Source organism: Bacteroides sp. (assembly GCF_030151085.1).
In the GTDB taxonomy this organism is placed as follows: Bacteria; Bacteroidota; Bacteroidia; order Bacteroidales; family Bacteroidaceae; genus Bacteroides.
Genome location: NZ_JASLER010000069.1, coordinates 1 through 57,671 on the forward strand (window position 1 = coordinate 1; position 57,671 = coordinate 57,671).

32 protein-coding genes (1 of these 32 running past the window's edge) are annotated in these 57,671 nt (G+C 42.0%); 13 read left to right on the forward strand and 19 right to left on the reverse strand.

Annotation, left to right across the window (positions count from 1 at the left end):
- The 17 genes from Q1W14_RS13800 to Q1W14_RS13880 all read right to left on the reverse strand — a co-directional run.
- The coding region (locus Q1W14_RS13800) for a two-component regulator propeller domain-containing protein (RefSeq protein WP_300702334.1) at positions 1 to 3,306 on the reverse strand (3,306 nt) is incomplete at its 3' end.
- A 225-nt stretch (positions 3,307 to 3,531) separates the two neighbouring features.
- Positions 3,532 to 6,210 carry a discoidin domain-containing protein gene (locus tag Q1W14_RS13805; RefSeq protein WP_300702335.1) on the reverse strand — a complete coding sequence of 893 codons (2,679 nt, stop codon included), beginning with the start codon at positions 6,208 to 6,210 and terminating at the stop codon, positions 3,532 to 3,534.
- An 89-nt stretch (positions 6,211 to 6,299) separates the two neighbouring features.
- Positions 6,300 to 7,490, reverse strand: a complete 1,191-nt coding sequence (locus Q1W14_RS13810; protein WP_300702337.1) for a glycoside hydrolase family 172 protein — start codon at positions 7,488 to 7,490, stop codon at positions 6,300 to 6,302.
- Between the two features lie 37 nt (positions 7,491 to 7,527).
- Positions 7,528 to 9,903: a GH92 family glycosyl hydrolase gene (locus tag Q1W14_RS13815; RefSeq protein ID WP_300702339.1), complete on the reverse strand. Its 2,376-nt coding sequence runs from the start codon at positions 9,901 to 9,903 to the stop codon at positions 7,528 to 7,530.
- 143 nt (positions 9,904 to 10,046) lie between these two features.
- The gene (locus tag Q1W14_RS13820) at positions 10,047 to 11,837 is read right to left on the reverse strand and encodes a RagB/SusD family nutrient uptake outer membrane protein (RefSeq protein ID WP_300702341.1); all 1,791 of its coding nucleotides are present in this window, start codon (positions 11,835 to 11,837) and stop codon (positions 10,047 to 10,049) included.
- 29 nt (positions 11,838 to 11,866) lie between these two features.
- A complete protein-coding gene (locus Q1W14_RS13825; RefSeq protein ID WP_300702342.1) occupies positions 11,867 to 14,989 on the reverse strand; it encodes a TonB-dependent receptor in 3,123 nt (1,040 codons plus the stop codon).
- 656 nt (positions 14,990 to 15,645) lie between these two features.
- Entirely contained in the window at positions 15,646 to 18,198 is a 2,553-nt protein-coding gene (locus Q1W14_RS13830; RefSeq protein ID WP_300702343.1) for a hypothetical protein, read from the reverse strand.
- Between the two features lie 32 nt (positions 18,199 to 18,230).
- On the reverse strand, positions 18,231 to 22,244 hold the full coding sequence (locus Q1W14_RS13835) for a two-component regulator propeller domain-containing protein (protein ID WP_300702344.1): 4,014 nt from the start codon (positions 22,242 to 22,244) through the stop codon (positions 18,231 to 18,233).
- Between the two features lie 112 nt (positions 22,245 to 22,356).
- Positions 22,357 to 23,886: an ADP-ribosylglycohydrolase family protein gene (locus tag Q1W14_RS13840; protein WP_300702346.1), complete on the reverse strand. Its 1,530-nt coding sequence runs from the start codon at positions 23,884 to 23,886 to the stop codon at positions 22,357 to 22,359.
- A 23-nt stretch (positions 23,887 to 23,909) separates the two neighbouring features.
- Positions 23,910 to 25,478, reverse strand: a complete 1,569-nt coding sequence (locus tag Q1W14_RS13845; protein WP_300702347.1) for a RagB/SusD family nutrient uptake outer membrane protein — start codon at positions 25,476 to 25,478, stop codon at positions 23,910 to 23,912.
- 11 nt (positions 25,479 to 25,489) lie between these two features.
- Positions 25,490 to 28,453 (reverse strand): TonB-dependent receptor, encoded by a 2,964-nt coding sequence (locus Q1W14_RS13850; protein ID WP_300702349.1) that lies wholly within the window; start codon positions 28,451 to 28,453, stop codon positions 25,490 to 25,492.
- A gap of 55 nt (positions 28,454 to 28,508) precedes the next feature.
- A complete protein-coding gene (gene rbsK / locus Q1W14_RS13855; protein ID WP_300702351.1) occupies positions 28,509 to 29,432 on the reverse strand; it encodes a ribokinase in 924 nt (307 codons plus the stop codon).
- A gap of 27 nt (positions 29,433 to 29,459) precedes the next feature.
- Positions 29,460 to 30,464, reverse strand: coding sequence for a GRP family sugar transporter (locus Q1W14_RS13860; RefSeq protein WP_300702353.1), 1,005 nt, complete (start codon positions 30,462 to 30,464; stop codon positions 29,460 to 29,462).
- A 134-nt stretch (positions 30,465 to 30,598) separates the two neighbouring features.
- Positions 30,599 to 34,615, reverse strand: coding sequence for a hybrid sensor histidine kinase/response regulator transcription factor (locus tag Q1W14_RS13865; RefSeq protein ID WP_300702466.1), 4,017 nt, complete (start codon positions 34,613 to 34,615; stop codon positions 30,599 to 30,601).
- 119 nt (positions 34,616 to 34,734) lie between these two features.
- A complete protein-coding gene (locus Q1W14_RS13870; RefSeq protein ID WP_300702355.1) occupies positions 34,735 to 35,805 on the reverse strand; it encodes a TIGR04133 family radical SAM/SPASM protein in 1,071 nt (356 codons plus the stop codon).
- 5 nt (positions 35,806 to 35,810) lie between these two features.
- Complete coding sequence (locus tag Q1W14_RS13875) at positions 35,811 to 36,269, reverse strand: radical SAM-associated putative lipoprotein (protein ID WP_300702358.1); 459 nt, start codon at positions 36,267 to 36,269, stop codon at positions 35,811 to 35,813.
- 87 nt (positions 36,270 to 36,356) lie between these two features.
- Complete coding sequence (locus tag Q1W14_RS13880; protein WP_300702360.1) at positions 36,357 to 38,420, reverse strand: acetate--CoA ligase family protein; 2,064 nt, start codon at positions 38,418 to 38,420, stop codon at positions 36,357 to 36,359.
- Positions 38,421 to 38,666: 246 nt separating this feature from the next.
- Between Q1W14_RS13880 and Q1W14_RS13885 the strand changes: the two genes are divergently transcribed.
- The 8 genes from Q1W14_RS13885 (at position 38,667) to Q1W14_RS13920 (ending at position 48,575) form a co-directional block, all read left to right on the forward strand.
- The gene (locus Q1W14_RS13885) at positions 38,667 to 41,063 is read left to right on the forward strand and encodes a TonB-dependent receptor (RefSeq protein WP_300702362.1); all 2,397 of its coding nucleotides are present in this window, start codon (positions 38,667 to 38,669) and stop codon (positions 41,061 to 41,063) included.
- 345 nt (positions 41,064 to 41,408) lie between these two features.
- Positions 41,409 to 42,461 (forward strand): histidine kinase, encoded by a 1,053-nt coding sequence (locus Q1W14_RS13890; protein WP_300702364.1) that lies wholly within the window; start codon positions 41,409 to 41,411, stop codon positions 42,459 to 42,461.
- Positions 42,458 to 43,543 (forward strand): histidine kinase, encoded by a 1,086-nt coding sequence (locus Q1W14_RS13895; RefSeq protein ID WP_300702366.1) that lies wholly within the window; start codon positions 42,458 to 42,460, stop codon positions 43,541 to 43,543. The genes Q1W14_RS13890 and Q1W14_RS13895 overlap by 4 nt, the downstream gene beginning before the upstream one ends.
- Positions 43,540 to 44,256 (forward strand): LytTR family DNA-binding domain-containing protein, encoded by a 717-nt coding sequence (locus Q1W14_RS13900; protein WP_300702368.1) that lies wholly within the window; start codon positions 43,540 to 43,542, stop codon positions 44,254 to 44,256. Before Q1W14_RS13895 ends, Q1W14_RS13900 begins: the two co-directional genes overlap by 4 nt.
- 83 nt (positions 44,257 to 44,339) lie before the next feature.
- A complete protein-coding gene (locus Q1W14_RS13905) occupies positions 44,340 to 46,088 on the forward strand; it encodes a tetratricopeptide repeat protein (RefSeq protein ID WP_300702370.1) in 1,749 nt (582 codons plus the stop codon).
- A gap of 133 nt (positions 46,089 to 46,221) precedes the next feature.
- A complete protein-coding gene (locus Q1W14_RS13910) occupies positions 46,222 to 46,575 on the forward strand; it encodes a DUF3244 domain-containing protein (RefSeq protein ID WP_300702373.1) in 354 nt (117 codons plus the stop codon).
- A gap of 267 nt (positions 46,576 to 46,842) precedes the next feature.
- Positions 46,843 to 47,283: a hypothetical protein gene (locus Q1W14_RS13915; protein WP_300702376.1), complete on the forward strand. Its 441-nt coding sequence runs from the start codon at positions 46,843 to 46,845 to the stop codon at positions 47,281 to 47,283.
- A 95-nt stretch (positions 47,284 to 47,378) separates the two neighbouring features.
- Positions 47,379 to 48,575, forward strand: a complete 1,197-nt coding sequence (locus tag Q1W14_RS13920; RefSeq protein WP_300702378.1) for a PLP-dependent aminotransferase family protein — start codon at positions 47,379 to 47,381, stop codon at positions 48,573 to 48,575.
- Here the strand turns inward: Q1W14_RS13920 and Q1W14_RS13925 are convergent.
- The gene (locus tag Q1W14_RS13925) at positions 48,567 to 49,985 is read right to left on the reverse strand and encodes a PLP-dependent aminotransferase family protein (RefSeq protein WP_300702380.1); all 1,419 of its coding nucleotides are present in this window, start codon (positions 49,983 to 49,985) and stop codon (positions 48,567 to 48,569) included. The genes Q1W14_RS13920 and Q1W14_RS13925 overlap by 9 nt on opposite strands.
- A gap of 168 nt (positions 49,986 to 50,153) precedes the next feature.
- Between Q1W14_RS13925 and metG the strand changes: the two genes are divergently transcribed.
- The 5 genes from metG (at position 50,154) to Q1W14_RS13950 (ending at position 57,192) form a co-directional block, all read left to right on the forward strand.
- Complete coding sequence (metG, locus tag Q1W14_RS13930; protein WP_300702382.1) at positions 50,154 to 52,196, forward strand: methionine--tRNA ligase; 2,043 nt, start codon at positions 50,154 to 50,156, stop codon at positions 52,194 to 52,196.
- Between the two features lie 129 nt (positions 52,197 to 52,325).
- On the forward strand, positions 52,326 to 53,771 hold the full coding sequence (locus tag Q1W14_RS13935) for a lipopolysaccharide biosynthesis protein (protein WP_300702468.1): 1,446 nt from the start codon (positions 52,326 to 52,328) through the stop codon (positions 53,769 to 53,771).
- On the forward strand, positions 53,768 to 54,961 hold the full coding sequence (locus Q1W14_RS13940) for a glycosyltransferase (protein ID WP_300702384.1): 1,194 nt from the start codon (positions 53,768 to 53,770) through the stop codon (positions 54,959 to 54,961). Before Q1W14_RS13935 ends, Q1W14_RS13940 begins: the two co-directional genes overlap by 4 nt.
- A gap of 6 nt (positions 54,962 to 54,967) precedes the next feature.
- On the forward strand, positions 54,968 to 55,981 hold the full coding sequence (locus tag Q1W14_RS13945; protein ID WP_300702385.1) for a glycosyltransferase: 1,014 nt from the start codon (positions 54,968 to 54,970) through the stop codon (positions 55,979 to 55,981).
- Between the two features lie 8 nt (positions 55,982 to 55,989).
- Positions 55,990 to 57,192, forward strand: a complete 1,203-nt coding sequence (locus tag Q1W14_RS13950) for a glycosyltransferase family 4 protein (protein WP_300702387.1) — start codon at positions 55,990 to 55,992, stop codon at positions 57,190 to 57,192.
- Between the two features lie 152 nt (positions 57,193 to 57,344).
- On the opposite strand, the gene wecB is transcribed toward Q1W14_RS13950, so the two are convergent.
- Positions 57,345 to 57,671 carry the end of a non-hydrolyzing UDP-N-acetylglucosamine 2-epimerase gene (gene wecB / locus Q1W14_RS13955; RefSeq protein WP_300702390.1) on the reverse strand. Its footprint extends 804 nt past the window's final position, so only the last 327 of its 1,131 coding nucleotides appear in the window; its start codon lies off the right edge, out of view — the gene reads right to left on this strand; its stop codon occupies positions 57,345 to 57,347.

Below are 57,671 nucleotides of genomic sequence, written 5' to 3' on the forward strand. Positions count from 1 at the left end.
AATACGGAAGGAAGCTCCCTGCCCGTGATTATTGCGGGCATAAATCGTACCTCCATGCAAATTGACAATCCGCTTGCAAAGGAAAAGTCCGATACCTGTGCCACTCTGCCCGTAAACGGGATAGCGAACACTTTTCTTGGACTGATAGAAACGTTCGAATATCTTCTCCACATCTTCCACTACAAGACCATGACCTGTATCACAGACATTGATATAGAGTAAATTTTCATTATCTGCACCCCGCACAGAGGCTACAAAGAGATCGATACGTCCATTGTCCGGCGTGAACTTGATGGCATTGGATACCAGATTGACCATGACTTTACGCATGTAGCCGGTATCCATCATCAGGCAGGGATTGTCGAGACGAAAATAAGTACGTATCTCTATATAGCGTTCTTTAGCAAAGACACGGAAAGGAATAAGCAACTCCGAAAGAAAATCGATGATATTCTCGGGATGCTTGTCCAGTGTCACCTTGTCGATGTCCAGTTTACGGAAGTCCATCAGTTCATTCACCAACGAAAGCAGATAGCTGGAGTTGCGCTCGGCAATCTGCAACTGTGCCTTCACAGCCTCATCCTGCGTTTCCTTCAAGGCATGTTCTATGGGACCATGTATCAACGTCACAGGTGTGCGGAACTCATGGGTGATATTGGTAAAGAAGGTGATCTTCTCTTCGGTTATCTCCTCTACATGTCGAGCCAGCGCTTCCAACTGTTGGTTCTGAACGGCAAGTTCCTGTGTACGTAATTCGACTTCTTTCTCCAACAAAGCCTTTTGCTCCCGATAGCTTCGGATCTTCCATCTATAGAACAGATAGACTCCCAGACAGACCAAAGCAATGAGAAGAAGATAGAACCAGAAAGATTTGTAGAAGTAGGGTGCAATATCGACTTCCAGTTCTGTGATATGGTCGGACCAGCGCCCCAGTTCATCGGTAGCACGGACTTGCAGAGTATAGTTGCCCGAGGGTACAAAGGTATATCTCGCCATGTAATCGCCCGGTTGTGTCTCATTCCATTCGTCTTCATAGCCTTTCAGGCGATAAGCAAAGCGGATACGGTTGCTGTTACCATAATTCTGCGTAGTAAAACCGATGGAGATACGACTCTCCTTTTCGTGCAATCGAATACCGGAAGCCAACGAAATATTCTTTGTCAGATAATTACCACCGGCAGGATAAATGGTGTTACCGCCTATCGTCAGTGAGGATAGCTTCACACGAGCATCCAACGGGGAAGAATTCTCTTTGTTAGAATGTATAAGGATCAACCCGTCTACCGTAGCCAGATAAATCAGATTCCGCTTCTCCGAATAGTGAATGCCGTTTGCATAGAATTGGGTAGTGGGTAGGCCATCGGATTGAGTGTAGTTGCTAAATGTCATTGTTTGCAGGTCCAGCCTGGAAACACCGTCATTGGTAGTAAGCCACAGGTTGCCTTGTGCATCTTCGGTCATTCCGGTGATAGTGTTGTTGGCCAGTCCGTGACGGGTGGTGTAGTTCTTGAAGACAAAGTGATTGTTTTGGTCGCTCTCCAATCGGTACAGTCCACTACCATTGCCACCTAGCCATATCACTCCGCTTTTGTCTTCAAAGATACTGATAATCTTCTCCAACTGTGTAGAATTGGGATTATCCAGTTTGTAGCGCAGGTACTTATAGTCAAAGTGCTTATTGGATCGGGCAAAAGAGGCAAGGTCTACTACAAATACACCTTGCGTAGTACCTACCCACAGACGTTTCTTAGCATCTATCAGCAGTGCATGAATAGCCTCGAACTCATTATCCGATTCATCAAACGGCACTCTGGTAAAGCTACCGTTCCGCTTATTGTAGAATTGAACACCACGAGTAGAACCGAACCATATTCCGTGGTTAATCTTATCTTCACAGGCACTGTTAATAAAATCGCCTTCTATCTCAGGGATCTCTTCACGGGTGTAACGCTTGAAAGTACGGTTGTTGGGAATGTTCAGGTCCATGCAGTTGATGCCCACACCCCAGGTATATGCCCACAAGTAGTTATCCGAATCTATCAAAATGCCATTGAGTGTATTGTTACTGATGGAAGTGATGTCGGTAGGCGAAAAGAGGTAGTGGGTGCATGCCTTGCTCGTATGGTTCCACTTCATCAGCCCATGCTCCACCATAGCAATCCAAAAATTGCCTTCACTATCTTCACTAACGGCATTGACAGGAGTAGTCATACCCGAAGTCTCGGAAGGAGATTCACAAGTTAACAGTTCTGCTTGCAGACGCTTCGGAGAGAGCAAATTGATACCACCTGTTTCTGTTCCTACCCAAATGGTTTCTCCTTCGGTAAACAAGCAATTGATAGCATTGCAATTTAGGGTAACGCCACCTCGCTCACTGGTCTGACGAATAAAGGAGAAGGTGTCCGATTCTCTATTATATACATTGAGTCCATTCAGGGTCGATACAATCAGATGGCCTTTCTCAGTCAGCTTGATATCTGTTATAAAAGCCTGGCTCAACATGCCCGGGCGATGTGTGGAATAGCGGTATCTCTTAAGGCTCTGATCCTTATAATTATACCGGAATAATCCTCTGTTCGAGCCTATCCATAGATCATCGCCATCGGCTTCCAGGCAAGATATCCGCCAGTCCTTACTAAAGGATACCAGGCTATCGGAGAGTATCTTTGCCTCCAGGCGGTTGTCCGCACATTTCACTAGCCGGCATACTTCATTATCAATGCCGGCACAGATAGCACAGTCGAGATCAAGAATATCGTGGACGGGGGATGAATAGTCGTTCTTCAGGCAATAATAGTTTGCCACAGCTCCCTTTTTATCCAGTTCGATACACCACAAGTCTTTATTGGAGGATATCCACAAATCTCCTTTTTTATCCTTATAGATAGTGTGGACATTTTCGTTCAGCAGTTGATGTAAGGGGCTATCTGCAGGAATATCTAGTTCTACCAGAGTATAGGTATCCAAATCAAATATATCAATTCCGCCCTCAGATGCTATCCACATGCGGTGGAAGTTATCTTCGCAAATCTTATGTACGAAGTCATTCTTCAGCCGTATCGGCTCCGTCTGCATATTGAAGTTTTGAAATTGATAGCCGTCATATCTCCCAATCCCATAGTGCGTGGCTACCCAGATATAACCTTCAGAATCTTTGAATATATCGTCGACAAAGCTATAGGGTAGTCCCGCATTCTCCGTGATAAACTTGAAATTATACTGCTCGAAGAAGCGCCCCGTACTTTGCGGGAAAAGCGTCAAAGCCTGTAGCAGCCCAACGAGAAGTATCAGAACGCGGCATTTCATAAATTGCAGAGACAAAATACTTAGGTCATATTTGTTATAGATTGTGCAAATATAGTTTTTTTAGATAACAAACAAAGACGAACGTCGAATATTAAAATCAGACAGCCCGTCCTATAGCTATCGAACTAGGCTGAATAAACGAATAATTCCGCAGAACTTCACAGTCCCACGGAATAATGATCAAAAAAATCTAATTATCTATGAGAGTATAAGAAACTCCCTTCATTATTCTTCATTTTGCACTCCCAATATCAAATACCCATAAGCAGGTAATGTGACCTGGTAATTCTCGGAAAGAACAGGAATAGCTTCACTTTTATTCAGAAGATTTATAGGAGCTTGTCCCATCCTGATACCTGTATTCTTCAAATTGACAGAAATAGTTTCTGTACTGTTCTGGAAACTCATGATTACGAGGGCTGAAACCTTACCATCCTTATTACTACGCTTGAAAACTAAATATTTATTATCATCATTGGATGGAATGCAGGTGCGTTGTCCCAAGGGAGCTAGTGCATTATAGCTGTTTTGCAGTCTGATTAAATTATAAAACTGCTTTTGGTCTTTTTGAGGCCATTTATCAAGAATGAATTGGGCGATATACTGCTGATGATGGTCACCATAATGATTAATCACTAAAGTTCCCATAGACACCAGATAGGCGACTTCGAAAAGACGTTCCTCAATGGTTGCCGGGATTTCCCACATAGGGGGAGTAATGGTGGTGGCACCCAATGCTACGGCACGGTCTCTGTAGTCCTTCAACTTAGTATTCAAATGACCGGGGTTCTGGGCTCTTCGGGCATTCAAGGCTTCGCTGTTCTTTCCACCACCCCAACCGTACATATCAAAACCTTGGATAAGACGGAAACCAAATCTACCTATCCACTTATCGATATTCCAGGCTCCTTCGGCATTGGTCAATATCCCTCTGCGATTCAGGACTTTTATGATGGATTCATCAATAATGTTGTCAGTAATGCCATCGTACACTTCGGGAGCATCCAGGAGTAGGCCGTCTACGCCTTTGTCCGCCCAAAAGTTCAGATAATTGCGGCACTCTTCTTGCCACTCCCGGTTATTGAAGTTATAACTCGGAATACGTCCTTCGGCACCATCCGAGTTTCCCCAGCAGGAGTAATAATAGGCGTTGGCCCTATCGCTCCAAAACCAGTTGTCATTCACCTTCTTGTCACTGAAGTGGAACCAGTTTCTCTCTTTACTATATACGTTGTTACGTTGGTCATCGCATGCTTTCTCAAAGAAAGGGGCTTTATGCCAGCAATAGCCTACGTTGCCGAAGAAAGTCAGTTTCATGTCACGGGCATGCATCTCCTGAAGAAGGTCCTCAAAGTCTTTGAGTGTTCCGATAGAGGGGTCGATAGTATAGTTATTCGTTGCACCCAATCCACCCCATACACTTGGGTCACCTTCATAGATGGCAGAAAGTTCGATACTACGATAACCTTGTGCCTTCAGTATATCCAAACTATCCTTTATGGAGTTTAAAGATTGCTTGTAGTATTTAGGATAGTATCTTGTCATACCCGAGGTTTCTTCCCACCAGGTTGCGTTATCGGGCGAACCAAATCCTTGAATAGTGAGCGAGCGGCTACTTGCCCTGTTATTATTCGCTGCATCCAGTATGGTCAGCCTGATATAGCGATAGGTTCCATTCAATTCCTTGGAGTACTCGGAGCCGGCAAAACCGGAGCGGCAGTCTGCCAATAAATCCCAGTCTTTATTATCTTTAGAACCTTCGAGGATGAAGGACCAGATATCTTTCTCGGCGAACAGTTGTTTTACGTTCCTGACGTCGCATGGCAAACCTAAATCGGCACAAATCCATTGAGGGAAAGTATTACTGTCGGCATACCAAAAGGTAGTCTCATCACCATCGAATGCTTTCTTTTGGGCATGGTCATTATCGCAAAACGAAGAGGTGGTAGTCAAAGCATCAAATGCCAGGTTCTGAAGTTCCCGATTATCCTGAGACTCTACACTCTTCTCTGTGCCAAATACACGGAATTCGCAGCTATGCGCCCAATACCCTTTGGAGGATCCCAGGACAGTAAGCCGGACATAGCGGAATTGTCCTGACACAGGAGTCTTAAAATCAAATCCACTGATACCGTCCGAGTTATCAGCCAATGCCGTCCATTGCGATTCATCATTAGAGCCTTCTACCTTAAACTTCCAGTTATCGTGGTCTTTGAATATCTGCTGAATGCCGGATAAAGTGCAGGATTCCTTCAAATCGACAGTCATAGACTGGGGGAACTGACCGTCAGCAGCTATCCAATAAGTGGATATATTTCCATCCAAGGCATCTTTCGGAGTATGTTTTTGCTTTACCACAACATCGGTACATTGTTTTCCCAAAGCTATGTTTCTATCCGCACTTGTTCCGTTTATAATCAACTCTTTCGAAGAAGGGAGGAAACCATCGGCAGAGCCTGATACGGTCAGCTTTACATAACGATATACTCCGTTCACACTCTCGGCAAAGATATCGCCGGCAATACCTTTAGTTCTGTCTACTAACAACAGCCAGTTCTCATTATCAACCGACCCCTCTAGCTTGAACCTCCAAACGGACGATTGCTGGAACACCTGGCAGATATTAGTCAGTGCACAGGGAGTTTTCAAGTCGACCACAATCCACCCTTCCGGTTTATTTGCCTGCCAGAATGAAACTAAATTGTCATCAACAGCTTTATTCGCAGCACGTCCTCCCTTTGAAGACGAAGCTACGATTGATGCATTTATCGACAAGTTACCTTTCTTCACTTCGGCAGCGACAGTTTCAGACTTTTGGGAAGAGTATCCATTGTTACCACTGTTTTGTGGGTAGGCATGAAGAGATAGCAACATTGCCCATATCCATATAATCTTAAATTTCATATTTATTATTTGTTTAAATCATTCTATTTATCATCCGCATACAAAATTCCAATTCTGCTTATTAATCCACACAAAATTAATAAAATAAATCACTTTTCAACCTTAGTTTCATAGCCCCACAGCTTCGAGCCGTTACCTGAATTCTTTCTCCACTCGTGCCGCCACCGGTGTATGTCCTGATCACGGATAAAAGCTTTGGGTTTTCTGTCTTCTTTGGTAGGCGCAGGAGGCAGAATTCCGGCTTCGGATTGATACCAATAAACAACGCTGCTTATATCCAGGGTCAGGTTATTATTGTGCCCGTGCTCAATGGTTCCCTTAAAAGACTTCTCAAAATAGATAGGATCGGCTATGAAGAAGCGATAGACATGTGTTCGCCCCAGCCAGCCGTTATCATTATTCACCCTGGCATAGCCATAGTATGGATGACTGAACAGTGACTTCGGACACCAGGAAGTATTGAAGAAGTCCTCGGTACCTGTACCCAACAAAGAGGCTTTCTTTTCGCCATCGATGAAAATCATATCGTCACCCTCACCATACCACATGGTGGACGGGGAATGAACATAATAGTTTATGCCCACAAAATGTCCTTTGCCCTTTATGTCAGCGAAAAGGTAATTGTTGGCACCATCTACATTGTTTTCCATTCTGCCTACCAGTCCCCACTCTGTTTCACCCTCGGGCAAAGCATCCGTCAATTCATGGTTATACCAGGCATGAAAGCGTCCCAGGTTGGCAGGCAACTTCTTCATTTCCGTATAATCTACATAGAAATAGATACAATCGATATTTATGTCACTCTGATTCTCTATCTCCAACCGGGCACCATTGGCAAACGGCATCTGGAAGTAAGATACAAGCCCCATTCCATTCGTAGGCCCCACAGCCAATGGAAGGGTGGAATATTCGTAATGCTCGTCCCATCCATTTCCAAAGAAGGCGGCAATGGGCGACTCTACCGAAGGGGTGGACTGACCATCCCAGTATATCCGGAAAATGAGATCGTTTCTCATGATATGCATTGGAGCGATGGTAAACCATATATGGTTGATGATACCCGTACCTGGTATGTCCACACTCCACTTCTCCCCCGGCTTTATCGGACCTACATTATCATTATTATTCCCCGTCTTATCGGCGCTACTCACTCTGCAATTGCGGACGCCCTCTTGTATGGTGGTCAGACTCCCCAATTCTCCTCCCCTCACCTGGGCATGACAATCCAGCATACCGACAATACTCAAAAAAAGCAATACTTTCAAACAAATATTTCTCATTCTTATGATATAAATTGGTTAAACAAAAAAACAATACTTACTTTTCTACCTTCGACATGGAAGGAGGAGTATCTTCCGGACGGCTTCCCCATTTGTGATTCGGCTTCTTCCCCATTACCAACTCCAGCTTGCCGCCATTCACTAACTCGGAATGATAGAACCAAGGCTTGGAAAGTTTCTTCCCATTCAACTTGGCAGACTGGATATACCGATTTTCATTAGACACACCTTTCGCCTCGATTACAAACGTGCCGCCTTTATAATATTTACTATCCAAATGAATCGTCACTTTCTCAAACAGCGGAGAACTAATCTCATAGAAAGGTTTGGTGCTTCCGCCGCCATCCATCTCGAACAAGCCCATTGCTGCCATTACAAACCACGCACCTCCCTGGCCTTGGTCTTCATCTCCCGGCCAGCCATGGAGGGGAGTAGAACCATAATACTTGTTCATCACCTCGCGCGCCCAATATTGCGTCAACCAAGGTTTCCCCGAATAATTGAACAGAAAAGCAGCCTGCATACAAGGTTGGTTGCCATGATTCACGTAAGCGGCACTAAAACGATCGCCCGGAGGAGAGAAATTGTACTCGGAAGACATTTCGAACCCTTCATTCAAGCGTCGGTTGAATTCCTCCTTTCCCATCATCTTTACCAACTCGTTCATATCATGGGGCACCATCCAGGTATATTGCCACGAGTTGCCTTCTACAAATCCGGAACCGAGCCATGACCAACTGTTGGAGTGTTCTTCCTTATTGACCGGTTGAAAGTTCTGCATCCATGTTCCGTCACTATATCTGGGGCGTACATATTTAGTCTCGGAATCGAATACATTTTTGTAACTATAGGCGCGCTTCGTGAAGTATTCATAATCTTCTTCATGCCCCAGTGTTTTGGCTAGTTGTGCCATGTTCCAATCATCAAAAGCATACTCCAATGTATTGGAGGTAGGACCTTCGTAAGTAGTACCGAAAACATTATGGTGTGACTTTTCGCCATAAGGAACATATCCGTGCTTCAGATATACATCCAGGTGCCTGTTGCCTACAATACCTCCCGAAGAAAGTGCCGTACCTTGGGTTGTCAATGTCTTCTTGATAGCTTCATACGCTTTATCTATATCATAATTACGGATTCCCTTCTGATAAGTACTCACCATAAGGGGTATTTCGTGCTGGGCTCCCATAATGTCACAATATTCCACTCCCGGAGGGCCGTTAGGCAACCATCCACCTACTCTGTAGTATTCCAAGAGAGACTCTACCCACTTGTTAGCAATGTCCGGAGTGGCAAGTGTCCATAGTTGATTCAAGTTCCAGAAAGTATTCCAAAAAGCATCACAACCATAGATGGGCGAAGCAGGATCTTTCAACTGCTGCACCTGCTCGTACATATCGACATATTGCCCGTCTACATCACTGAAGATTGTACGTGAACAGTAAGAACGGTATAAATTGGTATAGAATTTCCGCTTATCTTCTTCGGTGTCACCCTCTACTTCAATTGCACCCAGTATTTTTCTCCATTCGCCAACGCCATAGTTACGAACTCCTTCAAAGTCCCATCCAAAGCTAGCGGACTCGTGCTCCAAGTTTTTCCGGGCTTGTTCTATACTGACATAAGATATAGCTGTTTTCAACTGGATAACTTCATCCTTACGGGTATCGAAATTCATAAAAGCCCCTACGTCACGTCTGCCCCAGCAGATGGTAGAGTTGGTATCAACATATCCGTTTACCCATGTTCCAAATGACTTCATAGGCTTGTCAACACGAGCTACGAAATAGACCGTATAGTCATTCAACAGGTTAGTAGGTTCATCATAAGATGCTTGAGTGGAAAAACCTTCTATTTCATAATCACTCACTTTGGAGATAGAAGCCCATCTTACTTCATAGGGGTATTCCGAACCATTCTCCAAATCGAACAGGATGCGTGCACTGTCCGATGCAGGGAATGTATATCGCTGGAAGCCGGTACGTGTAGTCGATGTTAGCTCTGCTTTAATATTATAATCATCCAGAAGGACAGAATAATAGGACAGGGCAGCCTTCTCGTTCTCATGCTTAATACGGGAACGATAGCCGCTGTCCGGGTCATTCTCTTCGCCCGGTGTAATCTTCAGAGAGCCGGTGACGGGCATGGTCAGCAAACCACCCATTGTCCAGCTATGTATATGACTAAAACCGATGATTTGGTCTATCTTATATTCATAACCTCCTCTCCATACATTCCCTTGATTGTCAGGGCTCAGTTTTACCATTCCAAATGGCATTGCCGGCCCTGGAAACTGCATCCATCGCGAATCGGAGTTTCCAATCATAGGATCAACATAGTCTACAATGTCTTTTGTCTGCCCCCAAAGCGAAGAGCTAAAATACAAGAATAATAGCAATATTACCTTTTTCATATGAGTTTGTGGTATTAATACAAATATCTAATCAGATCCTCTAATCAGCAATAAGTTATTTAAGGAGGGTATCTTTGGAGTAAATATACCCTCACAAAACAATCTACTTTACCAATAAATGAGATAAACCTAAAACCAATAATCTATTTTGTTCCACCCCAACCCGGATTCTGTACGAATATATCGGTGTTCTTGTTGACTTCATCCTGATGGAATGGCCATAAGTAATGCTTGGGCGCTTCGAATACTCTTTCTTCCACGAAAGCACGTTTGAAGAAGCTGTTGTCACGCGCTCCAATATCCATTCCATGAACTGCCTTTGTCTGTTCGCTTATTTTCCAACGGTTACAATCGAAGTATCGGTGTGTCTCTAAGGCAAGTTCCACTTGACGTTCGTGTCTGATTTTCTGTCTCATTTCTGTCTGAGACAAGCCCGCTTTCAAGTCTGGCACTCCTGCACGTTTGCGTATCAAATTCATGTATTTATACACATCATCTATCGGTCCCGAAGCTTCATTCAAAGCCTCAGCATAGTTCAAATAGAGTTCGCCTAACCGAAAGTAGTTCCATGTCTTATTCACAAATACACCTCTCAATATATCCACACCTTTTTCATCCAGGAATTTACGCATCAGGTAACCGGTAGTGGTATAGTCCGGGCCACCAGTACGGCCATCAGTAGCACCCATACGAAAGTCAATCTGCCGACCACGCCAGTAAGCACCACTATAAGTTATCGTAGCATAAAATCTTGGTTCCCTATCTACAAACATATTAAAAGTATTGTCCGGATAGTATCCCTTTTCATGTGCCATTGCCTTAAAACCTTCTTCCGAATAGCCTGACTCCTTGTTAATAATAGCGCTGCCATCGGCATTATAGCCTAAAATAGGAGTAGAACCATCTGCCATCTCGTAAGCATCAACCAATTCTTGAGTAGGACATAAACCCGACCATCCGCCAAGACTAAGTGGAGCGGCTGCACGTTCCATCTGGTCATAAACAGCTACATTCTTTGCGAAAATTATTTCCTTGTTCCAATTCTCTACGAATAAATAGCGATAGTTCTCCACCGGATCGCCCGATGCTGCATAATACAGCCCGTAACCAGCCTTTTCCATTTCGTCGATACAGGTTTTTGTATATTCGGCTGCTGTTTTCCAACGATCTGCGTCATAGGCAGTAGGAAACAGGTGATTTCCTTCCTTATCTGTAAAATCGGCATAATCAGGATTGCCATTCCACAACGGACTTGCTCTATAAAGTAGTACTCTTGCCTTTAGTGCCATAGCAGCTGCTTTCGTAACTCTTCCGTATCTGTCTGAGCCCTCTTTCATTTTCAACATACCACCGGCACGCTCGCATTCACTTGTAATGAAATCTACACACTGGTCCAACGGCATGCGCTTGCACAATTCCGAGAAGTCTTCATTAGGATCAAGCGCTCTTTCTGTGATATGTATCGGGCCATAGATACGTAATAACTGGAAGTGAAAGAATGCACGCAGGAAAGTAGCTTCACCAACCCAACCGGTACGTTTAGCCTCATCCATCGGAAGCTTTCCTACATTTTCGAGGAAAATATTCGTTTTCCGAATACCTTGATAAGCCATATTGGAAATGTCTCTCAATACATTGTCGGGTGTCCATGCACCATTATTCATGAAGTATGCAAAACAATTGGTATAAGGGTAGTCCAGTTCATCGGCAGCACCAACGAAGGGATTGTGCCCCCAGTCATTCGTAAAGTTCAACTCCCAAGGCATATTCCAGTAGATAGATGACAAGAACTGCTCGGCATAATTCTCGCGCGTGAATACATCGTTCAGTGTCAAGTCTTCATCGGGCGCTTTATCCAGGTAATCGGTACAGGAGGTATTTACTCCCAAAAATATCATCAGCAAAGTGATATAAATGATGTTATTTCGTTTCATATTCGTTCAAATTTAATCATTCTACTTTTTTAAAATTCTACTGCAAGTCCAAAATTCACAGCACGTTGAATAGGATACCAGTTATCAGATTCCGGATCAATCGTATGATTGATCTTATCCCACGTGTAGAGGTTAGTTCCGTTTACAAATATTCTTAGATTGCTAATTTTCAACTTATTTATCACTTTCTTAGGTATCGTATATCCCACCTCCAGGTTCTTTAAACGTAAATAACTGGCGTCTTTCTGCCAAACAGTAGAACGTCTCATGCTCTGTACATTAAAGCCGTCGGTTACCAACGGATATGTTGCAGTAGCCGCTGTTTCAGGTGTCCAACGATTGTCGTAAACTTCTTTAAACACATTAAAGAAGCCCATACCGCTTGCAAACGGCCAGAAAGTACGGTCTTCAAAGAATGTACTTGTACGGGCGGCTCCCGTAAAATAGGCACTCAAATCGAATCCTTTGTACTCAACTGTTCCACCAAATCCAAAAACCAACTCCGGTTCACGAGTAAAGCCAATCGCACACAGGTCATTCGAGTCGATAATCTTATCTCCGTTAATATCTTTATACTTCACATCACCTGGCCGCGGACGTCCTCCCAATAAAGACTGGTCGTACCAATTATCAATATCTGCCTCCGATTCAAAGAAACCTTCTGCTACCAGTCCGAAAGGTTGACCTATAGGATGTCCCAATTCTGACAAGTTTGCATAAAGCGGATCGGCCTTATCATTCTCAAGCACTTTACTACGAGCATACGTAACATTACCTCTCAATGAGTAGAATAACCCTCCGGCAGTGCGGTCTTTAAATTCTAATAATGCGTCAAAACCCTTATTTTCGGCTATACCCAAGTTACCCCATAATACGCTTGCTGCGAGGAAACCTGCCCCGGTGGGTACGGACTGGCGTTGCATCAAGATTCCTTTTCTCTTTTCATAGAAGAAGTCCATCTGCAAACTCAGTCTATCTCTCCATAGACCCAAATCGAATCCTAAATTCGTTTTTACTGCTGTTTCCCAAGTAACATTATTATAACCTATCTTGGATTCTATCATTCCACTCCACTTAATCTGATCTTTTCCAAAATAGTATAATTGTTCCCAATTCTGATCCATCTTCGTCAAATAGAGAAAACGGTCACCACCTATCTGGTCATTACCTACCTCACCATGAGAGAACCGAAGTTTCAAATTACTGATCACTTTATCATTCCAGAATGGCTCGCCCGAAACTAACCAACCAAGAGATACTGCCGGGAAGAAGCCCATACGCTTTCCCTTCGGGAAGTTCTCCGATCCATTATAGCCGGCATTAAACTCTACAAAATATCGTTGTGCATAGTCATATGTTGCACGCATAGCAAGACCCTGACTTCTATAAGGCAAATTCATAATTGAAGAACCAGCCGATAAATTATCATACTGCCGGCGATTCATCAGCAACATACCCGAAACCGAATGCTTGTCAAAGGTCCGCTGATAATTTACAGAGAAGTCCATATAGATAGCCCTATTGGAATTCTGTTGAATGTTGTAACCCATTGCTTTATCCTCCCGGTGTGTGATGTATACATCTTCTCCGGTCTGATCATTCTTCCCGATGTACTGCTTTATACCGAAATCCTTATAACGCAACGCTTTGTTGGCATGATAAAAGTCATAAGAAAAGTGTCCCTTCACAGATAACCCTTTTGTTACCAACCGGGATAAGTCCCAAGTCAAACCTGCTGTAGACTGTATAGTCGTCAGATGTTCATCAGAATAACCAGTCTGTGTGGACTGTCCCCATGGGTTAGAACCTATATAGGTAGGCAAACCGCTGATACTCCCATCCGGATTTGTGACCGGGAAAGCAATAGGACCTGTATCACGCAGTCCATTGAAAATTCCGGCAGCACCGGCACCAGGATAGTTTCTATCGTCGATAATACCGCCAATACCCAATTCCACAACCAAGTCTCTTGTCAAGTTTATATCAATATTAGAACGATAATTATACTTCGAAACCTTTGCATTGGTATTATGCGGATTGCTACTATCGGTTTTGTAGATACCTGACTGCATCGAATACCCCAAGTTGATGTAATAGCGTACTATTTCATTACCGCCCGTTACACTCAAATTATTAATTGTCTGGTATGAATTCTTATTAAGAACCTTGTCTATCCAGTCAACATTCGGATACAGATAGGGATCTGAACCTGTACGGAACTTCTCCAGTTCATCATTCGACCAACGAGGTGCTTTACCCACATTCGCCAATCCTTCGTTCATCAAAGAAGCATATTCATAACCATCAATATAATTCCTTTCTGCCAAGCTGGTAAGTATAGCAGATTCCGTGCGGAACGCAACCTGAGGTTTCCCTTGTTTACCCCTTTTTGTATTTATCAAAATAACACCATTAGCACCTTTCACTCCATACACAGCCGTTGCAGATGCATCTTTAAGCACAGACAAGCTTTCAACCTCATCAGGATTTACCGAACCGATAGCACGTTCAATACCATCTACCAATACTAAAGGGGCTTTTTCTCCCCAGGTTGCAATACCACGAATATAAATAGAAGCAGCATCAAATCCAGGTTCACCCGATGTTTGTCTGGTAATGATACCCGGCATTCGTCCGGATAAAGCATTCGGAAGCGAAGTAGTTGCCGTCTGCTTGATTGCTTTCGGAGCAATATTAGATATAGATCCTACCACACTCACTTTCTTCTGAGTGCCGTATCCCACTACCACAACTTCCTCCAATTTCGTATCACCTTCCTTCATCACTATATCAAGGCTTCCATTTCCCTTGATAGGTTGCTCAAGTGTCCCGAAGCCTACATAAGTAAATAGTAATACACCATCACTCGGAGCTTCTAATGAGAATTGTCCATTAGCATCAGTAATGGCACCAATGATGGTTCCTTTTACGACTACGTTCACACCGGGTAGAGTAATACCGGCTTCATCCTTTACAGTACCCGTTACTTTAATTCTCTCAGCAGGAGATAGAGCTACGACATGTCCGATGTCCGACAAAATAGATTCACCTAATACATTTAATGGTAGCGCCAAGCATCCTATAAATGCATACGCCTTAAAATTCCAAAGAAAACTCTTCCGAATCTTGATCTGAATGTTTTTGTTTTTCATAATTCAAAATACCATATTTTTAGTTTAACAAATAGGTTTATACAAATAATTTATACTCCGCAATTGAAGCTAAATTAATCCATTAAATAGTGTTTGATCAAAAACTAATAAGGGGTGATCCCTGAGAGCAAAAGTAGCGTGCAAAAAGGATTTAGCCGTGAATAAACGTCCCAATAAATGGTATCAGCGTCCCAATCTAGTATGATAATACCCCGATATTCTATTCCAAAAGTCTAATTCACTTTTTTCACTAATATATAGTCTAGTCTAATTAATGAATTAAGTGCGTTTTCATTATTACTGAAAGGGTTTTGAATTAAATGAAGAGCGATGCGTTCTAATTTTTTAACTCCATTCTTTCCGGAGAGTAGTTAAAGAAGTCCCCACTTTTAATACCCAATAGTCCCTCTTTTAGTGTCGTTGTCAGCGATATTAATTCGTTCCACCTGGTTATCCTTTCGTTCCACCTGGTTGACTTTTCGTTTTACCTAGGTGGAACGAAAAAGTAACCGGGTGGAACGAATTAAAACTGGGGAGTTTTAGACTTAATAGTAGGACTTCGACGAATAAAAGAGGGATTTATAAGGAGTAAGTACAATATTGGGGTTATCACTACATTTCCCCCCTCATTGTATCGAGACCAAGAATTCAGAATGCTAATAACCCGATGTTAAACGTTGGGGCGTATTCATATACTTATGCACTATCGGATCTTCCCGTGCTTCGGGAGTATTTACAACAGGCATCGGCATATAATATGAATCGATCTTGTCAGTAATTTGCTCTACGGATAGTTTCCCTTTACTATAAGTCAGATCGAATTCAAAGTTCATTTCACCTGGAGAATCCACACAGAAATTAACCACCCACAGATTATTATATAACATACCATACAGTTCATTAGAATTTTCAGGTGCATCCTGTAGCCTCGCCCCCATATGATGACCACCAAAACTAACAATCGGAACATCACCTGATGACCAAATACGGGTACCATCCTGCATGTCATATTTCACCCAACTATCAATGACAAAAAAGTCCTTGCACGAATTAGGTATTTGGTCCTTATATAATTCGCAGGGAATACCCCCATTGGTAGCCACAGGCTGCTTGCAATCTTGCGGGAAAGGGAACTTTGCATAAAACACCTCGGGAGCAATTGAAGAAATTCGATCAAAGAAAACATTGACTTTCGCCCTCGGAACTTCTTTAAATATCTCGACCTGACGATTCATATTCTTTACCCTCGGATGTTCCATGTCTTGTGAGATAATCCAGGAGTAAGGGGTTTCCCTAACTTTAGCTTTACCCTTCGGTTTTGCCCAGTCCACCTCAGTTATCTCATCAAACTTCTTTTTCCGCTGTTTATCATCCAAATGCATATAGATATCTCCTTGAGACCATCTATCCATATCATTAAAATGTACTACCATAAAATCAGCCAATCCTTCAGTAAACAACGGTTCACTCATACCTTTCCACTGAGCAGACGTAATCCAACCATTCTTATCAAAAGAGAGTTCGGGCAAATCTGGTTGCTTCTCCGGTTCTCCTATCTCAGCAACTTGAAGAGTAAACTGAGTATATGAATTTGCCGGCATATCAGATACCCAAAACCACGCCTCAGTACCTCCGGGTATCGCTTCACGACTGGTATTAAGATTCTCATCAACTACCCAACGCCAAACATAATCACCTTCTTTAAACAAAGGATAAGTTTTACCTGTCATACTATTCCGTACCGATTTATAATCTACCTCTCTAAAACCGGTAACATCTAGTTTAATCCACCCTGTATAGGGTGCATTTGCCGCATTGGTAACATATAAACCAGCATCTTCCTGCGCAAACTTATTACGCGCCAATTGAGCCAGCAAATATTTACCTCTCTCCCACGGACGGTAAGCAAAACTGTTCTTTTCATTCAGTTGCCCTTGTGTATACAAACTGTAAGGAGCTTCAGAGGTCTCATTAGAGCCATATGTATGCTCAAAATAGCGGCACAACAGACGATTAATCTCTTTCAATTCATCTTTAGTTCCATTATTCAATTCTCCCCAAACAGGTGAGTCAATAGCTTTTTCATAATAAACAGCCCGACGAGCCACTTCCATCTCTCGTGGCATAGCTGCACCACCAAAAGCCCACCAGTCTTGCCATTCTCCCTCGAATGTCTTCAACTGGCTGCCAACTTCTTTCTCTATATTTTTCATTGCTTCACCAGCTGTCTTCATCCGCAACATAGGTTTGAGCCCCATTTCATTCCATTTCTTTATAAAAGCAAGCAATTGTGGCATAGGCCCGTCATTATCACAACGCCACTCATTAGTAAAAGTCAGTGTAAGGAATGGATAATCATACCCTTTCTCCCTCAAATCCTGCAACCGTTTCACACAAACATCATGCGCATTATGCATGGATGTTTCGTCAGTTTGCAAAATATTCCCATTACGTGGCCATGAAGTCTGCGTATTAGCATACTCACGCTGCTGCAAACGCCATTCACGTTCAGCAAAGAACAAGTAGCCTTGCCAATAAGGATATCCCGACCAAACCAACAGTTTCCTGTTGTCAGGCATCTTCCACCAGAAAGCTCCCGGTTGTTCAACCGGCGAACCTCCCCAATGCGGATTAATACCTGTCCAAATATAATGTATATCACGATCTAGTAACCTCATAGCTGCTGCGCGTGGAAAACCGTTTACATCATGCTGCATACCCACTTCTATATCCAACTGGGACCACATTTTCTCGGGAATCCAGTTAAACATTTCATCCCATTGCTTTGTATTGGCATACGGATGAATATGGAAAGGCATAGCGTTAATTCCAATCTGCTTATTTTTAATCATGCTCAACATCTCTTCCTGTCTATTCTCAGGAGCCGAGTTCCACCAGGAATAAAATGGATCGAGCGCCTCTACCGTCCATGCAAATCGGTTTTCTTCCATTTCATCTTTTGTTTGCAAAGCCAAGTCCAAAGCAACATCAATAAAGCGTTTGTGTAAATCAATTGCAACAAGAGCATGATCTGTATATCCATAATCGGTATGCGTAATGTGTACAATATCAATATACTTAAAACCAAGAGTATCTTTCCCCTCAATACTACTCTCCATTGTATCTCCCGGTTTGGAGTTACAGCTACAAACCACTGCTCCTAAAAGGAACAATACACCAATAAACAACTTGTTAATTATACATTTCATAATATTCTGATTATTAATAGTGATTATTCATTTCATTCTACAAAATCCTTCGGTAAGACCCCAAACTGTTTCAAAAAACACTTTGAAAAATAGGATGGAGAATTAAAACCTACCATATAGCATATCTCATTGACCCTGTTTTCTCCATCCCTCAATAATTGGGCTGCACGCTTTAGCCGTTCAATGCGCAGATACTCACTAGGTGTCAAATCAAGGACACCTTTTATCTTCCGATAGAAGTTAGAACGACTCATATTTAGTATTTCGGCTATATCCTCCATACTAAACTCCGGATTATGAAGGTTGGAAAGGATTATTTCATTCAATTTCTTGATAAACTCCTCATCGGCTTTTGTCAGTGCCATTGTATTGGCAGCTACAAAAGGAGATTTGGCAAAAGCTTGCCGCATCTTCTCTCTATTCTTAATCAAACTCGAAATAGCAGCCAAAAGATATTCCGGAGAGAATGGTTTTTCTATATATGCATCTGCTCCTAATTCCAATCCTTCTACTTTAGACTGAATATTAGTCTTTGCAGTCAGCAATATAATGGGGATATGACTATAATCTAACTTGGATTTGACTGTTTTGCACAGTTCAAAACCATCCATCACCGGCATAACGACGTCACTGACCACGATATTCACAAAATTCTCATCTAAAAGATGCAGAGCCTCTTCCCCATTGGTTGCAGTCAATACCACATACTCATGAGCCAATTGCCGATTTACAAACAAAAGCATATCCGGATTGTCCTCAACAACCAGTACGGTATATCTACTTTCATTATTTTCCATCTGTTCCCCACCTTTTGTAGGTGATTCTGTAGGAAGTTCGATATTGCCCGCAAATTCAGAATCCATTATAATGGCATTGTCCTGGGTAGTCGGTAAAGTAAGGCAAAATACATTTGCCTGCTCTCCTTCAACCATTCTTAAACTTCCCCGGTGTAATTCGGCCAAAGAACGGGAAAGAGCTAATCCAATTCCGGTACCGGTAGTAACCCTTCCACTTCCCTCTCCATCAAAACGAACGAAAGGTTTGAATATCTCCTCTTTCATTGTGTCCGGTACAAGAATACCATCATTGATTGTCCGAATATAAAACTCCCCATTTTCAACTGTCTGATTAAACTCTAACAAGACTTGTACATAGCTCTCTGCGTATTTCATTGCATTGCTTTGCAAATTACTGAGTATCTTAATAAAAGCTTCTTTATTAACATGCGCATAGAAATCATCTGCCGGTACCTTCAAAGTGAACTCCAATCCCTTCTGTTTCGCAAGAGATGTGAATCGCAGATAAGTTTCTTTCACAACCTCCTTTATATTGCACCTTGTGAAGTTTAAACTAAACCCTTGACTTTCCGTTTTTCGGAAATCCAATAACTGATTGGCCAGATTTAACAGACGCTCTGTATTCTGTTTCATTATATTCATATCTTCACGGGTCTCTATATCAACATTCTTTTTTAGAATGATATTCTCTAAAGGTCCTTTAATCAAAGTCAGCGGAGTACGTATCTCATGAGCCACATTCGTGAAGAAATCAAATTTTGCATTATAAATCTCCCGTTCCTTTTCCTGCTCAAACTTTTCCATCTGCCTCTGCTGCCTTCTGTTATTGCGGTGCTTGAGATAAAGATATAAATATACAAAGAAGCCTATGGATAATAATACATAAATGATATACGCCAAAACAGAAAGATAGAAAGGAGGCAGAATACGGATTTGCAGAGTCGTTTCTTCCTTATTCCATATGCCATCGCTATTCGAAGCTTTCACTCTAAATACATAATCCCCATAATGCAGATTAGAATAAGTAACCAACGGACTTTCGCCTACAGTCAACCATTCTTCATCAAAACCATCCAATTTATACATCAGCTTGTTCATCTTCGGAGCTTGATAGCCTAGAGCGGCAAGACGAAAGGAAAAGGAATTCTGATCTGCCCGAAGCAGTAACTTATCAGAAAAAGTAATATTTTTCTTTAATGGAGAATATTGAGCCCCGGCCCGCATCTCCTTATTGAATAATAGGAAATCGGTAATAACAGCAAAAGGTACATAATTATTCTCTGAAAATGTCTTTGGGTTGAATGCTACAAAACCTTCAATACTTCCAAAGTAAATAGTACCATCTTTATCTTTGAAACTGGAACGATAATTAAACTGATCACTCGGCAACCCATTTGCAGTTGTATATACCTTTACATCTCCTAAAGTAGGATTAAAACGTGCCAATCCACTATTTGTAGTCAACCAAAATACACCATCATTATCTTCCACCATCTGATAGACCACGTCATTCGGCAAGCCGTTGCTTGTGTCATATCGCGTAAAGTTCTCTGTTTCCGGGTGAAATAAGCAAAGCCCCCTTCCTTGTGTAGTCAACCAAATATTTCGACGCGAATCTTCAAAAACACTCAGTACCTTGTTATTGGAAAGGCTCTTTTCATCTTTTTCGTCATGCGTATAGTTTTTCCACTTCTTTTTGCCCACATCATAACGATAAACGCCATTCACATACGTAGCCAGCCACAAATTTCCATCCTTATCCTCTTTTACATCATATACAAATATTCCAAACAATTCCGGAATGGTCTCAAAATTATCCTGTTGCTTATTGTAATGCATCAAACCACATCCGGTTCCCACATAAATATCCCCGGCAGCAGTTTTACAGATAGCAAAAACATTATTATCATTTAATGAATGCGGACTACCATCATATTGATACGATCTCAAAATAGTTCCAGTATTTATATCAATAACTTTCAGACCTTTAGAGAATGTACCAACCCAAAGTTCATTCCCTATAGAACACAGTCCATGTACATTCGTAAAACCCAGGCTCGGGGTAAAGAAGTTGAACTCTTTTGTCACCGGGTCAAATCTATTCAATCCACCGTCTTCTGTTCCAATCCACAACTTTCCTTGTTTATCCTGGCAAAATTCACGTATCCGTTTTCCATGCAGCCCATCTTCAACTCCTTTCGGATAGTATCTTTCAAAGTAAGTATATGAATGGGGATAATAGTTTATACCTCCAAAATAAGAACCCATCCAAATACCTCCTTCACGATCTTTGCACAATGAATAAATTGCATTGTCTGACAAAGAATAAGGATCATACATAGATCCTCTCAAATGCGTATATTTATCTGTCCGAAGATTATAGATATAAATCCCCGATTCACATCCAATCCATAATTCATCATCAGAAGAAAGCATCAATTCGCGACACCATATTCGCTCACCAGTTTCATCTGTCAGCAATAAATCACGTACTTTTCCCGATCCTAAATTCACCTCTTTAATACCTCCACCAACCGAAGCAGTGTAAAGGCAATTATAAGTTCCCAGCACCACTTTCATAAGCGGATCTCCCTCGAACACTTTTTTACCGTCAGAAGAAATAAAAGGAGAAATAGTTTGAAGTCCGTCTTTTGAATAAAACAACCCATTTCCATAAATCCAGGTCGTACCGTTATTATCGAAAACCACACAATTTACATTGGAGGTTAAAAAAGGAAAGTTCTTTAACGTATAATTCTTCAATTCTTTTGTCCGAAGATTATAATGGAATAGTCCCTGACGCTCTGCTGTAATCCAAACATCCCCATTTCCATCTCCCGTAATCATTGCAGCCGCATAGTCTATGGTAGTATTCTCATTGCTCAATTGCTTGAAAGCTTCAAAGCAATCCCTCTCCGGATAATATATATATAAGCCCACATCCGTACCAACCCAAATATTTCCCTCTATATCTTCATAAAGGGCGAGTATATAATTATTCCCGATACTCTGCCTGTCAGCTCTATCATACTTGAACTTCCTAAACGAAGAACCATCATAGCGATTCAGACCATCTTTTGTTCCAAACCACATGAAACCGGTTCTATCTTGTAATATATCATTTACGGTATTTTGGGACAAGCCGTCTCTTATGTTGAGATTCTTGAGGTAATAGTGTCCACCTATTGTTTGTGCATTGCAAACAATAGTACATATCAAACATACAATAATAATTAGTATTTTCTTCATATTCGTATTTTCCATTGTTCCATAGTTCAGACCTCAAATATAGCCCAAATCATATATGGACAATGGAAAATACGTCCCAATGAATGAAAGGATTGTCGCTTTAATCAATGCTTTACTTCTTCAAATACACAATGTATTCCCAAGAGCGAAGCAATGCATTTACATCCTGTTTCTCAACCACTATCTTTATGTTATGTTTTCCATTCGGCAACTGGTAATTCCAAAACAAATCCAAGCGACGATATCGGAAACTTGCAGGAAACTCAGCTTCTTCTACAAATTGATCATCAATATAAAGCTTGGCTTTTATAACGTCATCCGGTTTATTGAAATCTCTACGGACAGCTTCACCTCTGATTACAAAACCATTACCCTCCATATCAAAAGATAAGGTATCGATATCTGCACGGTGCAAACCTGTCTTAGTTACCGGATACAATCCTTCGAAACATTGTTCCAAACGTACAACCGCAGGAGTTTGTACAGGCAAAACGATATGATCTTCTGCAACAGTACCTCCATTCTTCTGAATCATTAGACAGGCATGCTTGTAGCTAATATCATATAGATCATTCAAACATAATGAAGTATATTTGAAGTTCTTACCCTCAGCACCTTTCAAACCTTTCATCCAATATTCGGGGATATTACTGTAGCCCATCATTGTACCTAAAATACCGCCGGCGGAAGAGGGATTGCAATCAGAATCCTGACCTGCACGCGTAGATATTTCCATGGTCTTAGTGAAATCTCCATTGCCATAGAGCAATCCAAGTACGATATAAGCCGCATTAATCTTTGCATCAATATTCAATGGGGCAAAAACTCCATCAGGGCATCCTATCTCTTCAGCATGATGCTTCTGCAACTCAAACCAAGCCTGTTTCCAATCATCAGGATATTGCTTATGCCATTTTATCACATCGGCAATGCACTTATAGAATGTACTTTCCTGCGGTATTGTCTTTAAAGCTTCATTTACTATATAGTGAATATCCTTTGAAACAAATGCCAAACTATACATAGCTCCAACATATACGCCTCCATACCAGCCATCGCCATAACACATGATATGACCTATCTTATCACTTATTTCGGATGCTGAATTCGGCATACCGGGATTCATCAAACCGGCGAAGTCGGCTTCTATCTGATAATCGATATCATCCGCATGAGGATTGACCAGCCAATGACCGGGCTCCTTCACACCATGCAGAATATTGTAACGTGCAGCTTGGTTGGCATGCCACAGATTATAATCGGCTGTTGCAAAAGCCAAGGCAAAGGAATCAACCGGAGCATCCATTCCTACTCTTTCAAGTACATCGACAAAGGTCAGATCCATGTAAATATCATCATAGAGGTCAGGCCATGAATCCATTAACTCTTGCACATATCCCTCATGCCAGGGTATAGTCTGATAATCTTGTATAAATGTTCCTTGATGTCGAAACTCAGTGTAGCTACCGAAGCTGACTCCAATAGTCTGACCTGCCCATCCTCCCTTTATCTTATCCAGAAGTTGTTCGGACGATAAAGTTTGGGATATAGGTGGTGCTGTAGATGATTTGCAGGCAACGAATATCCCTCCTACAAATGCCAAGCCCAATAATGCCAATAAACTCTTTTTTACTCTATTCATAATTCATCAATATTGTTATGTTATTACTTATATCCGTCATTCTGAACCAACTTATTATTTGCCTGAAGTTCAGACAAGGGTATAGGGAATAAATTCAGATGAGTCTTTTTAGAGGATTCATGGAATGTCCATTCACCCTGTGTATAGTTATTGTCAAAGCGAATCAGTTGGCTTCTTCTCAAGCCTTCCAAAGCAAATTCCCTACCCCACTCCTGTAATAAGACTCCAAAACGTACAGGAGCAGCGTTCACATCAATCGTTTTAAGTAAATCGGCTCCCGTCAGCTTATAATCACCATCAAAAGCACGTTTACGCACATCATTTATCAACAGTGCAGCCTCATCGGCATTTCCATTAGTACGCAGAATACACTCGGCCCTCATAAAATATACTTCTGCATATCGCATGGCAACCCAATCATTGTCCAGCGCACGCGAAGTTCCCATTTTAATTTCATATTTACCACATCGGTAGCCTTCTGCTTCTCCACCATTTTCAAGGTTACTCACCTCTTTTGTATAAATCAAAGGTTTCCCTTCCCAACCTGGAACAAGACCGGTACAATATAATACAGAGCCATCACTACCATATTGTTGTCCCATTCTCCATGTCTTTTGCAGTCGTTTATCACCATCTGCATAATTATCAATAAAACTAGGAACTGCACATACACCATTATCCAGCCATGTTTGCAGATTAAAGGTCTTTACATTTGAGGGATGAAGTGTTTTTTGCAAAGCCATATAGATGGTACTCCCCGTTTTCACCTCATCGGCAGGATATGCAAATATAATTTCGGAAGAGTTTTCATTCTGAGTATAGAAAGGTGCGCTAAAATCGTTCTCCAATACATATTTCCCGGATGCCATGATTTCTGAACAAAGAGTATTACACTCCGCATACATATTCTTTCCAATCCAAGTTTCAGCATTCAGATAGAGACGAGCCAACAACATTTTGGCATTCCATTTATTAAATCTGCCATAATAAGTCTTTGTATCTTCACTCAACTTATCAATATTGTTTTTAAGACTACTCTCTATAAAAGCATATACTTCCTCACGCTTACTTGTCTCCGGTAAGAATCCTTCAGGTACATCAAACCGGTCTACAATAGGTATATTTCCAAAAGCTTCACACAAGATGTAGTACCAGTAAGCACGGGCTACCTCCAGTTCTGCAATCACTCCTTCTTTTCCTGCCACATCAAAGTTCAGGTTATTCAGCTGATAAATTACCCGGTTACAGTTACTAATGCCTCCGTAAGCCTGTCCCCAAAGATCAGAAAAGTGAGGATCTTCCGGTTTCCAGGTGTGTTTATGTAAACGGATGTAGATACCGCCATCAAACCAGGCAGCCCTGGGAGTAACAGCAACATCAGTAGATTCCTCAAAATCCCACCACTTACGCCACTCCAAAAGTCCCCGATAATCAGTATACACGGGGGTAATTGCAGCAACTATATCTTTTTCATCCTGATAGAAATTATCTTCTGTCAATCTATCATATATTTTCTCGTCGAGATTTGTACATGAACTAACCATAGCTCCCGTACAGAGAAGAGCAAACAAATATAAACTATATTTTTTCATAATCTTCCAATTTAAAATTTAACAATAGCACCAACTGTATACGAACGGACTGTCGGATATAACTCTCTACGCTCCACTCCCGGATCGAGTCCCTTTATACTAGCTTCGGGGTCCAAACCTTTATATCCGGTAATGGTCAGTAAATTGTGTCCGGTTACATACAAACGTGCACTCTTCAGATACTTATTATCCAATTGAAGCGTATAGCCCAATGTCAGATTATCCAGTTTCACATAATCTCCCTTTTCTACATAATAACTATTGTACATGTGCGAATCCCAAACATAGGACTTCCCACCGAAAGGTTTATTCAAAACAGATGCCGGCAAGTTCGCTTCGCTGATGCGTTTCATAGTTTCCCAATGCATTCTGTACTCATTCAATACTTCAAAGCCGAATGCTCCTCTCAAAGAAATTCCCAAGTCCAAATTCTTATATCGCAGTGTTGTGTTTAAGCCTGCATACATGCTTGGCAAACCATTTCCTATTACTTGCTTGTCTTCCTGCCCGGCTTCACTTGCCAACTTAGGTTTGCCATCGGCACCTTCCACCAACCATAATCCATCGTCTGTCAGCCCTACAGCTTTCCAACCATAGAAGTTTCCTATCGGTTCACCTTCCTTTACAATGTGTGTTGTCTGCTGAATCCCCGAGCTTGTCCATCCTGTATACCAATAGTCTCTCTTATACTTGTCATTGGAGAGAGACAAAAGTTTATTGGCATTGTAAGAGAAGTTACCACCCAGGCTCCAACTAAAATCTTTCGTTCTTATTATCTCGCCATCCAAAGCTATTTCAATACCTCTGTTTCTTATTTTACCCACATTCGCCCACATTGTACTGATAAAGTTAGGCGGTACAGGAACTTGATACTCAGACAACAAATCAGTAGTAGTACGCTGATACAAATCAATTGTACCATTCAAACGTCTGCCCAACAAAGAGAAATCAATACCTAAGTTCCATTCCGATTTAGTCTCCCACTTCAAGTCAGGATTAGGATTGGAAGCCGGCACAACACCCTGTCCCCATCGTCCGTTCATCATACCTACGCCGGAGTAACTAAGTAGTACCAAAGATTGATAGGAGTTTGTCAGTTCTGTACCAGTTACACCAAAACCTACTCTTAGCTTCAAATCATCAACAAACTTAATATCTTTCATGAAGCTTTCTTCACTGATTCTCCAACCGGCAGAGACAGCCGGAAACCATCCCCACTTATGATTCTTTCCAAACTTGGAAGAACCTTCACGTCTGAGACTTCCCATCAACATGTACTTGTTGTCATAGTTGTAAGTAAGACGTCCAAATAAAGAGATCAGCTTATTACCGTTTTTATAACTACTCATGGTCGATTTGCCGTCCTTCGTTGACTGTGCCGTACCAATGTTCCACGGTCCGAATGCATCTGTAGGAAAGTCCATGGCATACATCTGACTGCCTTGTCTTTCAAAATCCTGATAGCTATAGCCAACCAAAGCTGAGAATTCATGACTTCCGATTGCTTTAAAATAGTCGGCTGTCAACTCCAAAGTTCTATCCATACTTCCGGATGCCCACTTAGTAACTTCGGCATTCTTATTTTCAATGGTCGTAGTGAAATAATTAAAAGTATTCCATTTATCTCTCATCGAATCATAGCGTTGCATAGCAACCATTGCGCTCAAGTTTAATCCTGCAATCGGTGAGAAAATCACCTTACCACTTGCCAGAAGTTGATTCCACTTTTCCTGATCTGTTTCCTCATTCAAAAGAGATACAGGATTATAGGGCTTATAAGAAGTGCCATATTCTTTGTAAGAACCATCTTCATTATAAACAGGGCGTGTAGGATTCATTAAACAAGCCTGTAGATAAGCATTGTACCAGGTGACATTCTGTGTGATTGTAGAATTGTTGATATTCAACTGTACCTTCAACTTATCATCCATCATAGAATGGTTGATGCCGATCTTAAAGGTGAGTGCTTCTTTTCCGGTATTCAACATTATACCATCTTGTTTACGGTAAGTCATTGATGCAATGTAATTTGTTTTTTCCGTACCACCACGCAAAGACACATTGTGAGTATGATTCACCGGATTACGTGTAATAGCGTCAATCCAGTCCACATTACTACCTTCATCACTAATCTTATCTTTAAACAAAGGGTCTTGTGCCAATTTCTTATAATCAGATGCTGTCAAGACGTCTGTTTGTTTCTGTATTGATTCAAAAGCTACATATCCGTGATATTCCAAAGTAGCCTTACCTTGTTTTGCCTTTTTAGTGGTAATAATAATAACTCCATTCGTACCTCTTGTACCATAAATAGCTGCTGCAGAACCATCTTTCAACACATCAATCGTTTCTACATCTTCAGGAGCAATCGAGTTCAGACTACCCCCGGGAATTCCATCAATCACAATGAGTGGGGCAGATGAAGCAGAGATTGTAGACACACCACGAATATTAATTTCCGTTCCAGTCGTAGGGTCACCCGAAGGGCTGGACATCTGCAAACCTGCAACCTTGCCTTGTAGCAATTGAGTCGCATCTTTCACTACACCTTGAATAAAGTCTTCGGATTTCACGTTAGTAATAGCACTTGTTATCTCTCCTTTCTTCATAGAACCATATCCGATGACTACAACATCATTCAGCATATTAGAACTTTCGGCCAGTTTAACGTTTATGACCGTTCTGTCGCCAACCACTACCTCAACAGACTCATAACCAATATAAGAAATTACCAACACATCCTTAGGTGAAGAAACCGTGATAGAGAATTTTCCTTCAATATCCGAAATTACTCCTAATGTTTGTCCTTTCACTAGAATATTAGCTCCAATAATAGGCAATCCCTCCGTATCTGTTACCAGACCATTCACAGTACTCTTGCCATTCGCCGCATTCACACATACAGATATTCCTATACATATCAATAGAAAGAAATATCTAAGCCATTTTGTATTCTCCAATTTCATACTTAGCATTTTGATTAAAGTTAAAAAGTCAATTTATTATCATATAACAGCTGTTTATAATCTACTATTTAGTGTCCAAGAAATCAAGAACTTCCACCTCAAGAGGTATGGACGATTGCGCACCAACCTTGGTAACGGATAATGCTGCCGCCGCTGTAGCGAAACGTATAGCCTCCATCAATTGTCCATCTTCTATCCATCGGGCAACAAAAGCCCCACAGAACGTATCGCCTGCTCCTGTTGTGTCCACAGCTTTCACTGCATAAGAAGGTATTTGTTCTTCGGTATCTCCTGATAGGACAACCGATCCTTTTTTTCCTAGTGTCAGAATTACGATCTGTCCTTCCCTCTTGCATAAAGTTCGGGCAATAGATATTGGTTCGGAAGTAATCAATGATTGTCCTGTTATAAGCGAAGCCTCCGTTTCATTCAGGATGAGGACGTCTACTTTATCCAACACCTCAGTAGAGATTTCTCTAGCAGGAGCAGGATTCAAGATAACCTTAGTTCCCACACTTTGAGCATAATCAATCAGTGTAATCACTGATTGATAAGGTATTTCCAACTGTAAAACCAATGCATCGGCTTCCTTTATTACAGGAAGTATTGCATCTATTTTATCCGCCTGCAGCAGATTATTAGCACCGGGTGCTACTGCAATACAGTTCTCACCATTTTCTGCAACAAAGATAAAAGCAACTCCTGTTGGCTGTCCGGGGCATTGCTGAATATAATCTACATGCATGCCACTACTTGCAAAGGAGGAAACAAGTGCATCGCTATAAGCATCATCTCCAAGGCAAGAAACAAATGTTACATTTCCCCCCGAACGAGTGGCAGCAAGTGCTTGATTAGCCCCTTTACCTCCAAAAGAGGTAGTATATCCCGCTTCTCCAATCGTTTCACCCGGTTGAGGCAAATGGGCTACACGAGCTATCAAATCAACATTTGTACTACCAACTACTACTATTTTCTTTTTTCTGTTCATACTACTATCCATTTAAGTTTCTTATTCTCAAAGTCCTGCATAGATAATCAAACCAATTCCTGACAAAAACAAGATAAACATACATGTCAGTAAAATCTTATTTATCTTAGGACCACCTACAAACTCTTTCCAAATGAACACTCCCCAAAAAGCAGCTACCATCGTGGCACCCTGTCCCAATCCGTAAGAAATGGCAGCACCGGCCTTCTCCGCAGCCAATAAGCTAAAAAGATTGCCTATCCCCCATATAGCTCCACCCAGCAAGCCCACAGCATGCAAACGGAAGCTACCTGCAAAATAGTCTTTATAAGACGTAGGAGCTCCCACAAAAGGACGTTTCATGGCAATAGAATTAAAAATGAAGTTACTTATAAAGATACCTATTGAAAATACGACCATTGCCGTGTATGGTGTCATCTTTCCTGCTTCAGGATATTCAAAGTTTTGCAAATCCATAGAGCCCGCGACAAAGCGGAAGAAGAAAGACATCAAAATTCCTGCGATAATAGCTATTGCAATCCCTTTAGCTTGTTGTTGTTTCTCACCTTTGCCTATGTTTTTATATGCCCAGGCATTAAAAACAATTGCAATGATAACCAATAGAACACCCATAAACAGATAAACCGGATTGCCTTGCGGAGTGGTGAAGTAGTTGATGAATACCCCCAGTACCAAAGCCAACCCCACTCCTAATGGAAAAGCAACAGACATGCCCGCAATAGAAACTGATGCTGAAAGAAGAATATTAGAAAGATTAAATATCACTCCTCCAACAAAGGCCGAAGCCAAATTAGAGGAATCAGCCTGCCATAAATCAGCAACAAAGCTTCGACCCAGTTCGCCGTTACTCCCCATAGTAAATGCAGCAATAAGGGCTAAAAGCAAAACGCCAATTACATAATCCCAATAATATAACTCATACCGCCATACACGGCTACCGGCTAATTTCTGAGTGTTTCCCCAGGAGCCCCAACAAAGCATTGTAATGAAACAGAACAATACTGCCAATGAATAACTATCAATGATAAACATAGTGTGATAGATTTAAAATGTTTCTAATTAAAGGTTCTAATTGTCATTGGCAAAAGTAGCGGATAGTCCATTTTAGGGCTAAAACAAACATCCCAATAAATGAAAGAAACGTCCCTATCCTGCAAAAATCGTCTCTACTGAGGAAAATCCTTCGGAAGTACCCCAAATTGTTTCTGAAAGCACTTTGAGAAATAAGATGGAGAGTTAAAACCAACCGTATAGCAAATCTCATTAATACGGTATTCCCCCTCTTTCAGCAATTGTGCGGCACGTTTCAAACGCTCCAGTCTTAAATACTCATTAGGTGATAAATCGAGTACTCCTTTTATCTTTCGATAAAAATTAGAACGGCTGATATTAAAACAGTCTGCCATATCTTCCATACTGAAATCAGGATTACTAATATTGGCATGAATTATCTCATTCAGCTTCTGAATAAACTCTTCATCGGCTTTTGTCAGAGCCATAGAACTTGCAGCAATAAACGGGGATTTTGCAAATGCTTGTCTCAGTTTCTCACGGTTATTTATCAAGTTAGCCACACAAGCATTAAGATATTCCACCGAGAACGGTTTTTCGATATAAGCATCAGCACCAAGTTCCAATCCTTCTATTTTGGACTGAATATCAGTTTTTGCAGTCAGCAGAACTACTGGTATATGACTATAATTCAGTTCCGACTTAATAGATTTACATAGTTCAAAACCGTCCATGACAGGCATCATTACATCGCTAATAATAACATTCACATCTTTTTCATCCAATATCTTTAGTGCTTCAGCCCCATTGGCAGCCTTCAATACAGAATAACTGGCCGACAACTGGCGTGAAACAAAAGCAAGCATTTCACTATTATCTTCTACCACCAATACCACTGGTTTTCCTTTTTTATCTACCTCCTTATTTTCAGGTGTATCATCCGCTAGGTCTTCTTTTATCAGCAACGTTTTCTCCGGAGCAAATGTGATAGTACCTTCCTGTACCATAGGCATTGTCAGACAGAAACGGTTGACTTCCTCCCCTTTATTCATGACCAGGCTTCCTTGATGTAATTCTGCCAAAGAACGAGATAAAGCCAATCCTATTCCAGTACCAGTCGTCAATTTTTCATCTTTATCTTTATTATAACGAACAAATGGTCTGAATATCTCTTCCTTCATTGCATCAGGAATAGTGGAACCATCATTCTCTGTATGGATATAAAACTCTTTATCAGGTATAGCCTGATTTACACTCAAGGATATATGTACATAAGTTTCCGCATATTTCATCCCATTGCTTAGAAGGTTACTGATGATTTTAGTAAAGGCTTCTCTATTTATTGATGCATACAGTTCTTCTTCGGGCACTCTCAAAGTAAACTCCAAATCTTTTTGCTTAGCAAGGGAAGTAAATCGTAGATAGGTCTCTTTCAACACTTCCGTAATATTACATCGGGCAAAGTTCAAGCAAAATCCCTGACTTTCTGTTTTACGGAAGTCCAATAACTGATTAGTAAGGTTCAATAATCTCTCTGTATTTTGCTTCATAATATTCAAGTCCTCACGCACATCCATATCAACATGTTTATTCAGAATGATATTCTCCAATGGACCTTTAATCAAAGTTAGAGGAGTACGTACTTCATGGGCCACATTGGTGAAAAAGTCAAATTTGGCATTATATATTTCACGTTCTTTCTCTTGTTCGAACTTCTCCATCTGCCTTTGCTGCTTTTTGACATTCCGGCTCTTCAGATAAAGGTAGAGATAGACAATTATTCCAATTGATAATAGAATGTAAATAATATAAGCCCAAACCGAAAGGTAGAAAGGAGGCAAAATACGTATTTTCAATATCGTCTCGCGTTCGTTCCAAATACCATCACTGTTGGAAGCTTTCACCCGAAAGACATAATCCCCATAATGTAGATTAGAATATGTTACCAATGGGCTTTCACCCACCAACAGCCATTCTTCATCAAAGCCCTCCAACTTATACATCAATTTATTCATCTTCGGAGCTTGATATCCCAAAGCAGCCAAGCGAAATGAGAAAGAATTCTGATTGGCATGCAATAGCAATTTCTCTGAAAATATAATATTCTTTGCCAAAGGAGAATTTTCATCACCCACATGCATCTCTTTATTAAATAGAAGGAAGTCAGTAATTACAGCAGAAGGAACATATTTGTTTTCTGAGAAAGTATGGGGATTGAAAGCCACAAAGCCATCAATACTTCCGAAATAGATTGTACCATCCTTACCTTTAAAACTTGAACGATAATTAAACTGATCGCTCAATAATCCGTTAGCCGTAGTATATACTTTCGTAGCTCCACTTGCAGGATCAAAGCGCACCAAACCACTATTTGTAGTAAGCCAAAATAGTCCATCATCATCTTCTACAATCTGATATACAACATCATTAGGCAAGCCTTTACTCGTATCATAACGCGTGAAGTTTTCCGTTTCAGGGTGAAACAAACAAAAACCTCCTCCTTGCGTAGTCAACCATATATTACGGTGTGAATCTTCAAAAACACTTAAAACCTTATTATAAGAGAGACTCTTCTCATCCTTATCATCATGAAGATAATTTTTCCACTTCTTCGTACTCACATCATATCGGAAAACACCACTTACGTACGTAGCCAACCATATATTACCTCCAGTATCTTCTTTTATGTCGTATATAAAAGTTCCGCACAGTTCCGGCAATTGCTCAAAAGTATCTGTACTCTTATTATATCGCATCAAACCATAACCAGTTCCGATATAGATTTCTCCGGCCTTCGTTTCACAAATAGCAAAAACATTATTGTCATTTAAAGAACGGGGAGTATTACCATATTCATACGACCTCACAATACTTCCGGTACGTGTGTCGATTACTTTTAATCCCTTAGAGAATGTACCCACCCAAAGTTCATCGCCTATCAAACACAAGCCATGCACATTAGTAAAGCCAAGACTTGGATTAAAAAACTTAAACTGCTTGGCCAACGGATCAAAACAATTCAGTCCGCCATCCTCCGTACCAATCCATAGATTTCCTCTGTTGTCCCGACAGAACTCGCGCACACGTTTCCCATGTAGGCTACTTTCAGTCCCTTTAGAATAGTATTTTTCGAAACAAGTATATGAACGACGATAATAGTTTATACCACCAAAATAAGAACCTATCCAAACACCACCCTCACGATCTTTATACAATGAATAGATCGCATTATCCGACAAAGAATAGGGGTCATATGCAGAGCTACTTAAATGGACATATTTATCTGTTCGAAGATTGTAAATGTATACACCTGATTCGCATCCAATCCAAAGTTCATTATCAGAAAAAGCCAACAAATCACGGCACCATATCTTTTCGCCTCTTTCATCGAACACTAACAAATCACGTACTCTCCCCGAAGTCAAGTCTATTGCTTTAACTCCCCCGGCAATCGAACTTACAAACAAAGAATTATAAGCCCCTAACAGCGTCTTTGTAATCACATCGTTTTCAAAAGCCTTCTGTCCATCCGATGAAATATAAGGATGAAGGGTTTGAAAGTTATCCTTCGAATAAAACAAACCACTTCCGTTGCATCCTATCCAAATGGCTCCACTATTATCATAAGTCAGAGTGTTTACATTCGATTTTATAAAGGGGAATTCTTTAAGTGTATAGTTCTTCAATTGCTTTGTCAGCAGGTTATAGCAAAATATTCCCTGGCGTTCCACGGCAATCCAAATATGCCCTTTGTTATCTCCTTTGACCATAGAGACTGTATGCTCTATTTTCGTATTTTCAGAACTTAGTTGTTTAAAGGGTTCAAACACTTCAGTTTCCGGATAATAAATATACAGGCCTACATCTGTTCCAATCCATATATTTCCATCCACATCTTCATAAAGAGAGATAATATAATTATCACTAATACTCCGTGCGTCTTTTCTATCGTACTTAAACTTCTTGAAGAATAAACCATCATAGCGATTCAGACCATCTTTCGTTCCAAACCACATGAACCCTTTATTATCCTGCAAAATAGTATGTATCGTATTTTGAGATAATCCGTCTCGGATATTGAGACTTTCAAAATAGTAGTGTTCTCCTACTGTTTGTGCATAACCAGTAATGCAACAAATCAGGCTAGCAATAACAATTATTGCTCTCTTCAGACCAATGTTTTTCATATATTCTATGTGTTTAGACCCCAAATATAAGCCAAATCATATAAGAACAATATAAAAAACGTCCCAATGAATAAAAGTATTATCTCCCCAAAAAGTAATTGGACTTAAGTATGCAACCTCTTCATATGGCAGAGCAGCAATTCCCCCTTTTCATCCCGCAGATGCATGCCATTTCCTTCGCAATAGCGGAAGAAATCACAATCGGCGCAAGCACCTTCTTTCATCCATTCACGATTGCGGAATGACTGGAAACGATGCTCCCATACGTCCATGAAGTCGTCTTGATAAATATTTCCCTGATGAAAATCACTTCGGATACTGGGACAAGCAGAAATAGAACCATCTGCCAGGATAGAGCCTACGCTAAGGCCCGCATTGCAAGAGAAGAAATTATCCCGTACTTCCCCCTCATAATTGCCTAAGAAACCTTCACAGCAGTAGTTGGCACGCATTTTACCTTCTTTTCGAATACGCTTGATGAAATCTAACACACCTGTGAACTCTTCATCGGTCAACTGAAATTCAGGATACTGTACGGCACGCCCTACGGGAAAAATGGTGAACAGGCGCCAATTGCGGACACCTATCTTATATAAAGATGCTTTCAATTCATCCAAATAAGGATAATTCCGACGATTGACACAGGTTACCACATCCCATGCCAGTTCCGGTTCATGTACTAACCTTTTGATGGCATCCATCGCCCGCGTATAGCTCTCCGGATGTCCTCGCAGCCAGTTATGATCTTCGGGTAAACCATCCAGACTGATAGTAATGGAATGAAGTCCCGCTTTCATCAACCGCTGCAAACGTTCTTTGGTCAGATAGAGCCCGTTAGAGACGATGCCCCACGGATAGCCACGACGATAGAGGGCAAGTCCCACTTCCTCCAAGTCTTCACGCATCAACGGCTCACCACCGGTAATAACAATACTTACGACATTGGGATTGATATGCGGAGTAATAGAATCGATTACACGCAAGAAATCTTCGGCAGGCATATCCTTGATAGTGGACGTACGCTTGCAATCGCTGCCACAATGTTTGCAATGCAAATTACAGCGCTGCGTACACTCCCAAAAGAGTTGCCTCAACGGATGCAACTCTTTCAAGTTATTGCGCATCTTCCGCGCAATTTCCAGTGCTAAACGTTTACGAATGGAAAGTGTACCCACTGATTTTATTCTTCTGTCTTTTTCAATTTAAAGTTCACTTCTTTGCTATCGCTACCTTGATACCAGCCTTCACCACCCGTCGGATGCATCTCTACATCCGTAGAATCTGCTTTATACGCTCCTGACGGATCTTCGCAAATCACTCGGAACCTTCCATAGTTGGTGCCACTGTTCTTATAAATATATTCATTGGTCTTACCGGTACTTAACGTATCAGGATAACTATGCCACGGCTTATTATTCTGGTCTAGTTCTTTCACAATAATCCGTGCATTCGTTATAGGTTGTTTACCTTCCGCATCCTGTACTTTGCCCTTGATCTCATAATCAGCATGAGGCTGCCCATACATACAAGGTTCATCACCGTTCATAACGTTACTACATGCTGTAAAACCCAATAAGACAAGTATACCAGACATCAACCGGTTAAAAATTTGCAACCATCGTTGCTTTCCCTTCTTCATAGCATTCTCTCAATTTAAATTATATTCTATAAAATGCACGTAAAAAAGGAATACTGCATACATAGTATTCCTTTCTTTGTAAAAAAGCTAACTTTTTTCTATTCTGATGCGGGCATCTACCGCTATAACATATTTCTCAGTGGCAAGCAACGGATTAATATCCATTTCTTTTATCTCGGTGGCAAAGCGCAACAAGGTAGATAACCTCACTATTATCTCGGCAAATTTATCTTCATTTACTCCCTTCTGACCGCGTGTACCCTTAATGATCTTGTAAGCACGCAACGAATGAATCATAGAATAAGCTTCTTCGTACGATAAGGGAGCCATACCGGAAGATACATCTTTCAACACTTCCACGAAAATGCCTCCCAAACCACAAAGCACCACATGACCGAATTTCTCTTCATACTTTGCACCAACAAACAGTTCCGTTCCCTTTAGCATAGGTTGTATCATTATGGCACGCGCCTCAGGTATCTGCATCATTCGGTCGAACTCGAATGCCAGATGCTGCTCACCTTTAATATTCAATACCACGCCACCCACATCCGATTTGTGTACAGGGCCTACCACCTTTGCTACCACCGGGAAACCGGCACGACGAGCGAAAGCAAGTACTTCCTCTTTACCTGCCGATACAAACTCCTCTACCACCGGTATTCCGGCTGAGTGAAGCAATGCTTGAACATAATGTGGTTCGATATATCCATCCTCGGGTATGGAATCAATAATCTTGCGGATACGAGGTACGTCCACTCCGAAGAGTGCTATCTCGTTATTGGCAGGTTTCGGCGCATTCACTATCCGGGATAGAGCAGTGCCTAATGTTACTTCATCCGAGAAGTTCACATGACCTTTTGCCAGGAAAGCGGCCACTTCGGCTCCCGCCGTATTGATGGAAGGAAGAATCGGAAAGATTGGTTTCTTGCAATTCTGCATCTTCTCGTGCATCACATCGTACATTTCGAACATGGTTACCAATCCCGGAGTACCGAAGATAGCCATTACAGCATCAATGTTGTCGAGTTTCTCTTCGCAATATTCCAGGCAGATACGCAGATGTTCGGGTGTACCTGTAGCTAGAATGTCTATTGGATTTCCCACGGATGCACCGGGGAATAGTTTGCTTTTTAGTTCTTCGGCAAGAGGGCCTTCCAATTTGGGAACATTCAGTCCGCCCTTGCTCAAAGCATCCGTTAGCATTACGCCGGGGCCTCCGGCATGGGTGATAATGGCAAAGTTCTTGCCTCGCAGTTCAGGTAGAGTGAAGATACACCCTACAGTCGTCAGTTCCTCGCGAGAATAGCAACGGATAATACCTGCCTTACGGAACAAAGCCTCTACTGCCGAATCACTGCTGGCAATAGCTCCTGTATGTGAAGAAGCTGCCCGGCTACCGCTCTCGCTGCTACCGGCTTTGATGGCTGCAATCTTGCACCCTTTCTTTATGAGCGAAGAGGCATGAAACAACAGGCGGTCGGGGTTACTGATACTCTCTATATACAGTAGCTTTATCTTAGAATCTGTTTCCGGATTGAAATGTTCGTCCATATATTGCAGTACATCTTCCACACCGATTTGCTTGGCATTGCCCACAGACCAGACAGAGTTGAATTGCAACCCTTTCGTTACTGCACTCTCCAAGATAAATACGGCTGTTGCACCCGAGCTGGATATCAAGTCCACGCCTTGCGGATGCAAGTTCGGAATAGGTTGGCTGAAGACACTATGGTGCCAGGTATTCATCAAACCGATACAATTGGGGCCTATCAAAGAAGCACCATACTTATTTACCGTATCCAAAATCCGGTTTTCCAGCATGGCTCCTTCATGGGTCTCTTCGCCAAAGCCGGCAGACAGTATGATAAAAGCTCTCACCTGCTTTTCCGAAGCCAATAATTCCACCGTATCCGGACAAAGATTTGCCGGAATAGCAAGGATGGCAAGGTCTGTATCAGGAATATCCTTCACATCGGCAAAAGCCGCTACGCCTTGTACTTCTGTTTCTTTAGGATTGACTGCACGAAGTTCTCCGGCGTATTTCCCATTGATCAAATTCTTCAGAATAGCACCTCCCGGCTTGTGTACATTATTAGAGGCTCCCACCACCACGATACTGGCAGGCTGTAGCAATTGGCTTGTTATCATTGTCTTTCCATGTTAAGTTTATGAACAATGTACAAATATACATTTTCTATACGTAATAACAATCGAGGAAGGATTTTTCTTTGCAGGTGTAGCAATTATGGTAGCATTTGTAACCACAGTCCCATAAAGCGGTCATAGATTATAACCATTATTTGATATACAAACCAGCCTCTTTGGTCTACAAAATCAGTAACCTCTTCCCTTTACATCTATTTTTGTCCACGATTAAAACACTAAAAGTAGAATATGAACAATAAAACAAAGACCCCATTCGCAGGTATCAAGCCAATTTCGATGCAAGGAAGAATAGAAATACTCTTGCTAATTCTCAGTATCTGCCTGCCCATCTCTGCCCAACAACTCACCCAAAACATCAGAGGTATCGTAACAGACCAAGCATCGGGTGCTCCCGTAGCCTACGCCACCATCCAACTAGAAGATGCACCGGACAAGGGAGCCGTTACAGATAGTCTGGGAAACTTCCTACTGACCGGCATCCCCGTAGGGCGGCACAATGTGAAAGCCACCTACATAGGCTACACCCCGAGTATCATCCGTGAGATACTGGTATCTTCTGCCAAAGAAGTATTTCTGAATATCGCGATGAGCGAAAATGCGCAGATATTGAAAGAAGTCGTCGTGCGTCCGCAAGTCAATAAGGAGCAACCGATGAACAGTATGGCTCTGTCCGGCGCACGCATGTTCAGCGTAGAAGAGGCGTCACGCTATGCCGGAGGGTTGGACGACCCTGCCCGACTGGCAAGTTCCTTTGCCGGAATCGCCTCAGGCGTATCGCAGAACGGCATCTCCATACATGGCAATGCCCCACATCTACTGCAATGGCGACTAGAAGACGTAGAGATTCCCAATCCCAACCATTTTGCAGACATTGCCACCTTGGGCGGCGGAATACTATCTTCGCTAAGCAACCATGTGCTAGGCAATTCGGACTTCTTTACCGGCGCCTTCCCCGCAGAATACAGCAATGCCGTATCGGGCGTGTTCGACATGAAGTTGCGCAACGGAAATAGCCGGAAGATGGAGAATACCTTCCAGGTAGGAATCCTGGGAATCGACGTAGCATCGGAAGGGCCACTCAGCAAGAAGCACAACTCCTCGTATATCGTCAACTACCGCTACTCCGCCACAGGGCTGTTGACCAACACCGGCATTGTGGACTTGGGCGGTACCTTCGACTATCAAGACCTCAACTTCAAACTGAACTTCCCAACGCGTAAAGCAGGAACTTTCACCATCTGGGGCACTAGCCTGATAGACAAGTACAGCAGCGACTGGGAAGAGAAATCTCCCGAAGACTGGGAATACCAAAACGACCACTCGCAATCGGACATGAAGCAATATATGGCGGCAGGAGGGCTCAGCCACCGCTACTTCTTCAACGACCGGGCTTTCTTGAAGACCACACTGGCAGTGACTTACTTCAAGAGCACGGCGGACATGAAGATATACGACACTGATTTCACTTCCACGCCCTACTTGGACATGTACCGTGAAAATACAAACTTGGTATTTACCACTGCCTACAACCACAAGTTCAGTTCGCGGTTTACCAATAAGACGGGCTTCACCTACACACAGATGTACTACGACATGAAAATGAGCCTTGTACCTTATATTGCCCAACCCATGAACCTTATCTCCATGGGAGATGGCAACACAGGACTCTTTTCCGCCTATACCAGCAATTTCATCGACATCAGCAACCGCCTGAGCCTCAGCTTAGGACTCAGTACCCAGAACCTGACACTGAACAACCAGTGGACTTCGGAACCCCGTGCCGGACTGAGATGGCAAACCAACGAACGCCTTTCCCTTTCCGCCGCCTACGGTCTACACAGCCGCATGGAGAAGATGGACGTATACTACACTCGCACCGCACAGACGGGAGACCAACTGGTAAATCGTAACCTAGACTTCAGCAAAGCCCACCACTTCATGCTCACCTTCGACTACCGGCTATCCAACGACTTGAAACTCGTGATAGAGCCTTACTATCAACAACTCTTCGACATCCCCGTACGCCCCGGCGACTCCTATTCCGTGCTCAACCGGACGGACTTCTACATCGAAGACGCCTTAGTAAACCGGGGACGGGGACGCAACATCGGCATCGACCTTACATTGGAGAAGTATCTCAGCCACGGCTACTACTATCTGTTCACCGGCTCTCTCTTCAACTCCCGTTACTGCGGCGGCGACGGCGTGTGGCACGATAGCCGTTTCAACCGCCATTACATCCTCAACCTGCTGGGCGGCAAGGAATGGATGTTGGGACAAAGCAAGCAGAACATCCTCAGCATCAACGCCAAAATCACCCTGCAAGGAGGCGACCGTTATGCCCCGATAGACTTGGAAGCCACAATGGCACATCCCGACAAAGAAGTGCAATACGACGAAACTCGTGCCTACAGCCTGCAATACTCGCCTATGCTACTGACAAACCTCTCCGTCAGTTACAAGATAAACAAGAAACGGTGCACGCACGAGTTTGCCGTGAAGTTGGTGAACCTGACGGGTTGCCAAGAACACTACGGTCACGAAATGAACTTAAAAACCGGAAAGATAGACGAAGTAAAGCAGATGACTGCCCTACCGAATATCTACTATAAAATAGAGTTTTAAATGATTATTGTTGTACTTTTGGCTTCGGATTAAGACATCTGACGGATGCGGATAAGAGAAAGACAAAGAGTGAGCGCCTCAAACATTACGACTGAGTCTGCCTCCCTATAGGACTGAGCCCCTCACACTTTAGGACTGAATGGTAAAAAGATCCGGGTCTTTTATCTAAAAACATCCCCATCTTTTACTCCAAAACATCCGGATCTTTTGGGGTAAAACATCCGGGTCTTTTTGAAAATTACATCCGGATGTTCAGCCCTCTCACTCCTAAGGTGTGAGGAGCTCAATCCTAAGGTGTAAGCAGCTAAGTCCCTATGAGTAATCCCTTGAAAACATAGATTGAACATGAATCGTACCAATGATATAAATAATTCGTCCCTGCTGCACAAGCTCCTGATAGCTCCGGAGTACAGAGTATACAGGCATCTGTTACTTTTATCCGTCATAGCCATCATATCGCTGAACCAAGCCTTTATGACCTTCCTCGACGGACTGGACATCCTGGGTAACAGAATCTATCTGCAAGCCGGACTGATATTTGCCAGCTACATCCTAGTAGGCTATTTCAACTTCTTCGTCATGCTGCCACGCTATTTGCTGAAAAGGCAGTATACACGATACATTGTTCTGCTGGCAGTATCCATCTTCTTGCTGGTCATCTTCCAGACTGGAGAGGAGTATTGTGTATTAACGCATTTACAAATCGTCAATAACTCATACAATTTTCCCAATATCTACATCAGCATGCTCTCAGCCTTCGCCTTGATACTGCTCTCACTTTCCGGTCCCGCCATGACCATACTTTTGAAATACTGGCTAACGGAGAATGAGAAGATGGGCGAATTGGAAAAGCGGCACATACAGTCGGAAGTAGAGCAACTGAAAGAACAAGTAAGTCCGCACCTCCTCTTCGGCACGCTGAACCATGCGGGCGTACTGGCGATACAACACCCTTCGGAAGCCTCCGCCATGCTGCTACGCCTTAGCCAACTGCTGCGCTACCAACTGTATGACTGCAACCGGGAGCAGGTGTTGCTAAGCGCCGAGATAAAGTTTCTGAACAGCTATTTGATGTTGGAGCAAAGTCGCTCGGATACTTTCAGTTTCACCATTCATCAAGACAAAGAGACGGCTTATACGCTGGTTGCCCCCTTACTGTTTATCTCCTTTGTGCAGGCGGCAGTCCGCAAGATATATGAACAGAACAGCCGTACTGCCTTGGAACTGGACTTCAGTACCTCCACCGGTAGTGTCACTTTCAGTTTCAGCAGCACTCCGGCGCCCTTATTCATTGACATCAATTATTCCAAAATCAATCAACGGCTCAACCTGCTTTATCCGGGACGTCACTCCCTACGCATCTCCGACTGCCGCATCATCTTAAATATGGAATTATGAAACTAGCCCAAATCCATACCGACGGGAATACCGTGCCCGACCTCTTCATCAGTCCACGGTTTAGAGTCCTCAGGCACATCCTGCTACAACTCATGCTGATGATACTTAGCATCAACATCGCTCTGAACGGGGAAGGTCAACTATACCCAAATCCGCAGCCGGAAGATCTCATCTCCTGGATCAGTCACTTCCTGCTTATCAACAGCACCATCTACTTCAACCTCTATCTGCTGGCTCCACGCTATCTGGAGAAAGGAAAGTACAAAAAGTATTTCACAGGCATCGCACTGACCACCGTATTTATCCTGACGGGAGTATTTCTGCTGAAAGGTCTCATATTCAAAAGTTCCGCAGTCGAGGAATTAGTACGCCCGGCTCTCATACTTCTGAATCTCTGTTCGTCCACCCTTGCCATTATTCTGATGCTTGCCGGGACATCCACCTTCTTGCTGCTGCGTCACTGGATAGGCTACAACCAGCGCATCAGCGAACTGGAATCCACCACCCTGCAATCGGAACTCAAGCAACTGAAACGTCAAATCAACCCGCACTTCCTGTTCAATATGCTGAACAATGCCAGCATGTTACTCAAGAAAAATCCCGAAGAAGCCTCACAACTTCTCTTCAAACTGGAAGACATGTTGCGCTACCAAATCAACGACAGTTCGCAAGACCGGGTATCGCTAAGTTCGGATATTCATTTTTTAAACGACTTCCTCAATCTGGAGAAAATCCGCCGTGACAAGTTTGAGTGTAGCATTGCCAAAGAAGGTTGTATAGAACATGTTTCACTTCCTCCACTTCTCTTCATCCCATTCGTAGAGAATGCCGTGAAGCACAACTCCGACAGCGAACATGGCTCGTATGTACATCTTTCTTTCAAGGTGTGGGGAAACGAACTGTTCTTCGAGTGCGTCAACTCCAACCCCCAACAGTCTACAGACAACCGCAAGCAGCAAGTCGGTGGCTTGGGACTGAAGAACATCACCCGTCGACTCGAACTGCTCTATCCAGACAGACATACCCTGGAAACGGAAAAGAATGAAAACTGTTATAAAGTCAAATTACACCTTATATTATGAATTGTATTATCGTAGACGACGAACCGCTGGCACGTGAAGCCATCGAGTTCCTGGTAAAAGAGATCTCTTACCTCAACCTCACAGGCACCTTCAACAACGCCGCAGCAGCCGCCCGCTTCATGGAAACGGAAACGGTCGATTTAATATTTCTGGATATACAGATGCCCGGCATTACAGGGATAGAGCTTGCCAAAACCATCTCCCGACGTACGCTTATCATCTTCACCACCGCCTATTCAGAGTATGCGCTGGATAGCTACGAAGTGGATGCCATTGACTACCTCATCAAACCCGTATCCCCGGAACGTTTCTGCAAAGCAACGGACAAAGCACTTTCTTATCACTCCCTGCTGCTACAAGAAGAGAAAGAAAACATCGAGCCTGCCGCTGATGAATACTTCTTCGTGAAATCAGAGCGGAAATACTTTAAAGTCAACTTTGAGGATATACTCTTTGTGGAGGGTTTGAAGGATTACGTCATCCTACAATTGGAAGAACAACGCATCATCACCCGCATGAACCTGAAAGCGATGTACGAGTTATTACCCAAAAGCATTTTCCTGCGCGTAAATAAATCATATATCGTAAACACCACTCGCATCGAGGCATTCGATAATAATGATATTTTCATTAGGACACATGAGATAGCCATCGGCAACGGTTACCGTGACAGTTTCTTTGAAGAATTTGTCACGCGTAAACGAAAAGTGTAGTTTCCTCTGCTTTTCCAAGACAACAGATATAAGATTAAAGTATTTTATGTACATTTGCCAGTGTTTGAGAAAACACTATATTCATGAAAGCAGCATTTCAAATATCACTGTATGTCATTTTTCTATCAATTTGCGTATGCTCTTGCCAGCACAAACCCTATCCACGGAGCATGCAAATTGCCGATTCAATCGTCGATACAGCACCCGACAGTGCAGTAGCACTATTAGCACAACTAAAAGACAGCATTCTTTCAGAACCTAAATCTACCTGTATGTATTACAAATTGCTTTCCATCAAAGCAAAAGATAAAGCATACATTCCGCATACATCAGATAGTCTTATCTTGCAAGTAATTCATTACTATGAGCAAAGAGAAGATCACAAGCATCTGCCGGAAGCCTATTATTATGCCGGACGTACCTACAGAGATTTAGGAGATGCACCCCAAGCTCTGGATTACTTTCAGAAGGCGGTCGATAAAATAGGAAAAGGAAATGATTATAAACTTTACAGCAGAATGTATAGTCAGATGGGTACTTTGTATATGTATCAAGATATGTACGAAGAAGCATTGAAAGCATCTAAAAAAGCGAACTATTATGATATTCTAGCAAGAGATAGTACTGCAATCATATTCAATTTACGGAATATCGGACTTTCATTTACTGGTATTAATAATGCAGATAGCGCTCTATTCTATTACAGCAAAGCCCATGAACAAGCTAAATTAATAGGTAACCAAGACTTGATGGACATGCTAAAAATAGACTTAGCGAGTCTTTACAAACAATTAAAAAGATACGACTCTGCCAAAATAGAATTGCAGCAGCTATTCAACCCTGGTAAGAAGATACGTCAAAGTACTATTTACACTATTTATGCAGATTTATTATACCAAATGCAGAATTTAGACTCAGCATCCTATTATTATAATCAACTTCTAGAAATTGGCACTGTCTATGCCAAAAAAGTTGCTCACTGGAAACTTGCAAAAATCAGTCAAAGTCACAATAATAATAGGATGCTAATGGAACATATACAAAAATACATGGATTATACCGATTCTATCCAAAAGAAAACAGATACAGAGACCATTTACAAAATGCAATCGCTATATAATTATCAGTTACGTGAAAAGGAAAATAGTAAACTTAGGATTCATAATGCTCAACAGCAATTATATATTACCTACACCATATTCGGCGTAATTATTGTAATTGCATTCATAACAATCTACATACAATACAGCTCACGCAAAAAACATCAATTGAATGAACAACTAAACAAACTAAAGAAAATTCAGGAGGAACAATATCTCAAAAGTACAAAGTTCATTGAAGCCAATAAAATACAAATGCAAAAACTAGAAGATAAGTTGCAAAACAGTACAATTGAAAATAGTACTTTACTAGCCTTACTTCAAATTCAAAAAGAGCAAATCATGCAAATGAATTGCAAAATTGAAACCGACCGTAAAGAACAAGAAATAGCAGAAATAGCATTTAAACAATCCAGTATTTATAACCGTTTCCATAAAGCAATCAATGATGCTAAAATCAAACTTACAAGTGAAGACTGGAATGCTTTACAAAGCCAGATTGACAATTGCTACAAAGATTTCACCACTCGTTTAAGGGCACTATACCCTATTAGTGAAATAGAACTTCAAATCTGCCTATTACTAAAAGCCAACATAACGACCACCGGAATAGCACAATTAACAGGTCGCTCTAAATCTGCTATCGTATCTGCCCGTAAGAAACTATATGAGAAAATACATAATCAATCAGGGAAAGCAGAAGAATGGGATGCCTTCATCGCTACTTTCTAATTTGTAGAATCATATATTTCTTGTTGTAAATACTATTATAAGATTAAAAACCGCACAAAAACCGCACACGTTTGATTGCTGAAATAACAAAATCTAAGCTAATTTTGTGACTGTAACTTTAAAAAATAAAGCCATGAAACATTTCATTTTTGCATGTGTCGTTTTCTTATTTGCTTTTCAGCCTTTAGCACAAGCTATAGACATCAAATTTCTTCCGGAAGAAGCAACCGAAGACCTGCGTTCTATTTCTATAGAACCTACTGCTACTCTTGATGGAAGCGTCATTAGCATTTCTGCCCCTGTTACATTACGTAATGTAAGTGTCGTTGTGAAAGACATGACTGGTAATGCGATTTATTCCGAGACAACCGTCATTTCTGCCAAACAGTATCATTCATTTGTACTGGATAACGTAGAAGATGGAGACTATATACTTGAAGTAACCTTTGGAGACAAATACTTCTATGGGTATTTCACACTACAGTAATACGATTACCTAAATCATCCTTCTATAAAGGAGGTATAATAGCAAGTACATCAAGCTGTATACTACCATTATGCTTCCTTTCCAAAAATCTACATAGATATTTTATATCTGCTATGATTATAAAGAAGCATTCTTGACCATTAGTCATGCTTCTCCCATATTGTAAACCGTATAAAATCATATACGGTATTTCTCTTTATTTTCTCTGCAAAGCATCTTACCCTCAACAAGTATTAAAGTAGAATTAACCTAACTTACAATAGCAAAATGAATAATATTTTCTATAAACTTCGTACAATCGTTGATAAGATTCCCAAAATCATTCTTATAACGTTCTTATTAGGTGTAATAGTACTCATACCTTTTCCTGAAACCATAACAGGAGAAGTTACATTAGCTAATTTTGAAAATCAAGACGCATGCGTTATCGGAGAACTACCATACCAATATATCACCAAACTGAAAGAAGGAACTTGTGTTAAGATAGAACTCGATGGGTTCAGCGTAAAAGAAGAGGGAAAACACATCGGATACATCACTCATATAAATAGAGAAACTAAAGAAACTTCAGAAGGAACATTTTTCACATATACCATCTTATTAATCAACAATCCTTTTATGTTTAAAGGGATGAAAGGAAGAGCATCAATCTTTCTATGCCAAAAGAATCTCTTAACAAGGGCTGTTGAGTTACTCTATATCCCGTAATCTGTATCCATTAATATAAATAAAATTATATCTGTTTCCGCTTTCTTATTTTGCTTTACTTTGCAACATCTTAATTTTCAAACAGATTTAACGATATGGAATTGAATTTTGCAAAGAGGATGTCTTATATCAAGGCTTCAGAAATTAGAGAGATACTTAAAGTCACAGAACAAGAAGATGTTATTTCGTTCGCAGGCGGCCTACCGGCACCTGAGCTTTTCCCGATAGAAGAGATTAATGAAATAAACCAAATAGTATTGAAGGAGGCAGGTACAAAAGCACTCCAATATACTACCACAGAAGGTTATGCTCCTTTAAGGGAATGGATTTCCAAACGAATGAACGAACGTCTAGGAACATCTTTCGATAAAGATAATATTCTGATAACTCATGGTTCGCAGCAAGGATTAGACCTGTCCGGCAAAGTCTTTTTGGACGAGGGAGATATTGTATTATGTGAAAGTCCTACCTATCTAGCTGCAATCAGTGCTTTTAAGGCATACGGTTGTAGCTTTATTGAAATTCCTACTGATAAATACGGTATGAATATGGATATCCTGGAAGATGTTTTACGTAAAACAAAAAACATAAAACTAATATATGTAATTCCGACTTTCCAGAATCCTACAGGAAAGACATGGAATTTGGAAAGACGTAAAAGACTGGCTGAATTGTCAGCACAATATGGTGTTGCAGTTGTAGAAGATAACCCTTATGGTGAATTAAGGTTTGAAGGAGAGGCTTTACCCTCTATAAAATCGTTCGATATGGTTGGCAACATCTTGTGTACCGGTAGTTTTTCTAAAATATTCTGTCCCGGTTTCCGAATAGGGTGGATTGCAGGAGATAAAGACATTATCCGTAAATATGTATTAGTGAAACAGGGAACCGATTTACAATGCAATACCATTGCGCAAATAACCATTGCCGAATACCTAAAAAGATACGATATCGATAAGCATATACAGAAAATAGTCGAAGTATACAGAAGACGCAGAGATATAGCCGTAAGATGTATAGAATGTTACTTCCCAAACAATATAAAGTTCACTCACCCCGAAGGTGGATTATTTACCTGGATAGAACTTCCTGAAGGAATTTCAGCACGTGAGATACTAGAAAAGTGTCTTGAGAAAAAGATTGCATTCGTACCGGGAGGTTCTTTTTTCCCGAATAAGAATAAGGAAAATACATTCAGAATAAACTATTCCAATATGCCGGAAGATAGAATAGAGAAAGGTCTTCAAATTCTTGGAGAAGTAGTAAAGGGGTATATCAGCCAATCAGAATGATTCTTTGATAATTGTTCCCAATAACCTCAAGCGTTCTTCAATAAAAGGAGTCCAGCGTTGTCCATAACTTAAACGCATACAGTTTTTATACTGGTCTTGCAAAGTGAACATACGTCCGGGAGCAATACTTATGTTTTGTTGCATAGCTTTATAATATAGTTTTGTAGTATCTATTTTTTTATCTAATTCCACCCAAAGCATAAATCCACCTTGCGGAGTTATGATTTTTGTTTCTTCAGGGAAATAGTTCGTAATGGATTGTGTAAAGTGGAGACTATTGGTATGCAACTCATGGCGTAATTTGCGTAAGTGGTTCTCATATCTATCATTCTCCATAAAATTGGCAACGGCCTCCTGATTCAGGGCTGGCGTTGAGATCAGGTGAATATTCTTTTGACGAATAACAGCATCCTTAAATTTACCGGGGGCAATCCAGCCTACCCGGTAACCGGGTGCCAATGTCTTGGATACAGCGCCACACCATAGTACAAGTCCACTCTTATCAAATGCTTTACATGGCTTAGGACGCGAACTTCCAAAGAAGACATCACCATACAAGTCGTCTTCGATCAGAGGGATATTATACTCCGCCAACATATCTACGATCCTCTTTTTATGTTCGTCCGGCATACAACTTCCCATAGGATTACTGAAATTGCTGATAAGTAAACAGACATTTATTTGTGGCAGTACTTTTTTCAATGCATCGGGATCAACTCCTGTAGCAGGATTTGTAGGCAGTTCTAATACCCGGAGTCCTAAACTGTTTGCCAACTGCAATATTCCGAAATAGACCGGACTTTCCACCGCAATCGTATCTCCTTTTTTAGTGGTTACAGATAAAGCCAAAGCAATCGCATTAGTAACTCCGGCAGTTGTTACAATATCATCTTCCGTCAAATTGCCATTCCAACAATATGTAAACCGGGCGATGTCTTTCCTAAGCCGAAGGTTGCCTTGTGTTTCATCATATCGGGTCCCATTTCCCGGAAGTGATCTCATTGCCCTGATAAGTTCTTTATTAAGCTTTGCAATAGGTAACAGAACATCTTCAGGCATTCCTAACGAGAAACGGGTGATAGATTTATCACCAATCTCTAACGAACTATATACCTCGGCTATCAAGTCTGCCACTTCCTCAACTTCAAACTTCACAGCGGGTTGTGTAGTGACGGGAGCAGACAAACGCGTGGGTCTATAACTCACGATATACCCCGATTTGGGACGTGAAACAATGAATCCATCTTTCTCTAATTCGTAGTATGCCTGAATTGCAGTATTCAAGCTTACCCCATTTTCATTACTGATGGTACGTAGAGAAGGTAGTTTCTCTCCTATCTTCCATACTCCTCTTTTTATCTGCCAGGCAATGGTTTGCGCTATTCTCTGATATAAGGCATCTTTTTCCATACTCATTCATTCTGTTACCGGCAAATATAGATAAATAACATCTGTGTCTACCCTATTTTCTTAAGTTATTTCCGGAATAGGAGATTCATAAAACTGATTATTTAGCAGAAAATAGCTATCTTTGCGCCCTGTAAAAGCGTTCATAACAAAAGAGATACATATAACACAATGGAAAAGAAATTCAAACGTACCACCGTGACCTCGGCTCTGCCATACGCAAACGGGCCTGTACATATCGGACACCTCGCCGGTGTCTATGTTCCTGCAGATATCTATGTTCGTTACCTCAGATTGAAAAAGGAGGATGTAGTCTTTATCGGAGGCTCCGATGAACACGGAGTGCCCATCACTATCCGTGCCAAGAAAGAGGGTGTCACTCCTCAGGATATAGTAGATCGTTATCATTCTCTTATCAAGAAATCTTTCGAGAACTTCGGCATTTCATTTGATATATATAGCCGGACTACTTCAAAGACTCACCATGATACAGCTTCTGACTTCTTCCGTAAACTGTACGACAAAGGCGATTTTATTGAAAAGACCAGCATGCAATATTATGACGAGGAAGCCAAAACTTTCCTTGCCGACCGCTACATCACAGGTGAATGCCCCCACTGCCATGCAGAAGGTGCATACGGCGACCAATGCGAGAAATGCGGTACCAGCCTCAGCCCTACAGACCTTATTAATCCGAAGAGTGCCATCAGCGGAAGTGAACCCGTAATGCGCGAAACCAAGCATTGGTACTTACCTCTGGACAAGCACGAAGAATGGTTACGCCAATGGATTCTGGAAGATCATAAAGAATGGCGTCCAAACGTATATGGTCAATGCAAAAGTTGGCTCGACATGGGCTTGCAGCCACGTGCCGTTAGCCGTGACCTGGATTGGGGTATCCCTGTTCCGGTAGAAGGTGCCGAAGGGAAAGTGCTCTATGTATGGTTTGACGCTCCTATCGGTTATATAAGCAATACCAAAGAACTGCTGCCCGACTCTTGGGAAACTTGGTGGAAAGATCCTGAGACACGCCTTGTTCACTTTATCGGTAAGGACAATATCGTATTCCATTGTATCGTATTCCCTGCTATGTTGAAGGCTGAAGGTAGTTATATTCTGCCGGACAATGTACCAAGCAATGAGTTCCTGAACCTGGAGGGAGACAAAATCTCCACTTCACGCAACTGGGCAGTTTGGCTGCACGAGTATCTGGAAGATTTCCCCGGCAAGCAGGATGTACTTCGCTATGTACTTACAGCCAATGCTCCGGAAACTAAAGACAATGACTTCACTTGGAAAGACTTCCAAGCTCGCAATAATAACGAATTGGTAGCCGTTTATGGTAACTTCGTAAACCGTGCGTTGCAACTCACCAAGAAGTACTTCGACGGGTGCGTGCCCGCACAAGGTAATTTGACTGATTACGACCGCGAAACTTTGAAAGAGTTTGCTGATGTAAAGGCAGAAGTGGAGAAGTTACTTGATGTATTCAAGTTCCGCGATGCCCAGAAAGAGGCAATGAACCTTGCCCGCATCGGTAACAAATATCTGGCTGATACCGAACCGTGGAAGATTGCCAAGACCGACATGGATCGTGTTGCCACTATCTTAAACATCTCGTTACAGTTGGTTGCCAACCTTGCCATTGCTTTCGAACCGTTCCTACCGTTCAGCAGTGAGAAACTTCGCAAGATGTTGAACATGAACAGTTTTGATTGGGCAGAACTGGGTCATACCGATTTGCTTCCTACCGGACACCAATTGGGTACTCCCGAACTGCTGTTCGAGAAGTTGGAAGACGACGTTATCCAAGCACAAGTAGATAAATTATTGGCAACAAAGAAAGCCAATGAAGCCGCCAACTACAAAGCAAATCCTATCAAGCCAGTTATCTCTTTCGACGATTTTGAGAAGCTGGATATCCGTGTAGGTACTGTAGTAGAATGCGAAGCAGTGCCCAAGATGAAGAAGCTATTGAAATTCAAAATCGCCGACGGACTGGAGAATCGTACCATCGTAAGTGGTATCGCTGAACACTACAAACCGGAAGAACTGGTAGGCAAACAAGTACTGTTCATCGCCAACCTTGCTCCACGTCAATTCAAGAATGGACTGGTAAGCGAAGGCATGATACTTTCTGCTGAGAATTATGACGGTTCGCTGGCTGTAACTTCTTTGTTGAAGGAAGTGAAGCCGGGAAGTGAAGTAAAGTAAGAATTAGGATTATACATATTCAAGAAGGTGTGTCAAAACAGGAAAGTAACTTAAATTCCCCTCCTCCCGGGAGGAGGAGAAATGAGATAGTACTGCATTATGGCACACCTTCTTGTATTAAAGAATAACATGGGCGAATCATCACTAAAAGAGAAAACAGCCAAAGGACTATTCTTAGGTGGCTTCAGCAATGGCATACAACAGTTGTTGAACCTAGGTTTTGGTATAGTCCTTGGTCGTTTATTGAGTGATTCGGACTACGGTATGGTAGGAATGCTTGCCGTTTTCTCAGCCATTGCTTCCGCATTACAAGAAGGTGGTTTTGTTTCCGCACTTACCAACAAAGAACGGGCTTCCCATAAAGACTACAACGCTGTATTCTGGTTCAGCACGCTTTGCAGCATAACCATCTATATCCTGCTATTCTTTGCCGCACCCTTAATTGCGGACTTTTATAAGACGCCCGAACTAATTCCCCTGGCCCGCTTTTCATTCTTGGGATTCGTTATCTCCAGCTTGAATATTGCACCGAGGGCTTATCTCTTCAAGAACTTAAAAGTCAAGGAAACGACTATTATCTCTATTTCCAGCCTCACAGTGTCAGGTATTGTAGGTATCACATTAGCAGCCAATGGATTTGCTTACTGGGGCATAGCCACACAAACCATTTCGTACGTTCTGGCAATGACGATACTTACTTTCTACTTCTCCCGTTGGAGACCTAGCTTCCTTATTGATTTCTCACCAATCAGGGAGATGATAGGATTCAGCAGCAAACTGATTATCACAAGCATCTTTCATATCATTAATACGAATTTATTCTCTGTTTTACTGGGTAAGTTCTATTCAGAACGGGAAGTGGGTAACTTTACCCAAGCCAACAAATGGAACGGAATGGGTCATACACTCATTACAGGCATGATTAACGGTATTGCACAGCCTGTCTTTACAAGTGTAGCCAACGACAGAGCACGCCAATTGGTCATATTCAGAAAACTACTCAGGTTCACGGCTTTTATCTCTTTCCCCGCAATGCTGGGGTTAAGCCTCGTTTCAAAGGAACTTATAGTAATCACTATCACAGAAAAGTGGTTGCCAAGTGCCTATATCTTGCAATTATTATGCATTTGGGGAGCATTCATTCCTATTATCAATCTTTTCTCTAATCTGATTATCAGCCGGGGGTATTCCTCAATTTACATGTGGAATACAATTGGTCTGAGCATAGTGCAAATCATAGCTGTATGTGCCATGTTCCCCTTTGGATTGGAGTGGATGCTACGCATTTTCGTACTAATCAATATCAGTTGGCTGTTTGTTTGGTTTGTATTTGTAAAAAGAGAGATCGGATTGACGCTGCGTGATATGCTGAAAGACATTTCACCCTATCTATTATTGTCGGTCGTACTGGTTTTAGGTACACACTATGCTACACGTTCCATTGAGAACCTTTATCTGAGTATGGCTGTAAAAGTAATCATTGTAGCCGGTTTGTATGTACTGACCTTATGGAAGTTACATTCCGTGATTTTGCAGGAAAGTATTGAATTCCTCCTAAAGAAAATAAAGAAATGAATATCCTCATCCAGCAAACCAAAGCATTCCCCCACCGTGCCAACAGCTTCTATTGGTTTTATTACCAGCTGACGGAATGGCTAACCAACCATGGCATAAAGAGTGAGCTTTTCTTCTGCTATCTGGAAGTAGATGACAGTGGATTTGATAATGGTTTGCTCTTACCAGACCGATATCCCCAATTCTATACTCCACGAAATATAGAGGCTGTATGCAAGTACATTAAGGATAAGCATATAGACGTCATTCTGGACTATTCGCACGTTATCACCGGAGACACCAAGAAGTACTATCAGGAAATCAGACGCAGGAATCCTGCGCTGAAAATCTTCACCATGATACACAACTGCCCCAGCCACACTACACAGTTGCAAAAATACAAACTATCCCTCCTCAGGTTCAAAGATGTGCACGGAGCCAAGCAACTCTTTCAATGGATGTTACCGGGGCTGTATATTGGGTTGCTCAAAAAGGTAGTTGCCCGGCAAAACCGTTCGGCATACGATACGCTGGACGAAGTTGTACTGTTATCTCCGTCTTACATCCCGGAGTTCAGAAGATTGATAAAGATAAAAGATGCAGATAGACTGTCGGCTATACCAAATTCTATACGTCCGGTAGAAAGCCATATACCCATAGAACAAAAGAACCGGGAAATCATCTTCGTAGGAAGAATGGAACACGAAAAGGCACTCCCCAAACTACTGAAGGTATGGGAAATGATTCAAAACAGATTGCCCGACTGGCAGCTGACACTTTTAGGAGATGGCTCTCAAACTGAAGCTATTCGGAAAATCATCAGCCAAAAGAAGCTGCAACGCGTAAATGTAATGGGACATCAAATGGCTATACCTTATATAGACAGGGCAAGAATCATTTGTCTGACCTCAGTCATCGAAGGGCTGCCCACTGTTTTTGTGGAAGCCATGTCACTTGGCGTAGTACCCGTAGGATTCGCATCTTTCAATGCCATTTATGATATGATTGATGACGGGAAGAACGGGTTTATCATACCCGAAGATCATTATGAAGAATATGCGGAAGTGATTCTCAGGCTAGCGGAAGACGACCAATTGCGCTGCCGCATAGCCACTCAAGCCCAATCTCAAAGAGAACAGTACGACATAGAACATATAGGTCCGCTTTGGATGAATGTATTCAAGAAACACGGACTCGTCAAACATGAATAGGAGAATATGAAAGTAACTGTCTATCCTCACTCTATCAATCGAGGTGATATACGTACCAACCCGTACATCAGCGATTTCATCCTTGCCTTGAAGCAGAACGGGGTAAGCATCGCCAATCCGCCACATAAGAATCCGTTGTTCAGCCTACTTCCAATGAAGACGGATAGTGACGCGTATATATTTCATTGGCTGGAGAATGTTCCCGATTACAAATACGGGCTATTACAAACAATCGCTGCCATTTGGCTCATAGCAAGGATAAAGCTAAAGCATAAGAAGTTAGTGTGGTTCCTGCACAACAAGCAACCGCACCTTGTCAAGCATAAATATTTGAAAGACCTATTAATAGGCTTATTACTGCGCAAAGCCGACTTTATTGTAACACATGCCACAGAAGGCATAGAAACCGTAAAGAAGCTATATCCGGCAGCCGTTTCACGTGTCATCTTTCTCCATCATCCTACCAAGAACAGGCTAGCGGACGATAATCTTACTCCCCCTCCTCCTGAAACAGACTTACTAATATGGGGAAACATTTCACGCTATAAAGGTGTGCCCGAGTTTATCCGGTTTGCCACAGAGAAGCAACTTCCTCTGCAAACTAAAATTATCGGTAAATGCAGTTCAAGCGACTTGTTCGAAGAACTGACTCCATATACCGGCAAACGTATTGTACTCGAAAACCGAAGCATCACCTTCAACGAACTAAAGAAGGAGATACAAACCTCCCGCTTCGTCTTGATACCTTATGCCGCAGAATCCATCCTGAGTTCAGGCATCCTGATGGACTCATTATCTTTCGGTGCCAAGGTGATAGGTCCCAATGTGGGTTCTTTCCGCGATTATGCCGGAGAGGAGTTGCTCAAAGTTTACACCTTCAACACATTCGAAGACATACTTGCCATTGTCCGTAATGAGTGCGAACCTATTAATATAGAGAATTACCGGAGCTTCCTCAACAATCACAGTTGGGAGAATTTCATGCAGCAGTTCTGCCAATTACTAACCACTAATCACTAATCACTATCATGAAAGTCCTTTTTACATTCGGTGGAATACCACACTACCTCAACGCTATGCTGAACAAGCTGCATGCGAAAGGAATAGAGATTACAGTTATTACCCCACAGAAAGGCAACGCCACCATCGGTAAAGGCGTAAAGATGGTGGAAGGTGGTACTTACAAGCACCTCACCACTCCTGAGAAAAAGATGTTCTATGGGAAAACCGCTTACCCCGCTTTGCCTGAGATTGTACTCCAAGAAAAGCCTGATATAGTAGTGATGGGATGGCCTTATTTCCTACAAGTATTTTTCCAACCTCGGCTGAGGAAGGCAATGAAGAAATGTGGCTCACGTCTGGTAATTCGTGAGATACCTTTTCAGACGCCCCCTTACGGAAGAATAAAGGAATATTTCCGTGAAAATCCCATGTATGACGAAAGCATGCGCTTAATGAGTCAGGGCAAAGCTTTCTACCTCCGCCAATGGCTGACGGCATTCGTTCGTAAGTATTGCTATGCCCGGGTGGCGGGTACACTCAACTATTCCACTGCCGCTTATGATATTATCCCCTCTTACGGAGTAGATAAAAAACAGATACATGTCACTTACAACTCTACAGACACCGAAGCTCTACTTGCCGAGAAAGAATCTGTATTGGCTTCCGAGCCACTGCTGCCAAAGTCAGAGAGACGATTGCTACACATCGGTCGCTTGGTAAAATGGAAACGGGTGGACCTGCTTATCGACGCCTTCGCCCATATAGTAAAAAGTTATCCTGATGCCGAACTACTGATTGTAGGCGATGGCCCTGAACTGGATAATCTGAAACGGCAGACAACCAATCTACATCTCGCAGATTACGTCCGTTTCACTGGTGCCGTATACGACCCGAAAACACTGGGAGCCTATATGAACGAATCTACAGTGTATGCACTGGCAGGTATGGGAGGACTTTCCATCAATGATGCCATGACATACGGTCTTCCTGTTCTTTGTTCGGTTTGCGATAGTACGGAACGGGATCTAGTTATAGATGGCAAGAATGGCTATTTCTTCCGTGAAGGTGACGTGGAAAGCTTAGCAGAAAAGATAGATCAACTGTTTGCCTCCCCCGACCGTTGCCGGGAGATGGGACAAGAGTCGGAAAAGATAATCCGTAAAAAGATAAATATAGATACGGTAAGCGAAAGATACCTGAAGGCTTTCAAAGAGATTATGAACTCATAAATGAGTTATTACGGTTTTAGAAAGGAGTGGTAAGGTGGTAAGGTGATAGGGTGATAAAGTAGCTGCGCTATATATCGCAAAGTGTTATCCCGATATCACTTTATCACTCTACCACCCTATCACATTTTGCTCATAACCCTTCTGAAATGTAGTTACTTTCTCAGCGCCGCCATTATTCTTTCGCAAGCCTGCCCATCTCCATACGGATTATGAGTTTCGGACATCTGCTGATATACTTCTTTATCACGCAATAGTTCCGTCACATTCTTCACGATGGCATCGGCATCTGTACCAACCAATTTCACGGTACCCGCTTCTACAGCTTCGGGGCGTTCGGTGGTGTTTCTCATTACTAAAACAGGCTTTCCCAATGAGGGAGCTTCTTCCTGCACACCGCCACTATCCGTCAGCAGTAACACAGAATGCTGCATGGCATAGATAAACGGCAGATAATCCAACGGAGAAATAAGAAACACATT

Excerpts from the sequence above, each read along its gene's own strand:
- Q1W14_RS13840 (WP_300702346.1), bottom strand. The coding sequence starts at position 23,886 with ATGAATAGAGTAAAAAAGAGTTTATTGGCATTATTGGGCTTGGCATTT.
- Q1W14_RS13875 (WP_300702358.1), bottom strand. The coding sequence starts at position 36,269 with ATGAAGAAGGGAAAGCAACGATGGTTGCAAATTTTTAACCGGTTGATG.
- Q1W14_RS13880 (WP_300702360.1), bottom strand. The coding sequence starts at position 38,420 with ATGATAACAAGCCAATTGCTACAGCCTGCCAGTATCGTGGTGGTGGGA.
- Q1W14_RS13820 (WP_300702341.1), bottom strand. The coding sequence starts at position 11,837 with ATGAAACGAAATAACATCATTTATATCACTTTGCTGATGATATTTTTG.
- Q1W14_RS13830 (WP_300702343.1), bottom strand. The coding sequence starts at position 18,198 with ATGAAATGTATAATTAACAAGTTGTTTATTGGTGTATTGTTCCTTTTA.
- Q1W14_RS13825 (WP_300702342.1), bottom strand. The coding sequence starts at position 14,989 with ATGAAAAACAAAAACATTCAGATCAAGATTCGGAAGAGTTTTCTTTGG.
- Q1W14_RS13905 (WP_300702370.1), top strand. The coding sequence starts at position 44,340 with ATGAAAGCAGCATTTCAAATATCACTGTATGTCATTTTTCTATCAATT.
- Q1W14_RS13915 (WP_300702376.1), top strand. The coding sequence starts at position 46,843 with ATGAATAATATTTTCTATAAACTTCGTACAATCGTTGATAAGATTCCC.
- Q1W14_RS13885 (WP_300702362.1), top strand. The coding sequence starts at position 38,667 with ATGAACAATAAAACAAAGACCCCATTCGCAGGTATCAAGCCAATTTCG.
- Q1W14_RS13805 (WP_300702335.1), bottom strand. The coding sequence starts at position 6,210 with ATGAAATTTAAGATTATATGGATATGGGCAATGTTGCTATCTCTTCAT.
- Q1W14_RS13925 (WP_300702380.1), bottom strand. The coding sequence starts at position 49,985 with ATGGAAAAAGATGCCTTATATCAGAGAATAGCGCAAACCATTGCCTGG.
- Q1W14_RS13920 (WP_300702378.1), top strand. The coding sequence starts at position 47,379 with ATGGAATTGAATTTTGCAAAGAGGATGTCTTATATCAAGGCTTCAGAA.
- rbsK (WP_300702351.1), bottom strand. The coding sequence starts at position 29,432 with ATGAACAGAAAAAAGAAAATAGTAGTAGTTGGTAGTACAAATGTTGAT.
- Q1W14_RS13910 (WP_300702373.1), top strand. The coding sequence starts at position 46,222 with ATGAAACATTTCATTTTTGCATGTGTCGTTTTCTTATTTGCTTTTCAG.
- Q1W14_RS13935 (WP_300702468.1), top strand. The coding sequence starts at position 52,326 with ATGGGCGAATCATCACTAAAAGAGAAAACAGCCAAAGGACTATTCTTA.
- Q1W14_RS13815 (WP_300702339.1), bottom strand. The coding sequence starts at position 9,903 with ATGAAAAAGGTAATATTGCTATTATTCTTGTATTTTAGCTCTTCGCTT.
- Q1W14_RS13940 (WP_300702384.1), top strand. The coding sequence starts at position 53,768 with ATGAATATCCTCATCCAGCAAACCAAAGCATTCCCCCACCGTGCCAAC.
- Q1W14_RS13835 (WP_300702344.1), bottom strand. The coding sequence starts at position 22,244 with ATGAAGAAAATACTAATTATTATTGTATGTTTGATATGTACTATTGTT.
- metG (WP_300702382.1), top strand. The coding sequence starts at position 50,154 with ATGGAAAAGAAATTCAAACGTACCACCGTGACCTCGGCTCTGCCATAC.
- Q1W14_RS13850 (WP_300702349.1), bottom strand. The coding sequence starts at position 28,453 with ATGCTAAGTATGAAATTGGAGAATACAAAATGGCTTAGATATTTCTTT.
- Q1W14_RS13810 (WP_300702337.1), bottom strand. The coding sequence starts at position 7,490 with ATGAGAAATATTTGTTTGAAAGTATTGCTTTTTTTGAGTATTGTCGGT.
- Q1W14_RS13845 (WP_300702347.1), bottom strand. The coding sequence starts at position 25,478 with ATGAAAAAATATAGTTTATATTTGTTTGCTCTTCTCTGTACGGGAGCT.
- Q1W14_RS13860 (WP_300702353.1), bottom strand. The coding sequence starts at position 30,464 with ATGTTTATCATTGATAGTTATTCATTGGCAGTATTGTTCTGTTTCATT.
- Q1W14_RS13890 (WP_300702364.1), top strand. The coding sequence starts at position 41,409 with ATGAATCGTACCAATGATATAAATAATTCGTCCCTGCTGCACAAGCTC.
- Q1W14_RS13900 (WP_300702368.1), top strand. The coding sequence starts at position 43,540 with ATGAATTGTATTATCGTAGACGACGAACCGCTGGCACGTGAAGCCATC.
- Q1W14_RS13950 (WP_300702387.1), top strand. The coding sequence starts at position 55,990 with ATGAAAGTCCTTTTTACATTCGGTGGAATACCACACTACCTCAACGCT.
- Q1W14_RS13945 (WP_300702385.1), top strand. The coding sequence starts at position 54,968 with ATGAAAGTAACTGTCTATCCTCACTCTATCAATCGAGGTGATATACGT.
- Q1W14_RS13895 (WP_300702366.1), top strand. The coding sequence starts at position 42,458 with ATGAAACTAGCCCAAATCCATACCGACGGGAATACCGTGCCCGACCTC.